Genomic DNA, 56,186 nt, shown 5'->3' with positions numbered 1-56,186 from the left:
TGAACGACGAGATGCCGATGAGCGCCAGGATCGCCGCGATCAGTAGAAGTGCGACGACCACGATGAGGGCCGCGAGCCAGCCGGGCAGCGCCACCGCGATCCCGAGGATGGCCGCGGCGACCAGCGAGCCGAGGGCGAAGAAGCCCAGAACGGCGGCCACCACGAACAGGCCTATTCCGACCCCGGCATGCTTCGCCTTCTCGGCGAACTCCGCCTTGAGGTGGGCGATCTCGGCCTTCAGCAGCGCGATCAGCTGCTGCGGGAGCTCGGAGACGAGCGTGAACAGCGATCGCGAGCGGGCATCGCCGTGGAAACGCGGGTCGTTGTCGGTCATACGCGTCACCGTACTCCTCGCCGTGGTCGGCTCAAGCGCCCTGTCCGGCGGCGGTGCCGGCGCCACCGGCCGAGCCGCTCGCGGAGCCGTTCGCGGAGCCGTTCGCGGAGCCGCCCGCCTTGTCGCCTGCGTTGTCGATGGCGGCCTTGGCCGCGGGGGACGGCACCGGGGTGCTCGCCTCCTTGCGGCGAGCCGAAGCCTGCACGATCAGCTTCTTGGCGGTGTCGTACACGGCGCCGGGAACCTCACCGACCTTGGCGGCCACGAAGTCCTCTGCGGCGTTGACCTGCTTCTGGATTCCCGGCGACTCCCACACCTTGGCGGCAGCCGACTTGATCTGTTCGTACCGCTTGCGGCCGGCACGCGCACCGAGCACGTAGCCCACCGCTGCTCCGGCGACAAAGAGAAGCTTTCCGCGCATTGCTGGCCCCGTTCGTCAAAGGTTCTCGGTCAGTGTCCTCCAGCGTAGACCCCTGACGCGCGTCGCCGTCTCGCGGGCATCCGGGATGACCGAGGCGAGGCCGGTGCCCGTGAGCCACGAACCCGTCACCTCGAGGCCATCGACCGCCGCGACCGCGTCGCGAACCTGCCGGATGCGGTCCCCCTCCCCCAGCGCCGCGTACGGCAGCGCGTTGGTCCAGCTGGTGCGCGCGAAGCCTGCGACGGCGGATTCCGCGAGGGGGATGCCGTAGAGAGCGGACGCGTCGGCGATCGCCGTGGTGCGCAACTCGCCGTCGCTCATCCCGCTCGTCGCCGACGGCATCCCGGCGCGGCCGTACGACAGCCGGATGACCTGACGGCCCGGCCCCGCATCGTCGGCGAGCCACGACCACTTCGCTGTGGAGTGGGTCGTCGCCTTGGCCCCGACATCCGGTGTCCCCGAGTCGGAGACGAGCACGCCGGTTCCGCGCGGGGCGGCGGCCAGACCTTCGTCGGTGATGACCAGGGTGGTCAGCTCGACGCTGGAGGCGGGCGGCCAGTCGAGGTCGCCCAAGGTGGTGAGCTCGGCGGGNNNNAGCCCCGCCGAGGCGGGCACCGCGACGACGACGGCATCGGCGAGGAGCTCCTCGCCGTCGGTCAGCCGCACGACCCAGCGGGCGTCGTCGGCCTGAGCGGCGGCGACGTCGCCCTCGGCCGCTCCGTCGAGCACGCTTTCGGTTGTTCCATCGGCGACCGCGTCGTCCGTCTCCTCCGGTGCCACGACGGGCAGCAGTTCGGCCACGGCGGCCTGGGTGCGCACGGCTCCTCCGCGCTCGGCGATGTCGGCGGCGAGCGCGGCCGGCAGCCGCCACATGCCACCACGGATGCCCTCGACGGCACCCCCCGCCTTGGCGTTGGACCGCAGCTCGCCGACCGCACCAGACAGGGAGCCGAGCCGGGTCAGGGCGGAGTTGAGGCCGGGAGCGACCACGTCGATGTCCAGGTCGTCCGGACGCGCCGAGTACACCCCGGTCGCCACCGGCGCGACCAGACGCTCGAGCACCTTCGCGCCCATCCGCTTGCGCACGAGCGTGCCGAGGCTGCGCTCCGTGCCGATCTTGAGTACGGGCATGACACGGTCGAGGTACGCGCGCCACGCGCCGGCCCAGCCGATCGCCCGCACTACATCGCTGGCGAGCGGCGAGCTCGGGATGCCCAGCAGCCCCGCCTTGGGCAGGGGCACGCTCTGCGACCCGAACCGCACCCAGGCGCCGGCCGGGTTCGGTGTGACGACGTCGCGGCCGAGCCCGAGCTCGTCGACCAGCTCGCGCACGTGACCGCCTCGGGTCGCGTAGCTCTCGGCCCCGGCGTCGACGGTCAGCCCGTCGATCTCGAGGGAGGCGACGGAGCCGCCGACCCGATCCCCCGCCTCGAGCAGGGTCACGGAGAAGCCGGGCCGGGCGCAGTCGCGTGCGGCGACCAGGCCGGCCATCCCGCCCCCGATCACGATCACGCGGGTCGGCGGGGCCTCGACGGCCTGACGCAGCTCGTCGGCGAGCGTCTGCGCTGCGCCCGACTGCTCTGCGTCCGACTGCTCTGCGTCCGAACCTGTCACAGCGCGTGCACGAACTCGACGAGCTTGGTCAGCACCGCCGGGTCCGTCTCCGGCGGAACGCCGTGTCCGAGGTTGAGCACGTGGGCGGGGGCGTCGACGCCGCGCGCGAGCACGTCGCGCACGTGCGCCTCGAGCACCGGCCACGGCGCGGCCAGCATGGCCGGGTCGACGTTGCCCTGCAGGGGGACGACATGGCCGAGGCGGCGGCTCGCCTCATCGAGCGGGATGCGGTAGTCGACCCCGAGCACGTCCGCTCCGACCTCGTGCATGGCTTTGAGCAGTTCACCGGTGCCGACGCCGAAATGCACGATCGGAACGTTGCGGGTCTCGGGCGCCGACTCACGGGCGGTCTCGCCGTCGGCTGCGTCGCCGGAGCCGGTCGCGCTGGCCGCGGCCCGCCCCGCCACCTGGTACGTCAGGTCGCGCACGTGCGAGAGCGCGCGCATCGACGCTGGCGCGACGTGCTCGGCGTAGTCGTGCAGCGAGAGCGAACCCGCCCACGAGTCGAACAGCTGGGCGGCGCTGGCCCCCGCCAGCACCTGCGTGCGTAGGAAGGCTCCGGTGACATCCGCGGTCCAGGCCATGAGCTGCGCCCACGCCTCGGGGTCGGCGTGCATCATCGTGCGGGCGCGGATGTGGTCTTTCGAGGGGCCGCCCTCGACGAGGTAGGCGGCGAGCGTGAAGGGCGCTCCGGCGAAACCGATCAAGGGGGTGTCGCCGAGCTCGGCGGTTGTCAGCTGCACGGCCTCGATGATCGGAGCGAACGTCTCCTCAGTGAGCGAGGCGGCGTCGATCTCGGTGAGCCGGGCGACGTCGTCGGCCGTGCGCACCGGGGAGGACAGCACCGGCCCCTTGCCGGGGACGATGTCGACGTCGACGCCGGCGAGCCGCAACGGGATCACGATGTCACTGAAGAAGATGCCGGCGTCCACGCCGTGGCGACGGACCGGCTGCAGGGTGATCTCGCTGGCCAGCGCCGGATCGAGGCAGGCGTCGAGCATCCGGGTGCCGACGCGCAGCTCCCGGTACTCGGGCAGGGACCGCCCGGCCTGGCGCATGAACCAGACCGGTGTGACGTCCTGGCGCACCCCCTGGTAGGCGCGGATGAGGCGCGCCGACGCGGTGCGCGTGTTGAGCGGGTGGGAGGGGGCGAGGGTGTTCACACGGACGATTCTGTCAAAGTGCCGGGAATGAAAGCTGAGCGCTTGTCGCAGGTGCGATCCGATTCGAGGTTCCGCGGATGCAAGCGTAGGCTTTCGAGGTGCTTCTTTGCTTCTCGTCGAGCCACCGCACTGCGGACTTCGACCTTCTCGAACGGCTCGAGCGTCGCGCTCCGGCCGTGAAGGCCGCGCTCGCCGAGCACAGCGAAGTCATCAGCGGATCCGTGGTCCTCGCGACCTGCAATCGCTTCGAGGCCTACCTCGACGTCGACGAGCCGTTGACCGCCGCCGTCGCCGTCTCGGCCGAGACTGTGATCGAGGCCGTGAGCGCCGCATCCGGTGTCGACGCCGACGAGCTGCGCGCATCCAGCACGGTGATCTGCGACCAGGGCGTCGCCGAGCACCTGTTCTCGGTGTCGAGCGGGCTCGAGTCCGTCGTGGTCGGCGAAGGCGAGATCGCCGGTCAGGTGCGCCGCGCACTGGAGTCGGCCCGCACCGCCGGCACGGTCACCCACGACCTCGAACGACTCTTCCAGGGCGCCTCGCGCACGTCGCGCGGCGTGAAGAACCGCACGGGCATCACCACTGCCGGCCGGTCGCTCGTGCGCCTCGGACTCGACCTTGCCGAGAGCCGCGTCACCGACTGGGCGGCCACCCGCGTGCTCCTGGTGGGAACGGGCGCCTACGCCGGGGCGAGCCTCGCAGCGCTGCGCGACCGCGGGGTCGTCGACGTGCGGGTCTTCTCCCCGTCCGGCCGCGCGGCCAAGTTCGCGCTCTCCCACGAGATCGTGCCCGTCGAAGCGGCCGACCTCGTCGCCGCGCTCGCCGGCAGTGACCTCGTGGTCACCTGCAGCGCCGCCACCGACCCCATCCTCACCGCTGCCCAGCTCACCGAGGCGATGAGCCTCCCCGGAGCGCTCGAGCGGCGCCTGGTGATCGACCTCGGTCTGCCGCGCAACGTCGATCCGGCCGTCGCGCAGCTGCGCGGCGCCGAGCTGCTCGACCTCGAGACCATCAGTCGGCACGCCCCGCTCGAAGAGCTCAACGCCGCACAGGATGCCCGGCTGATCGTCGACGCCGCCGCCGCCGAGTTCGCTGCGCAGTCCGCCGAGCAGTCGGTGACGCCGGCGCTGATCGCGTTGCGCTCGCACGTGTTCGACGTGCTCGACGCCGAGATCGAGCGCGCACGGGCCCGCGGCGACTCCAGTGAGCAGACGGAGGCCGCGCTGCGTCACCTCGCCGGCGTGCTGCTGCACACCCCGTCGGTGCGCGCCAGGGAGCTCGCCCGCTCCGGCGGGGCGCAGAGCGTCGTCGACGCCGCGAACACGCTGTTCGGGCTCGACGTCGACGATGTCGCGGCTCCACGCCTGCGCGCGGTCGGCGACGAGTCCGCCGCATCCTGATCGCAACCGCCGCATCCTGACCACGAACCCAGGAGGAACAGTGAGCAACGGAGCTGACGAAGATCCCCACGGCGTCATCGGCCTGCCGTACGGCGCAGAAGAGTTGCGCACCGAGCGTCTCGTGCTGCGTCCGCTGAACACGGGCGACCTCGACGACGTGCACGAGTACCAGAAGCGCAAAGACGTCGTGCGCTACCTCTACTGGGAGGTGCACGACCACGAGGAGTCGGCCAAGCACCTCAAGAAGCGCATCGCGATGAACCACCTCGCCGAAGACGGCGACGGGCTCATCTACGCCGTCGAGCTGCCCGATCCCGAGGGCGGCCACGGCCGGGTCATCGGCGACATGAGCATCTTCCTGAAGAGCGCGGAGCACGGACAGGTCGAGGTCGGCTGGGTCTTCCACCCGGCCGTGCACGGGCGCGGTTACGCGACCGAAGCGGCGGAGGCGGTGCTGGCGGTCTGCTTCGGCACGCTCGGCGCCCACCGCGTGTTCGCCCAGCTCGACGCCCGCAACGAGGCGTCGGCCCGGCTCTGCGAACGGCTCGGGATGCGCCAGGAGGCGCTGCTGCGCCAGAACGAGATCTTCAAGGGCGAGTGGGGCGACACCGCGGTCTACGCGATGCTCGACAGCGAGTACCGCGCGCGCTGACTCCACCGCGCAGCCCGGCGCCGCCCGGCGCTGCCGGCCCGCGTGTCTGCCTCCCTCCCCTGCGCCCTCCTGGCGCGGCCCGCGGCCGGCCGCCATTTGCCAGTTGATGCGGCCAGCCGGGCGCCGGGACCGCATCTAATGGCAAACGACGAGCAGGGACGCGCCCCGACCCGGTCCGCATCCGGATGCGCAAGCGGCACCTGTGGCCAGCCGCCATTTGCCAGTTGATGCGGTGGGTGGGGCAGCGGGACCGCATCTAGTGGCAAACGACGAGCCAGCGCGGCGAGGCGGCGACGCGGCGACGCGGCGACGCCCGCGGACGCGGGCCCTGGACGACCTCGATAGGATTGGTTCGGCGGGCCGTCTGCCCGGAGCACAAGACATTTTGGGAGCACCATTGGCTGAACAGTCGAGACTCGATTCGGTAATCACGCTGGCGCAGCACCGCGGGTTCGTCTTCCCCTCCGGTGACATCTACGGCGGAACCCGGTCGGCCTGGGACTACGGCCCCCTCGGTGTCGAGCTGAAAGAGAACATCAAGCGCGAGTGGTGGAACACCTTCGTGCGCGGCCGCGGCGACATGGTCGGACTGGACTCGGCCGTCATCCTGCCGACGGCCGTCTGGGAGGCATCCGGGCACATCAAGGTGTTCAGCGACCCCCTCACCGAGTCGCTCATCACCCACAAGCGCTACCGCGCCGACCACCTGTTCGAGGCGTACGAGGCCGAGCACGGCCACCCGCCGGTGAACGGACTCGCCGACATCCCCGACCCTGATCACCCCGACAAGGTCGGCCAGTGGACGGAGATCCGCCAGTTCTCGGGGCTGCTCAAGACCTTCCTCGGCGTCGTCGACGACGAGTCCGGCCTGCACTACCTGCGCCCGGAGACCGCCCAGGGCATCTTCACCAACTTCGCCAACGTGCTGCAGACCTCGCGCAAAAAGCCGCCGTTCGGCATCGGCCAGATCGGCAAGGCCTTCCGCAACGAGATCACACCGGGAAACTTCATCTTCCGCACCCGCGAGTTCGAGCAGATGGAGATCGAGTTCTTCGTCGAGCCGGGCACCGACGACGAGTGGTTCGACAAGTGGATCGAGCTGTGCTGGGACTGGTTCGTCGACCTCGGAATCAACGTGGAGAACATCCGGCGTTTCGAGCACCCGAAGGACAAGCTCGCGCACTACTCGAAGCGCACCATCGACATCGAGTACAAGTTCAACTTCACCGGAAGCGAGTGGGGCGAGCTCATGGGCGTAGCCAACCGCACGGACTACGACCTCAAGACCCACATCGAGCACGCCGGCAAAGACCTGAGCTTCTTCGACCAGAACAAGAACGAGCGTTTCGTGCCGTTCGTGATCGAGCCGTCGTTCGGTCTCACCCGTGCGCTGATGGCCTTCCTGGTCGACGCCTACGACGAAGAAGAGGTGCCGAACGCCAAGGGCGGCACCGACAAGCGCACCGTGCTGCACCTCGACCCGCGCCTCGCGCCGGTCAAGGTCGCCGTGCTCCCGCTCTCGCGCAACGAACGCCTCTCGCCGCTCGCCCGCTCGCTCGCCGACAACCTGCGCAAGCGGCGCAACGTCGACTTCGACGACTCGGGCGCGATCGGCCGGCGCTACCGCCGGCAGGACGAGATCGGCACGCCGTTCTGCGTGACGGTCGACTTCGACTCGCTCGAAGACAACGCCGTCACCGTGCGCGACCGCGACACGATGCAGCAGGAGCGCATCCCCGTCGACGAGCTCGACGCCTACCTCGCCGGCCGCCTGAAGGAGCTCTAGGGCATATCGTCCCGCGACAGCCCACCGCTATGGTGGTGCCACTGTGACCGCCACCGCCTCCACCAGCACGCCGTCGACGGTTCGAGCCGCTGCGACCCGGTACGCCCGCACGGCCCCGGCCAGCATCGGGCTCGCCGTGGTCGTGATCGTCACGTCGATCGTCACGGGCACCCTCTGGCACCCGGCGACGGCATCCGGCGGTTCCCTCGTGTGGGCGGCCGGGATCTCCACGACGATCGAGCGTGGATGGTGGTGGACGCCGCTCACCGCGCTCTTCGTCCCCGAAAACGCGGTTCAGCTGGTGATCGTCGTCGTGCTGTCGCTGACCCTGCTCGCCCTGGCCGAGCGTCTGCTCGGGACGGCACGCACGATCGGCGCCTTCCTCGTCACCGGCGTGCTCGGCATCACGCTGGGCGTGCTGATCCAGTGGGGCGGCACCGCGATCGGCGAGCTGTGGGCCACGGCCACGGCGTTCGACATCACGCTCGACCCGACCATCGGGATCATCGGAGCCCTGATCACGGCGAGCGCGTTCGCCACGTCGCTCTGGCGCCGGCGCATCCGGCTGCTGACGTTCGCGGTCGTGATCATGTTCGTGCTCTACAACGGCGACCAGGACAACGGGTACCGCCTGATCGCGGCGGTACTGGGGCTCATCCTCGGCGCCGCCCTGCGGCCAGGACCCTTCCGGCTGCCGCTGCGGCGCAGCTCCCACGGCGAGACCCGCAACCTCGTCGCGTCCATCGTCGCGATCACGGGGCTCGGCCCGCTGGCGGCACTGCTGCCGCCGGGAGGGTTCGGCCCGCTCTCGTTCATCGGCCAGCTCTTCGAGCAGCGGGCGCCGGTCACGCAGTCGGTGCTCGATGCATGCGACACCAACTTCACCGCGAACTGCACCCGCGATCTCGCCGCAGCCGGTGCCACGGGTCTCGGCTCGCTCATCCTGAGCCTGCTGCCGCTCGTGCTGCTGCTGCTGGTCGCGATCGGGCTGCGCCGCGGGCGGCACTTCGCGCTCATCCTGGGTCTCGTGGTCAACGCCGGCACGATCGTGCTCGCGTTCATCGTGCTGGGCGTCGGCGACATCTTCTTCGACGTGGACTCCGTACGGGAGCGCGGCCAGTTCGTCGAGCTCGCCCTCTGGCTGCTGGCCGCCCTGCTCGTGCCCATCGGCTCCATCGTGCTGCTGCTCGCCACGCGCAGGCACTTCCAGATCCGGGCACCGCGCAGCGCTGTCGCCCGTTTCGTCTTCACCGTGGCCATCTCGTTCGCCGTGCTCGCGATCGCTTATCTCGTCGCAGGCCTGGCATCCCTCACGGAGTACGTGCCGAACGCGTCGATCGCCGACGTCTTCGCCTCCACCGGCCGCCGCTTCGTGCCCACCGGCTTCGACGCCGTACTGGGCACGGTCATCTACCCGACATCCCCGTTCGTGATCGTGCTCTACCAGTGGGTGGGGCCGGTGTTCTGGCTGATCTTCACGCTCGCCACGCTGCAGCTCTACCGCGCGACCGTGACAGGCCGGACGCCGGGAGACGAGCTGCGGTACCGGGCCCTGCTCAAGCGCGGAGGTGGCGGCACACTCGGCTTCATGGGCACCTGGCCCGGCAATGTGTACTGGTTCAGCGAAGACGGCGAGGCTGCCATCGCGTACCGGGTCATCAACGGGATCGCGATCACTATCTCCGACCCGGTCTGCGCGCCGGAGCGCGCCGAGCGCACGATCACCGAGTTCGTCGCGTTCTGCGATGTGAACAGCTGGATCCCTGTCTTCTACAGCGTGCACGGCGAGTACCTGCCGGTCTTCGACTCCCTCGGCTGGCAGCACACCTCCGTCGGCGAAGAGACGCTCCTGAACCCGCAGACCTTCGACCTCGCCGGAAAGCCCTGGCAGAAGGTGCGTCAGGCACACAATCGCGGACTCCGCGAGAACATCACCACGCTCTGGACGACCTGGGACGACCTGTCGCCGTCGGTCACGGCGCGCATCACGTCGATCAGCGAGCAGTGGGTCTCCGAGAAGGAGCTGCCCGAGATGGGCTTCACGCTCGGCGCCCTCGACGAGCTCAAAGACCCGGATGTGCGCCTGCTGCTCGCGTTCGCCCCCGACGGCACGGTGCAGGCGGTCACCAGCTGGCTCCCCAGCTACCGCGACGGCGCCGTGGTCGGCTACACGATCGACTTCATGCGCCGGGCGGACGACGCGATGCCCGGCATCATGGAGTTCCTCATCGCGACCGCCGCCCTCCGGGTGCGCGACGACGGTGTCGAGGTGCTCAGCCTGTCGGCGGCGCCGCTGGCCACGAAGCCGGCCGGCGCCGGTACGCAGGCCGATGCCTCCGAGAGCACAGGGGTCTCCGCCGAACCCGGCTCGAGCGAGGCCCTGGACACGGTGCTCGCGCTGCTCGCACGCACGCTCGAACCGGCCTATGGGTTCGCCTCGCTCTTCGCGTTCAAGAGCAAGTTCAATCCCCGGTACGAGACGATCTACCTCGCCTTTCCCGATCCGCTCGCCCTTCCGGCGATCGGCGCGGCGATCGGGCGCGCCTACCTGCCGGATGCGAGTCCCAAGGAGTACCTGGCGCTCGCGCGCACGCTCCTCCCCTGAGCGGGCGGCGCCTTCCCTGAGCGCGGCACGCGACTCCCGCCTGCCGCGCGCAGACGCCCTCGGATCTCCGGGGCGCGCGGCGTAGGTTGGTCGCATGCACGTCGACACCACGCGCACAGCGATGATCATCGGAGGCACGGGGCAGATCGGCGCGGCCGCCGCCCGTCGGCTGGCTGCGGACGGCTGGTCCGTGCTCATCGCGCATCGCGGCAAGCACCCGGGGGACGCGGCGCTCACCGACCTCGACGTCACCACCATCCGGCTCGACCGTGACGACACCGAGAGCCTGCTCGCCCGGGCCCGCGGCCACGACCTCGTGCTCGACACCGTCGCGTACGAGCCCCGGCATGCCGACCAGCTCGCCCGGCTCGCGGGCGAGGTCGGGTCCGTCGTCGTCATCTCGACGGGCTCGGTCTACACCGGGACCGACGGCGGGTACCTCGACGTGGTGACGGGTCCGCATGACTTCCCGCAGTATCCGGTGCCGCTCCGCGAGACCGACCCCACCGTCGACAACAGCGAGACCACCTACTCGCCGCTGAAGGCCGCCATGGAACGCCGGCTGCTCGAGACGGACGACCTGCCGGTGAGCATCCTGAGACCGGGCGCTATCCACGGCCCCTTCAGCCCGGCGCTGCGCGAGTGGTACTTCATCAAGCGCGCGCTGGACCACCGGCACCAGATCGTGCTGTCGGACAACGGCACCAACCGCTTCAGCACCTCCGCCACCGTGAACATCGCCGAGCTCGTGGCCCTCTGCGCGAACAAGCCGGGGCGCCGCGTGCTCAACGCCGTCGACGAGGACGATCTGAGCGTGGCCGAGATCGCCCGCACGATCTTCGAGATCATGGAGCGCGACGTGGAGGTCGTGGTGTACCCGGGGCCGCCCCTCGAAGACCTGGGCTCAACGCCCTGGTCGGTCGCGCATCCGCTGCTGCTGAGCATGGCGGGCGCGCGGGTCGAGCTGGGCTACCGGCAGCCGGCGAGCTACGCGGACGCGGTGGCGGATGCGGTCGACTGGACCGTGCGCGAGGTGGCTGCGGCGGAGCGGCGCGAGGAGGGCTGGGAGGTGGTCTTCCCGTCGATGGCGGAGCGCGCTGCTGCCGACAAGTGGTTCGACTACGCGACCGAGGATGCGTTCCTGAAGGAGCGCCTGCATCGCCACTGAGCGCACTCTTCGCTGCGCCACAATGGGGGCATGGACGCGGTGGAGCTCTATCAGTCGGCCGACGGTACTGTCACGCTCGATGTGAAGACCGATGGCGACACTGTCTGGCTGACCCAGGCGCAGATGTCGACCCTATTCGGCCGCGACAGGACTGTCATCGTCAGGCATATCGCTAACGCTGAACGCGAGGAACTAGCCGGCGTCCGAACTCGTGCAAAATATGCACAGGTTCAAATCGAAGGTGATCGCAGCGTTCACCGTGACGTCGAGCACTACAACCTCGACGTCGTCATCTCGGTCGGCTACCGCGTGAAATCGCAGCAGGGAGTCCAGTTCCGACACTGGGCCAATGACGTCCTCCGTCGCTACCTCGTGCATGGTGTCGCGACCAATGAGGCTCGACTGCGCGAGATCGGCGCGATGGTCCAGTTGCTCGAGCGGTCCACCGACGACACCGTCGCGGGCATCGCCGAGGTTCTCGGCCGCGAACTCGTCAACCCGAAGATGCTCGCTGCCGTCACGTTGATGACCGCCATGTCCAGACCGGATGAGAAGGACTCGATGATCCGTCTGATCGGGAACGTGATCGCGGCCAGCTAGAAGACGTACTCCAGCAGGTCGAGGCCGACGGTGCGCATCCCGTCGATCACCGCGAGGCGGGTCGGCAGCGTCGCATCGTCGAAGTACATCGAGACCGCGTAGGTCACGCCGGCACGCGGGCCGCGCAGCACGCCGACCTCGCTGCGCACGCCGGCATCCGTGCCCGTCTTGTTGACGACCAGGATGCCGTGCTCGGCCGAGCGGTGGGAGTGCGGATCGAGGCCGAAGGCGCTCGAGACGAGCGAGAAGTCGCTGTTCAGCGACAGCCAGGAGATCACGCGCTGGCTGGTGGGCGGGTCGACGACCTCGCCGCGGGCGAGGGCTGAGAACAGCCAGGTCAGTTCGTTCGCGCTGCCGATCGAGAGCTGCGGGGCGTCATCCGGACCGCGATGATCGCGCACGAGGTCGAGCAGCGCGGTGCGGGTGAGCCCGAGCGCCTCGGTGCGCGCGCTGACGGCCTCGAGGCCGACGCGGCGCAGCAGCACGTTCGTCGCGAGGTTGTCGCTGGTCGCCCCGACCAGGGCGGCGAGGTCGGCCACCGGGAGCGAGGGGACCTGCAGGTGCTGCCAGATGCCCGAGTCCCCCACCGCGTCCTCCGGCGAACGGTCGATGAGGGCGAGCGGACTGAGCTGCCCGGTCTGCAGTCGCGCGGCCACCTCGACGAGCAGCAGCACCTTGCCGATGCTCGCCGTCGGCATCACGACGTGGTCGTCGACCGAGAACAGCACCGTGCCGGTCGCCAGGTCGGTCGCGCGAGCGGAGACCTGCACGCCGTTGAGCGCCAACTGGCCCAGCGTGGCGAATCCGCGGCTGAAGTTCTCGCTCGGATCGCTGCCGCGATGGCGGCCACGACGGCCGGCGGTATGCCGGCTGCGGCGTTCGGATTCCTGGGTCTGGATCGTCACGGCGTGGGTTGGTCCTTCATCGGGGTCTGGTGCATCCGGGTGCGGCACCCCCCGGCTCCGCGTGGTTCCGACCCGGTGATCGCAGTCGGCACAACACGGTCGATGTTACCCCCGTGGGAGGGGTGCGTGCGCCCCCTCCCACGAGGTCGTGCCGGCGTCACCAGATGGTCACGCGCTCCTCGGGCGAAAGCCACAGCGTGTCGCCCTCCGACACCTCGAACGTCTCGTAGAACGCGTCGATGTTGCGGACGATCTGGTTGCAGCGGAACTCGTTCGGCGAGTGGGGGTCGATCGCCAGCAGGCGGATGACCTCCTCGTCGCGGCCCTTCTGCTGCCAGGCCTGCGCCCACGACAGGAAGAAGCGCTGTGCACCGGTGAGGCCGTCGATCACGGGCGGCTCCTCGCCGTTCAGCGAGATGCGGTACGCCTTCCAGGCGATGCCGAGCCCGCCCAGGTCGCCGATGTTCTCGCCGATGGTGAGAGCGCCGTTCACGTGGTGGTCGGGCACCTGCGCGGGAGCGAGCGCGTTGTACTGCTCGATCAGGCTGCCGGTGCGCTTCTCGAAGGCTTCGCGGTCGGCCCCGGTCCACCAGTCCTGCAGACGGCCGTCGCCGTCGTACTTGGAGCCCTGGTCGTCGAAGCCGTGGCCGATCTCGTGACCGATGACCGCGCCGATCGCGCCGTAGTTCGCCGCGTCGTCGCGTGTCGCGTCGAAGAACGGGAACTGCAGGATGGCGGCCGGGAACACGATCTCGTTGAAACCGGGGTTGTAGTACGCGTTGATCGTCTGCGGCGTCATGAACCACTCGTCGCGGTCGAGCGGCGTGCCGATCTTGCCGAGTTCGCGGTTGAACTCGAAGGTGCTCGTGCGCCGGACGTTGCCGACCAGGTCGGCCGGGTCGATCTCCAGGCTGGAGTAGTCGCGCCACTTCACGGGGTAGCCGATCTTGGGCGTGAACTTCTCGAGCTTGTCGAGTGCGCGGTTGCGGGTGTCCTCGCCCATCCACTCCAGCACCCGGATGCTCTGCCGGTACGCCTCGATCAGGTTGGCGACCAGCACATCCATGCTCTCTTTCGACGCCGGCGGGAAGTGCCGGTCGACGTAGATGCGCCCGACGGCTTCGCCCATCGCGCCCTCGACGAGCGAGACGCCGCGCTTCCAGCGGGCCCGCATCTCCGGCGTGCCGGTGAGGGTGCGGCCGTAGAAGTCGAAGTTCGCCTCGACGAAGTCGCCGCTCAGGTAGGGCGCCGCGCCGTGGATGATCTGCCACGCGAGCCAGTCCTTCCAGCTCTCGAGGCGGTCGTCGGTGAGCAGCTCGGCGAGTCCGGCGGTGAACGACGGCTGCCGGAGGACGAGCTCGGCGAGCGCACCCTCAGGAGCGCCGAGGGCCTTCTCCCACACCGTGAGGTCCGCGTCACCGGTCGCGGCGCCTGAGAACAGGGCCGCGGCATCGTCCCAGCTGTAGAGGTTGTAGGTCTTCTCGGAGTCGCGGGACTTCACGTTGTCCCAGTGGTGCGACGCGATCGCCTTCTCGAGGTCGAAGACCCGCTGCGCGCGCTCGGGGGCGTCGTCGAAGCCGGCCAGCTCGAACATCCGCTGGATGTGGGCGACGAACGCCTCGCGGATCGGCGCGAAGGTCTCTTCGCGGAAGTAGGACTCGTCGGGAAGCGAGATGCCGGCCTGCTCGGCGAAGACGAGGTACCGCTCGGGGTTGCCCGGGTCGTTGTCGACGAAGAGCTGGTAGAAGCCGGCCAGGCCGTGGCGTTCGAGCTTTCCGATGGCCTCGAGCAGGCCGGGGACGCTGTCCACGTCGCTCGCGAGCGCCAGCTGCGCCTGGATGGGCGTGGTGCCGAGCTGCTCGATGCGCTCCTCGTCCATGAAGCTCGCGAACAGGTCGCCGAACTTGCGCTCCTCGGTGCCCTCCTGAGCATCCTGCGCCTCGGCGATGATGTCGCGCACGGCCGACTCGGCCTCTTCGGCGAGGATCATGAACGACCCCCACCTGGCCTTGTCGCCGGGGATCTCGGTGCGGTCGATCCACTTGCCGTTCACGTGCCGGAAGAGGTCGTCCTGCGGGCGCACGGCGGGGTCGAGTTCGGACGTTTCGATGCCGGAGCTGACGCCGGCGCTGGTGACGGAATCGGTCATTCCGCCAGCCTACGGGGTGCGTCGGCGGGGGTGGAACGGCATCGACGCCGGGCGCGGACGCTAGCGGCGAACAGGCTCCGATGCGGCCGCCGGCCGAGCGGCGGGCCGCTGACCCCGGGCCGCTCCCGCACGCCCGACGGACCGCAGATGCCCGGCAGAGCGCAGCCGCTTCGCCGAGTTGAGGAACAGAACGGCGAGAACGGCCTCGACGAGGATCGATACGAATCCGGATGCGCTCCCGAATCCGGCGAACGACAGCACGAGGTTGACCAGCGCGACCAGGCCGTACGCGAGGCCGAGCACGCCGCTGAGAGCGGGACGCGCGGTCATCCGCCACCACGGCCGGCGCGGAGCGACCGGCTCCCCCGCACCCCGGAACACGCGCGTGGCGGCGTACCAGCCGGCGAGCTGCAGCACCGAGAGCACGATCGAACCGATCTCCGAGCCCATCGCGTTCAGGACGAGCGTGAGCACGAGGTCGACGGCGAGCAGGATCGCGACGACGATCGCCTTCTCGCGGACGGTGACGAAGCGCATGCTGACCCCTTGGTGCTCTGCGCCGACCACCTCACGGCGCTCTGCCCAGCATGGCAGCGGCACGGCCGTGCGCCGGGTCGCCTCGCCGCGCATCCGGTGCGGGGTCAGGCGTCGCGCGCCGCGCGCACCTGCTCCCACTCGTCGAGGAGCTTCGGGAGCTGCTGCTCCAGAAAGCGGTAGAACCCCGCCATGTCGCGCAGGCGCTCCGTGGCCGGCGACGACGGGTCGCCCACCGCGGCGATCCCGGAGTCCGCCTGCGCCGCGAGCACCCCGTACACCGGGCTCTGCCGCACCAGCGAGGCGTACCAGTCGCTCGGCAGCTCGTAACGGTCGCGCCGGCTGCCGTTCTGGGAGACCCGGCGGATGATGCTGATCGTCTGCAGATAGCGAACGGCGCCCGAGATGCTGGCCGCGCTGCTGTCGAGTCGTTCCGCCAGCTCGGAGGCCGTCATCCCGGGCGCTTCGGTGACCGTGAGGGCCATCAGAACGCGCGCCGGCATCTTGGGGAATCCTGCCGCGGTCAGCACCGAGGCGGCGTGCTCCATCACCTCGGTCAACGCGCGCTCGTCTGTGGCCACGGCCCTATCCTTTCATCCGATCGCGAAGTCCCTGCGTCGCACCAGCACTGCCGCCAGCACCGCCGCCACGATGGCGATCCCGAACATCCAGTACCCGCCGGTCCAGTCCGGAGTGCCGACCACGACGGGCGTGTGCGAGAACGGCGACAGGTCGTGCACCTCCTTCGAGAGCCCGATGAGCCCGCCGAAGATGCCGACGAAGGCGCCGAGGCCGAGCAGCGTCCAGGAGAGCCCGATGGTCCAGCTCGGCAGCAGCGTGAACACCAGCGACAGCACGCCCAGGTAGACGAGCGAGACCGGGAGCTGCGCCGCCGCCGCCGCGAACGAGGCGTTCATGACGCTTCCGTCCTCCCCGGCCGAGACCGCCGACAATCCGGATGCGACGGCCGCCGCCAGCAGCACCAGCACGATCGCGACGACACCGACGGTGATGAACGAGAGCAGCCAGCGCACACGCGACAGCGGCGTGGACATCAGGATCTCCGCCGAGCCGCTCGCCTCCTCCTGCCGCATCCGGATGACGACCTGCGTCGCGCAGGTGGCGGCGATCACGCCCACGATCGAGAAGATCGCCGAGATGAAGATCTGCGTGAGCGGCCCGGATCCGCCGGGCCCGATCGCCCCGATCGCCTTCCGGATGCTCGCGAGACTGGGGTCGTTCGCGATCGACGAGCTCACCACGCTGCCCAGCGCGCCGGCGAGCAGTCCGGTGAACAGGCCGCCGATGACCCAGCCCAGGATGGTCGGCCACTGCAGCCGCCACGCGAGCCCCACCGGCCCGGACAGCATCGCCCGGGCATCCCGTCGTCCCGCGCGCTCCGGGATGAGCCCGGCCCCGCTGTCGCGGACCGACTGCAGCCAGAACACGACGGCCATCAGCACGGCGGCCAGCCCGAGGTCGAGCAGCAGCGGACGCCAGTCGTTCGCGGTGTACGCGGCGGACTGCTCGCCCCAGCCGATCGGGGTGAGCCAGCTCGGCCAGGTCGAGATCATGTGGGTGCCGTCGCCGGTCACCGTTCCGGTCGCGTCGCCGATGCCGCGCAGGATGTACGCGAGCACCACGATTCCGGCAGCGAAGCCGTTGGCGCCGCGCGAGGTCATCATGAGCTGAGCGAGGAGCAGGCCCACGGCGAGGAACGCGATGCCGGCGCCGCCGACCGCCGCCCCGGCCGTGAGGGAGCCGTCGAGCGGGAGCCCGGAGGCGGCGAAGGCGAGGCCGGTGAGCACCGCGAGCACGACGTTCGCCAGCACACCGTGGATCAGCGTCGCGACCGTCGGCAGGATGCGCGCGGCGGGCGTCGACGCGACCAGTTCGGCGCGTCCGCTCTCCTCCTCGGCGCGCGAGTGCCGCACGGCGAGGAACGTGCTCATCAGACCGGCGAGCAGTGCGAGGAAGGTGTAGATCTCGAAGAAGGTGACGGAGGCGAGTCCGGTGCCCTGCGGCAGGCCGCGCAGCATCAGGATGGCCGGGTTCGCGATCGCCAGCTTGACCAGTTCGGCGCGTCCGGCGGGATCCCCGTAGGTGTTCTGGATGCTCGCGGCCGAGAACATCGCCAACAGCGCGATGACGACGATCCAGACCAGCAGCTGCCAGCGGTCACGACGGATGCGCTGCCGCAGCAGCACGCCCAGCGTGTGGACGTGGCTCTGCCGGCGGGCGGGAGCGTTGGCGCTCCGGCTTGAGAGGGGCTCCGCGGTGGGGGCCGACGTCGCGGTGCTCATCGCGCGCTCGCCCCCGTCAGCTCGTCGCCGTAGTGGCGCAGGAACAGCTCTTCGAGCGAGGGCGGTGCGACCGTGAGTCCCTTGGTGTCCAGTCCGGCGAGCGCGGACAGCACGCCGGCGAGCGCATCGCTGTCGGCGGTGAAACGCACCCGGCCGTTGTCGACCTGCAGGTCGTGCGCCTGCGGGATACGGGCCAGTTGCTCATCGGTGACGCCCTCGGAGGCGAACGAGATCTCGGTGCGGGTCAGGTGCCGCAGCTCGGTCAGGGTCCCCGTCTCGACCGTCTTGCCCGACCGGATGATGCTGACGCGGTCGCAGAGCTGCTCCACTTCCGACAGGATGTGGCTCGACAGCAGAACGGTCGCCCCGTCGGCGGCCACCCGGGCGATCTCCCGGTTGAAGGTCGCCTCCATCAGAGGGTCGAGCCCGCTGGTCGGCTCGTCGAGGATGTAGACGTCGGCCGGGGTGGCGAACGCCGCGACGAGGGCCACCTTCTGCCGGTTGCCCTTCGAGTACGCGCGCCCCTTCTTCGACGGGTCGAGCTGGAACACGTCGGTCAGACGCTTCTTGCGCTCGGCATAGGCCTTCTTGTCGTCGGTGCCGCCGCGCAGGCGGGCGAGCAGGTCGATGGCCTCCCCTCCGGAGAGATTGGGCCACAGGCTCACATCGCCGGGAACATAGGCGATGCGACGGTGCAGGTCGACCGCGTCCTTCCACGGGTCGCGACCGAACAGGGTCGCGGTGCCACCGCTGGACTTGGCGAGACCGAGCAGGATGCGGATGGTCGTGGACTTCCCCGCGCCGTTCGGGCCCAGGAATCCATGCACCTCACCGGCGCTCACCGAGAGGTCGAGCCCGTCGAGGGCCCGCACACGACCGAATCGTTTCTCGAGGCCGGTGGCCTCAATCACTGTATTCATGAGCGGGACTCTACGCCGTTTTCACAAATTTGTGAAAACTTCTAACGAAATCCTTACGCCGTGTCTTCTGCGCCCCTCAACGAAACGAGATCAGGTCAGGCCGGGGATGACGCGGGGCCGTCCGGCTCATCGCCGACGAACATCCCAGATGCCCGGCCACCGGACTGCACCAGCTCTTCGATCCAGTCCCGGTTGATGCCGGCCGTGCGCGAACCCGAGTAGTAGAAGTGGATGGGCACACCGTTGTCGACCCAGATCGCGTGCCGGCCGCTTCCGCGCTCCACCGGCACGGGCCAGGTGAGGAAGAAGTTCTCGCCGCGGCGCAGCTTGCTGCTGATCGCGATCTGCAGGTGGAAGAGGACGCGGTCGTCGAGCTCGTAGCCTTCGCCGTCGTAGAAGAGAGTTCCCACGTCAACCTTTCGCGTTCCCCGCCGGCGGCGGTCATCCCAAGAATACCGGGCGACCGTTGTACCGCGCTCATCGCGGTAGCGTTGTCCCACACACCCTCGACTCGTTGCGGAGGCAGATTCGATGATCGTCAACAGGCTCACGGTCGACGGCAAGGACTACTTCCTGCCCGACCCGGTCGACGAACTGCGTGCGAAGATCCTGGAGGCCGTGAAGTCCGGCGGCGGATACGTGAACATCCCTCCCCTGCGCTCGGGCCCTGGCATCGACATCCTGTTCTCCCCCGGCATGCCGGTGACGTGGACGCAGATCGATGTGGGCGGCGAGCAGCCCCCGCGGTCGGCCGACGTCGACGTCGACGGACTCGACATCTAGCTCCCGAGCAGCCCCGCCGCGCGCGCCCAGCCCTCGAACGCAGCCCGCGGCGCCGGACGCGCGATGAGATAGCCCTGCGCGCGATCGCAGCCGAGCTCCGCGAGCATCCGGAGTTGCGACTCGTTCTCGACGCCCTCGCCGACCACGCGCAGGCCCCGTCCGTGGGCGAAGTCGATCGCCGCTGCGACGACACCTGTCGCCTGGCGTACGACCATGTCGCGGTCCAGCTTGAGCTCGGTGGCCCGCAGGTCGACCACGCGCTGCACCGACGAGTGGCCGATGCCGAAGTCGTCGATCGAGATCGTCACCCCGCGCTCGCGGAGGGCGTCGAGTCGTGGCGCCACCGCATCCACGTCGTCGATCGCATCCGATTCGGTGATCTCGAGGATGAGCCGCGACGGGTCCGCGACCGAGCTGCCGGAGGCCCCACCGAGCACGCCATCGAGGTCTTCGAAGAACCGATCGCCGGCGAGCTGCACCGGCGCGACATTGACCGCGACCTCGACGTTCCACCCCTCGCGCGCCCAGTCCCGGATGCACGCACAACTGTCCATCAGAACGGAGCCGCCCACCTCGTGCATGAGTCCGTTCTGCTCGGCGAACGGGATGTAGGCGTCCGGCATGACCGTGCCGAGCGCCGGATGCTCCCACCTGCTGAGGGCCTCGACGGCGACGACGCGACCCGTACCGATCTCGATCTGCGGCTGGAAGTACACGACGAGCTCGTTGCGCGCCGCGGCGCCGGGGAGGTCGGCGGCGAGGCGTTCGCGATCGATGGCAGCGTGTGGCATGTGCGCGACAGTGCGCGGATGCCGGGCAGAAGTCAACCGTCCGGAAGGGTCGGATTTCGGCTCGTATACTCCGGTCCCCGAACCGCGCCGGCACGGGGGCCATACTCCTGGTGACGCCCCCGGTTCTACCGCTGACCCCGGCGGATTCCGTGCCGGATAATGGAGATCGCCCGAATTCATCGGCGCCCGGTCCCAGACCCCGACTGGAGCAGCATGTCCCCGCACCCGTACCCGACCGACCCGACCCCTCTGATCGACGAAGTGCCCGCCGATCGCACTTCATCCACCCTCACCGCCTCCGACCCCGCCCCTGATCCCGCGGCGGTCCTGCGCCGCAACAACATCACCGTGACGGGCGACCCGAACGGCAGACCGATCGTGTTCGCCCACGGCTTCGGCTGCAGCCAGGAGATGTGGAGCCGCGTCGTCCCCCACTTCGAAGCCGACTACCGGGTCGTCGTATTCGACCACGTCGGCTCCGGCGGCTCCGACCTCGCCGCCTACGACGCAGCCAAGTACGACTCGCTGCACGGCTACGCGGACGACGTCGTCGAGATCCTCGAGGCGCTCGACCTCACCGATGCGGTCTTCGTCGGCCATTCGGTGAGCTCGATGATCGGCGTGCTGGCGGCCGGCGCCCATCCGGAGCGGTTCGGCGCCCTCGTACTCGTGGGGCCGTCGCCCCGTTACGTCAACACCGACGGGTACGTCGGCGGCTTCGAGCAGGCCGACATCGATGCCCTGCTCGATGCGCTCGACGCCAACTACCTCGGCTGGTCGGCGACCATGGCGCCCGTGATCGCGGGCAACCCCGACCGCCCGGAGATCGGCGGCGAGCTGACGGAGAGCTTCTGCCGGACGGACCCGACGATCGCCGGACACTTCGCCGCGGTGACCTTCCTCTCCGACAACCGGGACGATCTGGCGAAGGTCGTCACGCCGACCCTGGTGATCCAGTGCGCCGACGATGTCATCGCGCCGGATGCGGTGGGCACCTACGTGCACGAGCACATCCCCGGCAGCGCGCTCGTGCGCCTTCACACCACGGGTCACACCCCGAACCTCTCGGGGCCCGACGAGCTGACCCGAGCCGTGCTCGACTACCTGCGATGACGATTCCGGATGCGGGGAGCGCGTCGGCGACCGCCGCCTCGCTCTACGATCTCGCACCCTGCGGCCTGATCACCACGGCGCCCGACGGTACGCTCACGCACGTCAACGACACCTTCCTCGCCTGGACCGGCTACACAGCCGACGCGGTGATCGGGCGACGCTTCCTCTCGCTGCTCGACGGCGGCGGCAAGCTCTTTCACGAGACGCGCTACCTGCCGTCGTTGCGGCTGCGCGGCGAGGTGCGCGAGATCGCGCTGAACATCGTCGCCGCCGACGGCACGGTGCTGCCCGCCCTCCTCAACTCCACCGCCGAGATCGACGAGCACGGGTCGCAGGTCGCGGTGCACAGCGCGCTCTTCGACACGACCGAGCGCCAGGACTACGAGCGCCAGCTGCTGGCTGCCCGCCGCTCCGCCGAGGCGTCGGCGCTGCGGCTCCGCGCCCTGCAGAACGCGTCGGCCGCCTTCGGCGCTGCACGGGATGACAGCGAACTGGCCGCCGCCATCGCGGCGAGCGCGGCGGATGCGTTCTCGGCGGCGCGCGTGGCGGTCACCCTGACCGACGACGCCGGTGGCTTCGAGCGGGCGGCCGGCGATGGGCCCGTGGCCGCGCTCGCGTCGCTGATCGACGACGCCGAGACGGAACTGGCCGCCGGCGAGGTGCTGATCGTGCAGCGCGCCGAGGCGCCGGCAGACGTCGCCGCCGAGTTGGAGCGGACCCGGGTCGAGACCGCGACGGTGGTCGGGCTAGTGGACGGAGGCACGGCGATCGGCATGCTGAGCTGCTTCCACGCGCGCGTCCGCGATGTCGACGCGGTGCAGATCGAGCTGCATCAGGCGCTGGCGCGACAGGCCTCCCAGGCCCTCATCCGCATTCGTCTGCAGAAGGAGCTCGAAGCGATCGCACACTTCGACCCGCTGACCGGGCTCGCCAATCGAAATGTGCTGCGCTCGCACATCGCCGACGTGATGCGGCGCGGCGGGGCGGCCCAGCAGCCGATGGCCCTCGTGTTCCTCGACCTCGACGGCTTCAAGGCCATCAACGACGAGGTCGACCACAGCGCCGGGGACGACGTGCTCCGCGCCGTGGCCGATCGCCTCCGAGCCTCGGTCCGGCGGGCGGACGTCGTGGGCCGTTACGGCGGCGACGAATTCATCGTGGTGTGCGAGAACACCGACGAAACCGCGGCGGCGGCGGTCGCCGAGCGCATCCGCGTGGCACTGACGGAACCGCTCGCGTCGCCGCTGCTCCCGCACGGACTCACGGCGAGCATCGGCGCGGCGGTGCACCTGCCGTCAGACCCGCCTCAATTGGTGGCGATCGACGTGTTCCGGATCGCGGACCGCGCGATGTACCACTCGAAGCGCAGCGGCAAGGACCGGGTGACCGTCCTCACCGTGTAGAGCGGGACGGCCAGCCGGGACGGCCGGTCAGCCCGCGACGGGGGCGGTGCGCTCCACGACGAAGATGGTCCCCGGACGCGCGAGCTCGACCGGCCCGTCGAAGCGCGTCTGCGCCCGCACGGCCGCCTCCTCGCCCGACAGCCCGAGCGCGACATGTGTCACGATCAGCCGTCCGGCGCCGGCTCTGGCCGCCGTCGCGCCGGCCTCCTCGGGAGTGTGGTGCGCCGCCTTCTCGCCGAGATCGTGCCCGGCCGCGCCCGCCTCGCACAGCAGCGCCTCGCATCCGGCCGCCAGCTCGTCGAGCGCGGCGCAGGGCGCTGTGTCGCCCGAGTACGCGAACGAGCCGTCCGGCCCGTCGACGCGCAGGGCGAACCCGGGGACGTCGTGGTCGACCGCCCGCCACGACAGTGTGAGGTCACCGATGACGGCGGAGCCCCCGGCCGGCGACGCACCCAGGTCGGCGAAGCCGAACACCAGGTCGAGCCCGGTCTCCGCGCTCCCGCCCAGGAAATCGACGAGCCGCTCGCGGAGCGCGGTCGGCGCGAACAGCGGGATGGGGGGACGCGGCTCGACATCTCCGAACCGGTAGGCGTAGTACGCCGTGAGCAGGTCGGACGTGTGGTCGGCGTGCGTGTGCGAGATCCAGATCGCGTTCACGTCCTCCAGCTGCACATGACGCTGCAACTCGGCGAGGGTGCCCGGTCCGGCATCCACCCAGATGGTCGTGTCGCCGCTCTGCACCAGATAGCCCGAGCAGGCGTTGCCGGGGCGCGGATAGTGGGTCGCGCCACCCAGAGTCGTCACCCTCATGGGCCGATGCTACGCGAAGGGGCGCCGGAAGTGTCGGTGCAGCCTGTCGCCCGGTCGCGATAGCGTGAGGCCGTCGTGAATCTCCTCCAACGCCGCCCGGTCGACCGGGACATCCTCCGTCTCGCCGTGCCGGCGCTCGGTGCTCTCGTCGCCGAACCGATCTTCCTGCTCGCCGACTCGGCGATGGTCGGGCACCTGGGTGTGACACCCCTGGCGGGTCTCGGTATCGCGAGCGCGATCCTGCAGACGATCGTCGGCCTGATGGTCTTCCTCGCCTACAGCACGACGCCCGCCGTCGCCCGGCGGCTGGGCTCGGGCGACGAGCGCGGGGCCGTCGCGGCCGGCATCGACGGATGCTGGCTCGCGGTCGGTCTCGGAATCGTGCTGGCGGTGGGTGGCTGGTTCGCGTCGCCCGCCCTGGTCAGCCTGTTCGGCGCGCCCGCGGATGTCGCGGCCGCCGCCACGCGCTACCTCGAGCTCTCGATGCTCGGCCTCCCGGCCATGCTGCTCGTCTTCGCCGCGACGGGCCTGCTGCGCGGGCTCCAGGACACCCGCACGCCGCTCGCCGTCGCCGTAGGCGGGTTCGCGGTGAACATCCTGCTCAACTTCCTCTTCATCTACGGCCTGGGCCTCGGCATCGCCGGCTCGGCGATCGGAACGGTGGCCGCCCAATGGGCGATGGTGATCGTCTACCTGGTGATCGTCGCCCGGCACGCGCGCCGCGTCGGCGCCCCGCTGCTCCCCCATCACACCGGGCTCACGCACACCGCCCGCTCGGGCGGCTGGCTCTTTCTGCGAACGGCGAGCCTGCGAGCGGCGATGCTGCTCGCCGTGTTCACCGCGACGCGACTGGGACCGGATGAACTGGCTGCCTTCCAGGTGACGATGACGGTCTTCGCCACGGTGGCGTTCGCCCTCGATGCGCTGGCGATCGCCGCTCAGGCGCTGATCGGCAAGGGACTCGGAGCCGGTGAACTGGAGACCGTGCGCGCGATCCTGCGGCGCTGCCTCCAGTGGGGCGTCGGCGCGGGGATCGTGCTGGGCGCCATCGTCGTGGTGACCAGCCCGTTCGCCGCCGCGCTGTTCACGAGCGACCCGTCCGTGGCGCTGCTGCTGCCGGTCTCGCTGGCGATCATCGGGATCGGCGCTCCGCTCGGCGGTTACGTCTTCGTGCTCGACGGGGTGCTGATCGGTGCCGGCGACGCGCGGTACCTGGCGCTGACCGGGCTGACGAACGTGGCGGTCTTCGTGCCGATGGCGCTGGCAGTGGGCGCGTGGGGCGGCCACGACGCATCCGGGCTGGCGTGGCTGACGGCGGCGTTCGCGTTCGGGTACATCGGCGCCCGCGCGCTCACCCTGGGGCTGCGCGCACGAACGACGCGGTGGATGCGCGCCGGCGCGACCGCCTGAGCGCTGCCGCTCGTTCGCAATTCCGGAACTCTCGCGCGGCTACGCCCGATGTTCCGGAGTTGTGCGGATCCGGTCGCCGCGTCGTCTCGATCGTCCGGAGTTGTGCGCATCCCGTCGGCGTCAGTGCTGCGTCAGTGCTGTCAGTGCTGTCAGTGCTGGGTCAGTGCTCCGTCAGCCACTCCCGGGCAGCGACGACGAGCGCGCGCACGCCGGTGTCGATCGTCGGCTGCGCGAGGGGCGCGAAGTATGGCGAGTGGTTCGACGGGATGTCCGTGTCGACCGTTCCCGCCGCCATGGCCGCCGCGACGGTCGCGGGGTCGCCGCCGCCGAGCATCCAGTAGACGAGCGGAACGCCCGCCGCCGTGGCGAGGTTGCCCACGTCTTCGCTGCCCGAGATCGCGCCGGGATCGAAGATCCGGTCTTCCCCGAACTCGGACGTGAACGCCGCCGTCACCCGCGCCGTCGCCTCGGGCTCGTTCACCGTGACCGGGTACCGCTCGCCGAACTTCACGGTCGGCTCTTCGACGGCACCGGATGCGGCCGCCTCGGCCCGGACGATCCGGTCGACCGCGCCGAGCACCCGCTCGCGGACTTCCTCGCTGAAACTGCGCATGCTGATGCCGAGCGTCGCCTTCGGCGCGATGATGTTGTTCGCGCTCCCCGCGTGCAGCGATCCGACGGTCACGACCGCGGTGTCCTGCGGCGCGATCTCACGCGAGACGACGGTCTGCAGACGCAGGACCGTCGCGGCCGCCATCACCACCGGGTCGATCGTCGTCTCCGGACGCGACCCGTGCCCGCCGCGACCGTGCAGCGTGACCTCCATCGTGTCGACGGCCGCCATCGCGGCGCCGGAGTGCGCGCCGAGCATCCCGCTCGGGAGCGGCGTGACGTGCTGACCGAGCACGACATCCGGCGTCGGAACCTTCTCGTACAGGCCGTCCTCGACCATCACCTGTGCGCCGCCGCCGTGCTCCTCGGCCGGCTGGAACAGCGCGACGAGGGTGCCCGACCACTCGGACCGGGAATCGGCGAGCGCCTCGACCGCGCCCAGCAGGCACGTGATGTGGATGTCGTGGCCGCAGGCGTGCATGACGGGAACGGTCGCTCCCGTCTCATCGACGACGGTCTGCGTCGACGCCCACTCCAGGCCGGTCTCCTCCCGCACCGGAAGCGCATCCATGTCGGCGCGCAGCAGAACGGTGGGGCCGTCGCCGTTGCGCAGGATCCCGACGACGCCGGTCCCGCCGATCCCGGTGACGACCTCGAGGCCGAAACCGGTCAGGTGATCGGCGACGATCCCTGCGGTGCGAAGCTCGGCGAACGCGAGCTCGGGGTGGCTGTGGAGGTCACGGTACAGGGCTTCGAGATCCATGCGTCCACCCTATGCGGCGCCCCGGCGGGTTCGGATGCTCGACCCGTTCGACGCGCGGCGGGGTCGGGTCGCTCTCCCCTGGCTCCGGATGCTCGCGGGGCCGGGAGCGCGAAGGGTCCGCTCGCCCGCACAACTCCGGAAGGTCGGGTCGACACGCCGCTCGGATCGGCGCAACTCCGGACGCTGGACCGGATCGGCAGCGGATGTTCCGGAGTCACGAAGGTGGGGCGGCGCGCAGGTGGCCCCGGTCTGGTCGCAGCAGCATCCGGTCACGCGCACAACTCCGGAAGGTCGGGTCGACACGCCGCTCGGATCGGCACAACTCCGGAAGCCGGACCGGATCAGGGCGCATGTTCCGGAGTTGCGAACGGAAGGCCCGGGCGCCGGTGGCCCCGGTCTGGTCGCAGCAGCATCCGGTCACACGCACAACGCCGGAAGGTCGGGTCGACACGCCGTCCGGATCGGCACAACTCCGGAAGCCGGACCGGATTGTGGGCCGATGTTCCGGAGTTACGAAGGTGGGGTAGCGCGTCGGCGGGCAGGTGCCGGGCGCGGCGGGGCCGCCGTCAGGCGCCGGGCGCGGCGGCGCGCGGCGCGGCCGTGGTGTTGCCGAGGTGGAACACGCTCGTGAAGGTCGCGGGATGCGCCACCGAGCCCTCGAGCATGTCCACGATCGCACTGCCGGCCGCGCGGCCCTTGTCGATGGCCGGCTGCACCAGCGTCGTGAGGTCGTAGGGCCAGAGGCCGTCGACGCGCACGCCGTCGAACCCGACGACGCTCACGTCGTCGGGCACGGACAGGCCGATCTCCTCGGCCGCACGGATGACGCCCGCCGCGAGCAGGTCGCTCTGCGCGATGATCGCCGTCGGGCGCCCGGAGGGATCATCGAGCAGCGCGTGCCCCGCCAGGCGGCCCTCCTCGACGAAGGAGCCGCGCGTCACGTAGCCGCCCGCATCCGGGAACACATCGCGCGCCCCGGCCAGGCGTTCGAGCGTGGTGTTCGAGCTGCCGGCGGCGACGCGGTCGGGCGTGAGGGGTCCGCGGGTGCGGTCGCGGTCGAGTGAGAGCGTCACCAGTGCCACGTCGCGGTGCCCGAGCTCGCGCAGATGCTCGGCGGCGACGCGGGTGGCCTCCCGGTTGTCCTGCCCGATCGTGAGCACGCCGTCGCTGGGGTCGCCCTCGATGGCCACGAGCGGGATGCCGCGCTGGCGAAGCATGGCGACCGACTCGTCGAGGCGGGGGCTGCAGCCGATGAGCACCACGGCATCCATCGGCGCGTCCCCGATGCGCTGGGCGGCCTCGCCCGCGTCGGTGAGGATCAGCAGGCCCGCGTCGATCGCGGCGATCTCCTCGGTGATGCCGTCGAGCAGGGCGATCTTGATCGGATCGCGGAAAGCGTCGCGCACGCGCTCTTCCATGACGACCCCGACGATGCCCGAGCGCCCACGGCGCAGCGAGCGGGCGCGGGGGTCGGGACCCGCGTAGTTGAGCTCTTTGGCGGCGGCCAGCACACGGTCGCGGGTGGCGTCGGAGACGGGCCCCGTGCCGCTGAACGCCAGCGACGCGGTCGAGTTGGAGACGCCGGCCAGCCGGGCGACCGCCGCAAGGGTGGGACGGGCGACGGAGGCGGTGCTTGTGTCGTTCACGTGTGGTAGCTTAGTCGAATCGTTTCGATCGAATCGATTCGAGCCCCATTTTCCGAGCATCACCGAACCGCAGGACCGAGCATGTCACAGACGACCCCGACCCCCATGCGCAGCCGCCGAGAGCTGGTGGCCTGGCGCAATGCCGTGTTCGTGATCTTCATCCTGAGCGGCACGGCGATGGCCACCTGGGTGGCGCGCATCCCCGGCGTGCGCGACGGGCTCGGGTTCGGCAAGGACCCGTCGTCGGTCGGCCTGCTCATCCTCGGGATGTCGGTCGGCGCGATCGTCGGCCTCGCCGTCTCGTCGCCGGTGCTCGTGCGCTTCGGGCCGCACAAGGGCATGGTGTCCGGCCTGATGATCGTCTCCGTCGGCCTCGTGTTCGTCGGCGTCGGAACCTCCATCGCCCACTCCGTTCCCCTCGTCGCCATCGGCCTCGTGCTGCTCGGCTTCGGCAACGGGATGGTCGACGTGATGATGAACGTCGAAGGAACCGCCGTCGAGCGGGAGATCGGCAAGACGCTGATGCCGCTGATGCACGCCTTCTTCAGCCTCGGCACCGTGCTCGGAGCCGGCATCGGCGCCGCATCCGCCGCCCTGAGCATCGACGTGTCGTGGCACCTCATCGCTGTCGCCGTCGTGATCGCGGTGATCGCCGTCGTCGCCGTCCGCTACATCCCGCGCGAGGCCGACCTCGGCGACGAAGCGGTGGCTGCGCCGAAGGTGCCGTTCGGCCAGCGGATGCGCGAGAGCCTCGCTGTGTGGGCCGACTGGCGCCTCATCCTGATCGGCGTCGTGATGCTCGGCATGGCGTTCGGCGAGGGATCCGCCAACGACTGGATCTCGCTGGCGACCGTCGACGGGCACGGCCAGACCAACTCGACGGGCGCGGTGGTGTTCGGTTTCTTCGTCGTCGCGATGACGGTCGGTCGCGTGCTGGGCGGGCCGCTCGTCGACCTGATCGGCCGCGTCGCCGCCATCCGGATCACGGCAGGACTCGGCGCCGTCGGTCTCCTCATCTTCATCCTCGGCGGCCCGCTCTGGCTGGTCGTCGTGGGAACCGTGCTCTGGGGCTTCGGCGTCTCGCTCGGCTTCCCGCTCGGGATGTCCGCTGCTGCCGACGGCGCCGCGAACCCGGCCGCCCGGGTGAGCGCGGTGGCGATCATCGGCTACTGCGCGTTCCTGGTCGGCCCTCCGGTGATCGGCTTCCTCGGCAAGGAGTTCGGACTCCTCAACGCCCTGTACCTGATCCTCGTGCTGCTGGTGGCGGCCTTCCTCGCGGCGCCCGCCGTTCGCGAGTCGTCACGGCCGCGTGCCGGCACCCCGGAACCCGCCACCGAGAACGCGGCCTGACCCGGCTCACCCAGGCGCGCCGGCGCGCAACTCCACGGAGGCATACCGTCGTTTGCCAGTAGTGGTTGTCACGAGCCCCGGATAACCACCACAAGTGGCAAACGACGCCCCGGCAGGTGGCGTCAGCCGGCGGCGCGGGCGTACCGCGCGCCGAGCACCCGCAGGTGCTCCACCAGCGCGGGGGGCCCGTCGACGTGGAAGTCGAGGCCGAGCATCCCGATGTAGACGGCGATCACCTCGACGCTGTCGCCGCCCGTGACGAGCACGCAGGTCTCGTCGTCGATGGGCTCGACCACGCCGACGGCCGCATTGATCCGCGCGAGCACCTCGGCGGCCGGCGCGTACACCGTGATGCGCGTGTGGACGCTCCAGCCACCGAAGGCGACCGTGCGCAGCACGAAGCTCGGGTAGTCCTCGCCCTCGAGCGGACGCGGCTCGAACGGACGACGGGTCGGCATCCGGAGGCGCAGCCAGTCCACCCGGTACGCGTTCCACTCGGCGGTCTGCGCGTGCCGGGCCACGAGGTACCAGCGGCGCTGCCAGTTCACCAGGCGATACGGCTCGACGACCCGCGGCTCCCCCCGATCGTCGAAGCGCAGCCAGTGCCGGTCGTGGATGGCCGTGGCGATCGCGGCGAGCACGTCCGCGTCGACCTCGGGGTCGGCCACGTTGCTCCCGGTGTTCTCCGGGGCCTTCGAGACCGTCTCGTTCATCGCGGTCACCTTGGCGCGCACGTGGCTCGGAAGCACCTGGTCGAGCTTCGCCAGCGCCCGCGCGCTGCTCTCCTCGATGCCGCTGATGCCGGTCACCGCGCGCAGCCCGACGGTGACCGCAACCGCCTCCTCGTCATCGAGGAGCAGCGGTGGCAGCTTCGCCCCCGCGCCGAGCCGGTAGTGGCCGGCCGGGCCCCGCACCGCATCCACCGGGTAATCGAGCGTGCGCAGGCGGTCGATGTCGGCGCGGATCGTGCGCGTGCTCACGCCCAGACGGTCGGCCAGCTCGGGCGCCGTCCAGGCCGGGCGGACCTGCAGCAGGCCCAGGATTCGCAGCAATCGGGCGGCGGTGTCGGTCACGCGAAAAGCCTTGCACGAACCCGGATGAATAGGAACTGTATCGTCCTATTAGCTTTCTACAGTGAAGCCATGACCACGCAGACGAGCACCATCGGAACCATCGCCCCTTTCCGAGTCGCCATCTCCGACGACGACCTCACCGACCTGCACGAGCGCCTCGCCCGTACGCGTCTCCCCCGGCCCGTTCCCGACGAGGACGACTGGCAGTACGGGGTGCCGAACTCCTATCTGCGCGAGGTCGCCACGACCTGGGCGAACGACTTCGACTGGCGCGCGCAGGAGGAGCGGATCAACGCCTTCCCGCAGTACGTCGCCGAGATCGACGGGCAGAACACCCACTTCCTGCACGTGCCGTCGGCGGAGGAGGACGCGACCCCGCTCCTCCTCGTCCACACCTACCCCGGCAGCTTCGTCGACTTCCTCGACCTGATCGGCCCGCTGGTCGACCCGGTGGCCCACGGCGGCCGCGCCGAAGACGCCTTCACGGTGGTCGTCCCCTCTCTGCCGGGCTTCGGGTTCAGCACTCCGGTCGTCGACCGCGGCTGGACGATGGCGAGGGTCGCGCGCACGTTCGACACGCTGATGCGCGGGCTCGGATACGACAGCTACGGGGTGCACGGCAGCGACGGCGGTGCGATGGTCGGCCGCGAGCTCGGACTGCTCGCTCCGGAGGGCTTCCTCGGATCTCACGTGCTGCAGCTGTTCTCATTCCCGTCGGGCGACCCCGCGGAGTTCGAGAAGCTGGAGCCGAAGGACTACGCCGCCCTCGAGCACATGGAGTGGTTCCAGTCGGTCGGGGGCTACAACGCGATCAACTCGAGCCGTCCGCAGACCGTCGCGGTCGGGGTGTCCGACTCGCCGATCGGCCAGCTCGCCTGGAACGAGCTGTTCCAGTCGTTCGGCAACGGCACGAGCCTCGTGACGACCGAGCAGATCCTCACGGAGGCGTCGCTCGAGTGGTTCACGAACACCTCGGCCACGATGGGGCGCTACCACTACGAGGAGGCGCACGCCGGAGCCGAGCCCGCGGTCAACCACTCGCCGGTGGGCGTCGCGGTCTTCTCGGACGACTTCAAGTCGGTGCGGACGTTCGCCGAGCGGGACAACGACAACATCGTGCACTGGTCGGAGTTCGAGACCGGCGGCCACTACGCGGCCCTGGAGCGTCCCGAGGTGCTCGCCGCCGACATCCGCACGTTCTTCGCGGCGGTCCAGAGCCGCTGACAGACGCCGGATGCTCGCCCGACGGCCGTACGCACGGCGCGCCGGGCGGGCGCCAGGCTCACACGAAGTGAAGACAGACCGGGGTCGGGACGGGCGTACGCGAGACGAAGTCGAGCGTGCGCCCGTCCTCGTCGAAAGCGAACACCGCGACATCCCGGCTGTTCTGCCCGGCGACCAGGATGCGCGCGCCGTCGGGCGACACCACGAGGTCGCGCGGGGCCCGCACCCGGGCCGGAACAGCCGCGACGAGCTCGACCGCCGCCGATCCGGAGTCGAAGGCGAAGACGCCGATCGTGTCGTCGCCGCGGTTGGTCACGAACACGGTGCGGCCGTCGTTCGAGACCCGCACCGCCGCCGCTGAGCTGTCGCCCGTCGCATCCGCCGCCCTGGTCGACGCGCCCATCGCGATCGCGAAACGATCCCCGCCGCTCGCACGGTCGCCCTGGCCGCCGGCACCGTCGATGCCGCCGCGTGCGCTCTCCCGTCGCAGCACATCCACTGTGTTGTCGAGCTCGTTGACGAGTAGTGCGTGGCGGCCGTCGGGGTGGAACGCCAGGTGGCGCGGCCCGGCCGCCCCGACGATGATCGTGGCCTCCGGTCGCAGGGTCAGCTCGCCCTCGTCGCCGAAGACGAAGAACCGCACCTCGCCGAGACCGAGATCCACCGCCGCCAGCTCGCCGGTGACCGGGTCGAAGCTCAGCTGATGCACGTGCGGCGAGGCCTGGCGATCCGGGTCGGGACCGTACCCGTCGTGCTGCACGAACGTCACGCGTTCGCCGAGAGCGCCGTCGTCCGCGAGTGCGAACACCGAGATGGATCCGCCGCCGTAGGTGCCGGCCACGAGGAACCGCTCGCTCGGATCGAGGGTGAGGTGCGCCGGCTCCGCACCGCCGGCCGAGGCCGTGCCGAGCGGGGTGAGCACGCCGTCGGCCCCGCGCGAGAAGGCCGCGACGCCGCCATCCGGCGCCGTCTCGATCACGGCGTACACGCGCCTGCCATCGGAGCTCGCCGTCACCCACGACGGATTGCGCAGCTCTGCCGCCAGCGCCACCTGCGTGACCCGCTCCCCGTCGAAGCGCGCGCTCAGGATGCCCTCCGCTCCGCCGTCGACGTGCGGGAGGGTCTCGGTGTACGTGCCGATGAGCAGTTCGCGATCCATGCGCCTATCCTGCCAGCCGCCGCCCGCGGCATCCGGTCGGGGCCGGACGCGTCACCTGCGCGCCGTAGGATGTTCCGGTGCGCCTCGTCATTGCCCATTGCTCCGTCGACTACGCCGGCCGCCTGAGCGCTCATCTTCCGCTCGCGAACCGGCTGCTCATGCTCAAGTCCGACGGAAGTCTGCTGGTGCACTCCGACGGCGGCTCGTACAAGCCGCTCAACTGGATGAGCCCGCCCTGCACGCTCTCCGTGATCGAGCCGGATGAGGCGCAGTCCGAGGCCGGCGTGACCGAGGTCTGGAAGGTCACCCAGGCCAAGACCGCCGACATGCTCGTGGTCTCGATCCACGAGATCCTGCACGACTCCGCGCACGAACTCGGCGTCGACCCCGGCCTGCAGAAGGACGGCGTCGAGGCCCACCTGCAGAAGCTCCTGGCCGAGCAGATCCACCTGCTGGGCGACGGGCACGTGCTCGTGCGCCGGGAGTACATGACGGCCATCGGACCGGTCGACATCCTGGCGCGGGATGCGTCGGGCGCCTCGGTCGCGGTCGAGCTGAAGCGTCGCGGCGACATCGACGGCGTCGAGCAGCTCACCCGCTACCTCGAGCTGATGAATCGCGACCCGCACCTGGCCCCGGTGACCGGCATCTTCGCCGCACAGGAGATCAAGCCACAGGCACGCACGCTGGCGGAGGACCGCGGCATCCGCTGCCTCGTACTCGACTACGACGCGATGCGCGGGCTCGACGACAGCGAGAGCAGGCTGTTCTGATGGCGATGAAGCCCCGTTTCCCGCAGAGCTACGAGAACGTCGCCGTGCGCAAGGCGCTCACCGCCATCGCCGCCGAGCCGACCCTCGAGAACCTGGATGCTCTGCTCGCCGCCGCCGCGAAGGGCGGCCTGGTCGTCGACGTCACCGGCTCGACCCCGCAGGACACCCGGCTGCGCACGATCTCCTCGACGACCGGCGAGGCCGTCCTGCCCCTGTTCACCTCGATGACCGCGCTGCGGGCAGCCGTGGCCGCCACCGCTGACGGCGAGGGCAGCCAGGTGCAGGCGGTGATCGTCCCGGCCCTCGAAGCGCTCGGCTTCATCACGTCGGCCGACTTCGTCGCGGTGCAGTTCGATCCGGGCGCCCCCGACACCATGGTGGTCGCGCGCTCGCACATCGAGTCCGCCCTCGGCGGACGTTGAGCGTTCTTCGAGATCCCTCACCTACCATTGGACGGTTATGACGAACCCGACCCCGACCGTCACCCGAACCTGGACCTGCGTCCTCTTCGACCTCGACGGCACCCTCACTGACTCAGCACCCGGCATCACCTCCTCCCTGGCCTCGACCTTCGAGACCCTCGGTCTGCCCGTGCCCTCCCCCGCCCAGCTCGTCGAATACGTCGGGCCGCCCCTCCTCGACTCTCTGCGGCTGTTCGCCGGCATGAACGAGGAGCAGGCCCGCAACGCCCTCACGGTCTACCGCGCCGACTATCACGAGAAGGGCGCCTTCGACAGCGCCGTCTTCCCCGGCATCCGCGGCCTGTTGTCGCGCCTCAACGACGCGGGCATCCCGATCGCGGTGGCGACGAGCAAGCCCGAGCTGCAGGCGACCCGCATCCTGGAGCACTTCGACCTGGCCAAGTACTTCGACGTCATCGCCGGCGCGAGCGAGGACGAGACGCGCAGCGCCAAGTCCGACGTGGTCGCCGATGCGCTCCGCCGCCTGACCGAGAACGGCGTCGACCTCGCGCAGACCGTCATGGTCGGCGACCGTGCGTTCGACGTCGAGGGCGCCGCCCAGAACGGGCTCCCGACCATCCTCGTCGAGTGGGGCTACGGCTCGCCCGCCGAGGCCGCGGGAGCGATCGCGGTCGTGCACTCGGCCGACCAGCTGAGTTCGCTGCTGCTCGGCTGAGGCCTCTCGCGCCGACCGCTGGAGTCGTCGGGCGAATCGCTGCGATTATGCATGCGAATAGACGTTTTCGAACCGGGTAGACCCGGGAGTACGCTGGATGTTTGGCAATCTCGCACACATATACAGCACTAGGAAACAGCATGCAGCACACCCGTAAGAAACTGTTCGTTCCCGCCGTGATCGCAGCGGCCCTCACCATCGGTTCGCTCGCCGGATGCTCCAGCGGCTCCGGCTCCGACACCTCCTCACCGTCCGCCTCCGAGTCGGCCTCCTCGCAGTCGCTCCCCTCGAGCTTCCCGAAGAGCGACGTCCCGATCATCGACGGCACGATCCTGGTCGCCCGCGGCGACAAGGACAACGGCTGGAGCGTGACGGTGCAGCCGACGACCAAGACCGGCTTCGCCGACGCGAAGGCAGCCCTGGAGAAGGCAGGCTACAAGGCCTCCGGCACGGCCACCGACACCAAGGCGCTCTACGTCAACGACAAGTACACCGTCGCTGTCGGCACGCCCGGCGTCTCGGTGACGTACCTGGTCACCGCCAACTAGTCGCAGCCGCGGCCGCGCGATTCGCGCAGGCTGCCCTGCCGCTTCGGCGAGCCTCCGACGCCGCGCACTCCGCCTCCGGGCGAGGTGCGCGGCGTCGCTGCGTTCGGGCTCGTCGCTCTCGTGCGTCCGTCAGCCGGCCCGCAGGGCCAGAAGGCTCAGAGGGTGACCGGCCGGCCGGGGGCTCAGAAGTGATCGACCCGGCCCGGGCTCAGAAGGTGATCGGCTGGCCGAGGCTCAGAAGGTGATCGGCCGGCCCGGGCTCAGCGGAGCCTCACCGCCGGTGTAGCGGTCGCCGTGGTTGTACTGCGCTTCGCGCCGCTCCACCTCGACCACCAGCGCTTTGGTCAGCATCTCCGACCAGCTCGTGTCCTTCTCGGCGAAGGACGTCGACCGGTAGGCGGCACGGGCCCGATCGCGCAGCGGGCCCGGGATGTAGAACGTGATCGTCGTGCGGGCCGCGTTCGTCGTCCCGTCGGAGTCGCTGGACATTCCGTACCTCCAGAAGTATTGCTTGTGTAGGTTCCTTCGGATACTAGGTGTGCGCTTCACGCCCTCGGCGTGGCCTCGGCGCGACTGCGTGCGCGACCCGCGACAGTCCCGTGCGCTGCGGCGTGCCCCGCGAGTCCGTTCTCGTGCAGTCCGTTCTCGTCGACTCGTCTGTGCGTTTCGCCGAGTCGGCGGCCCGGCCTCGCCGAGTCGGCCGTCCGTTTCATCGAGTCGGGGGTTAATCACGCTCAGGAGGTCCTGCGCGTGATTAACCCCCGACTCGATTGCAGCCGGATGCGGAGCGGAGCGGAGCGCCGCAGCTCAGCAACGAGCCCGTTCAGCGCGCGAGCCGCTCGACGATCGACCCGAACAGCCGCGGCTGCGCCACCGCCGCCGGCACGATGCGCGCCCGGAGCGGCGACCGGGCCGCCGCGACGAGCCCCGTCGTCAGCATCCGGAAGTCCCTCGTCTCCGCGCGCCACGCGCGTTCGTACCGGCGGGTGTCGCCCGACCGCACCGCGTCGATAGCCGAGCGCGCCTGCGCGAACCCGACGCGCATCCCCTCGCCCGTCAGCGCGTCGACGTAACCGGACGCGTCGCCCGCCAGCAGCACCCGGCCCTTCGTGCGCGCCCGCGTCTGCTGCAGCAACGGACCCGCCCCTCTGGTCGCGCTTGCGATCGGCGCCGACGCCACGCGCTCCGCGAGCTCCGGGATGCCCGCGAGCGCCTGCTCGAGGTCGACCCGACGCGGGCCGAGCATCGCCACCCCCACGGTGTACGCGTCGACGGGGGTCACGTACGCCTCGACCTCCTTCGACCAGTGCACCTCGACGAGGTCCGTCCACGGCGAGACCGCGTAGTGGCGGCGGATCCCGTAACGGCGGCGCGGCTCGGGCTGCGGCGGCCGTTCCAGGCCGAGAAGGCGCCGGATCGGCGAGTGCAAGCCGTCCGCCGCCACCAGCCAGGGCGCGCGCAGCACCGCATCCGTGTCGGCCAGCCGCACCGTCACCTGCTCGGCGTCCTGCTCCACATCGATCACGCGTCCGTGCTCGATGCGCACACCGGCCTCGACCGCGCGGTGCGCAAGCGCGGCCTGCAGCACCGTGCGCCGCACGCCTCGGCCGGCGCCGCCCGCGAACCGGTGCTCGACCCGTCGTTCGCGATCGATGTAGGCGATCCCGGCGAGGTCGCTGCCGTCCGGATCGACGCCCAGCCGCAGGAGTGCGTGCAGCGCTCCGGGCATCAGGCCCTCGCCGCAGGCCTTGTCGATCGGTCCCTCACGGGCCTCGATCACCAGCACGTCGATTCCGGAGCGGCGTGCTTCGATCGCGGCCGCCAGTCCGACCGGTCCGGCCCCGACCACGATCAGGCCGGCATCCGGGGTGTTCATGGCGTCGCAGGGACGACCGTGGCGAGCGCGCGGTTCTCGCACGGGATGCGCACTGCGAAGAGGAGCACGGCGTTCAGTACCGTGAAGACGAGGGCCGTGATCCACGCGGTGTGCACGAGCGGGAGCGCGAAGCCCTCCACGATGACGGCCACGTAGTTCGGGTGCGTCAGCCAGCGGTACGGTCCGCGATTCACCAGGGGCAGCCCCTGCACGACGATGACCCGTGTGTTCCAGCGGTGGCCGAGCACCGCGATGCACCACCAGCGCAGTCCCTGACTGGCGAGCACCAGAGCGAACATCGGCCAGCCCAGCCACGGGATGAACGGCCTGTCGCCGAACCACACCTCGGCCAGACAGGCGAGCAGCAGACCCGTGTGCAGCGCGACCATCGGCGGGAAGTGCCCTCGCCCGAACTCGACCCCACCGCGCGCGAACGACCAGCGGGCGTTGCGCGTCGAGACCACCAGCTCCGCGATGCGCTCGGCGCCGGTCGCCAGAACGAGCACCGTGTAGAGGATCACGCGGCCGCGCCGATCGCCTCGCCAACCGGTGCGAGATTCTCGCCGTCGGCCCAGCGCAGCAGCACCAGTTCGGCCGTCACCCCGGGACCGAGGGCGAACAGCAGCCCGTTGGTTCCCTCCGCCGGGTGGGTGTCCATGAGCTCGGCGAGAACGTGCAGCACGGCCGCCGACGACAGGTTGCCCACCCGCGCCAGCGATCTCCAGCTGGCGTCGAGGGCTCCATCGGGCAGGTCGAGCGCCCGCGCGAACGCCTCGAGAACCTTGGGTCCACCCGGATGCGCGGCCCAGGCGCCGACGTCGGCGATCGTCAGATCGTGCGCGGCGAGCAGACCGGCGGCGTCGGCGGCGAAGTTGCGGTCGATCACCTCGGGCACACCGGCACTGAGGACGATGCGGAAGCCGGTGCCGCCGATGTCCCATCCGATCACGTCGGCGGTGTCCGGGTAGATGCGGCTGCGGGTGTCGACGATCTCGGGTCCGCCGAGTCCGAGCTGCTGCGCCCGCTGGTCGCCGACCATGATCACGGCGGCGGCTCCGTCGCCGAAGAGCCCGCTGGCCACGATGTTCGCCATCGAGTCGTCGCTCGCCTGCACGGTGAGCGAGCAGAGCTCGACCGACAGCAGCACAGCGACCTCGTTCGGATGCCCGACCAGGTAGTCGTGCACGCGAGCGATCCCTGCCGCGCCGGCGACGCATCCGAGTCCGAAGCTGGGGAGCCGCTTCACGTCGGGGCGCAGGCCCAGCCGCGAGACGAGCTGAGCGTCGATCGAGGGGGCCGCGATGCCCGTGACCGATGTGAACAGGAGGAAGTCGACGTCGGCCGGCTCGAGGCCCGCCGCATGCAGGGCTCCCACCAGGGCACGCTCGGCGAGGGTCGTGCCCTCGGCGATGAAATAGTCGTTCGACTCCTGGAACGAGGCCAGCGAACTGTACTGTTCGAGCGGCATCACCAGGTTGCGGGTCTCGACCCCGCTCGACGCGTGGATGCGCCGCATGACCGCCTGCCGACCCGGATCGCTCGTGATCATCGCGAGCAACGCACTCGTGATCTCGGCCTGGCTGTAGCTCCGTGCAGGAACCACCGGCTCTACTGCCACGATTCGCGTCATATGCGGAACGTACACCCGCGTACGGGGCTGTGGGGTTACGCGCAGCCAACCCGCAGTGTGCGCAGCGCGGGCGTCGTGCTCCGCGCGGTCAGCGGGCGGTGCGCACAGCCCAGCGGCCGTCCGTGCGTGTGATGCTCAGCGGATAGTCGAGGGTCTCGCTGATCAGTGAGCTCGTGAGCACGTCATCGGCCACGCCCTGCGCCACGATGCGGCCGTCCCGCAGCAGCACCGCGTGCGTCGTGCTGGCGGGGAGTTCCTCGAGATGGTGGGTGACCAGCACGCTCGCGAGATCCGGATGCTGAGCACGCAGCCCGTCGATCCGGTCGAGCAGGTGCTCCCTGGCGGCGATGTCGAGCCCGGTGCTCGGCTCGTCGAGGAGCAGCAGGTGCGGGTCGGGCTGCAGCGCCCTGGCGATCAGCGCGCGTCCGCGCTCGCCCTGCGACAGGGTGGGCCAGGTCGCGTCGGCGAGGCCGCGCATCCCGAGCAGGTCGATGAGCTCATCGGCCCTGGCGGACTGCTCGGGCGTCGGCTCCCAGCGCATCATGAGCTCCGTGGTTCCGGTCGCTCCGGTCAGCACGACGTCTTTCACGGTGAGGGCGGAGCGCACCTGGTGACGCGGGTTGACGTGGCCGATGAGGCCGCGCAGCTCGCGCAGGTCGACGCGCCCCAACCGCCGGCCGAGCACGTCGACCGTGCCTCTGGTCGGATGCACGACGGCACCCAGCATGCTCAGGATGGTGCTCTTGCCCGCGCCGTTCGCTCCGATCAGGGCCCAGTGCTCGCCCGCCCGCACCTCGAGGTCGATCTCGTCGAGGATGGTGCGGCCGCCGCGCACGAAACCCACACCGTCGGCCTTCAGAATCGGCTGTCCACTCACTCCCCCATCCTGCCCGATCGCGCAGCGCCCAAAACGCCGGAGCAGCCTAGAACGGCCAGAGCAGCCTAGAACGGCCAGAGCACGGGCACCAAGAGCACCGCGACCGCGAGGAACAGCACCACCAGCACGATGCCGAGCCGCCAGTAGTCGCCGAAGCGCAGACCGGCCGGACCCATGATCATGAAGTTCGCCGGCGTCGCCACCGGGGTGAGGAAGGCCGCCGCCGACACCACCGCCACCGCCATCAGGAACGGCAGGGGCGACACCCCGAGCTCGGCGGCCACCGACACGGCGATCGGCGCGATGATCAGGGCGGTCGCGGTGTTGCTGATGAGCTGCCCGAAGACGAGAGCCACCAGGCACAGGGCGAGGAGCACCAGCAATGGGCCGAACCGGCCGACCACCGAGAGGAGACCGTCGGCGATCAGGGCGGCCGCCCCGGTCTGCGTGATCGCGGTGGACATCGGGATCATGCCGGCCACCAGCAGGAGCGTCGTCCACGAGATCGAGCGATGCGCCCGCTCCACCGTGACGGAGCGCGTGAGCACCATGGCGGCGGCGGCGAGCAGGCCGGTGACCGCCGCGGGCATCACGCCGGTCGCGAGGGAGATCACCATGAGCACCAGGATCGTGAGCGCGACCCAGGCACGGCCGCTGAGCGGCGCCGCCTGCCGGCGCAACTGGTCGGGCGCGTCCACGACCAGCAACGCGGGATCCGCGAGGTTGGTGTCGAGCGCCTCCCAGCGCCCTTGGACGAGCAGGGTGTCGCCGGACGCGAGCACTGTGGTCGCCGCATCGATCGGCTCACCCGCCCGCTGCACGGCGAGCACGACCAGGTCGCCGCTGTCGGTGATCATTCCGGGAAAGACCGTCTCGCCGACCATCGACGACCGCGGCGCCACCACCACCTCGGCGACGCCATAGGTCGCGTCGATGAGGGCGTCCGCGCGTCCCCCGCGCTTCCCGGTCGGCCCGTCGAGCTTGGCCTTCCTCTGCAGGGTCTTGATGTTCGACGTGTCGCCGCGCACCAGCAGCCGGTCGCCGGCCTGGATGGTCTCGCCGGCGGGCCTGCGTCGCGTGCCCTGAACCGCGATGAGCTGGACCACCGCGACCGACTCCAGGTCCGCCTCCGCCGCGGTGCGGCCGACGAGCGGCGAGTTCGCCCGCACCCGCACCATGGCGAACGGCTGCGGCACGGCGTAGGCGCTCAGCAGGGTGCGGGCATGATCGCTCAGATCGCGCGGCATCGTCGCCGGCACCCGGTCGGGCACCAGCCAGCGCCGGAACACGACGGTGATCAGCACGGTGCCGACCACGAGCACGGCTCCGATCGCGGTGAATTCGAAGTATCCGAATGCCCCGTGCCCCGTCTCGGCGGCGAGCTCGGAGATGATCACGTTCACCGGGCTTCCGGTGAGGGTCAGCAGGGAGCCGGCGTGCGCGCCGAACGCCAGCGGCAGCAGCAGTCGAGACGGGGCGACGTGGATGCGCGAGGCGACCACGACGACGACCGGCAGCAGCGCGGCCACGCCTCCGTTCACGCTGATCAGGGCCGAGAGCACCGCGACGACGAGCATGACGAGCACGGTGAGCACGCCGACCCGCGTCCCGCCGCGGTTGACGATCTGCTGCCCGGCCCATCCCGTCAGTCCCGTGGCGTCGAGGCCTTCCGCCACGACGAACAGGGAGGCGATCAGCACGACCGCGGGGTCGGCGAAGCCCGCGAACGCCTGGGAGAGGTCGAGCACGCCGGTCGCCAGCAAGGCCAGCGATGCGCCGATAGCCACGAGCCCCGCCGGGATCCTGCCGCTGACGAACGCGACGACGACCAGCGCGAGGATCACCAGGGTCAGCGCGATGTCGCTCATACGGTGAATCTAGTGGCGGATGCTTCCCCGGCACACGCAGTTGCTGCGACCTCGGTGCGACAACGGCCGCGACCTCGGCGCAACAGCGGCTCGAGCGGTACGGCTTCGCTCCCGGGCTCAGTCGGTGACGGCGAGCGCGTCGATCTCGACGAGCATCTCCTCGCGGGGCAGCCCCGTGAACACGGTGGTGCGCGAGGGCAGCACGCCGGAGGCGACCCGCGAGCCGACGAACTCGCCGTAGGCGTCGTTCATCGCCGCGAAGTCCTCGCGCTTCGTCAGGTACACCCGCAGCATCATCACGTCGTCGAACGTGGCGCCGCCCGCAGCGAGGATCGCCTCGACGTTCTGCAGCGTGCGGGTCGTCTGCGCCGCGACATCGCCGCCGAACACGTATTCGCCAGTGGCCGGATCGACAGGGCCCTGGCCGGACACCTGCACGAACGGGCCGCGCTTGACCCCCTGCGAGAAGGTGTGCGCCGGTGCGGGGGCGTCGGTGGTGGAGAGGGCGATGCGGTCGGTCATGACTGTCCTTTCGAGACGCGGGGGCTCCGTGAGCCGTGGGAGGCGGACGGGGCCGGTGGGAGGAACGGGGCGTCCCCGGAGTAGCCGAGGTTCGCGGAGATCGTCGTGGTGGCCGCATGCAGTGCCGGCAGCAGGCCGAGCACCTGGTCGTAGCTCAGCACCTGGTTCGGCACCGAGATCGAGACGGCGGCGGCCACCCGTCCGTCTGCGCCGAAGACCGGAGCGCCGACGCAGTTCATGAAGGTCTCGTGCTCCTCGTGATCCACCGCCCACCCTCGCTCGGCGCTGAGCCGCACCTCGCGGACCAGGGCCTGCGGGGTGAGGATGGTCGAGCCGGTGAACCGCTCGTAGTCGATCGCGTCGGCGATGCGCTGCAGCTCGCCGTCGTCGAGGCCGCCCAGCAGCACCTTGGCCACCGCAGTGGCGTGCAGCGCAGCCGGGAGCCCGATGCGCGAGTACATCCGCAACGGCTGCCGCGACTCCACCTTGTCGATGTAGATCACGGTGCCGTCGTCGTAGGCGGCGAGGTGCACGGTCTGTCCCGTCGCAGCGCCGAGCGACTGCAGCGTCGGAGAGGCGACCCTGCGCACATCCTGGCCGTCGAGCGCCGTCTGGGCGAGCGCGAACACCGCGGACCCCAGGTGGTACCGGTACGACGCGTCCCGCGTGACGTAGCCATGGGCGTCGAGCGTCTGGAGGAGCCGCATCACCGTGGTCTTGTGCACGCCGGCCGCATCGGCGAGCGCATCGAGCGAGTCGACCCCGCGCGCGACGAGGTCGAGCAGGTCGAGGGCCCGGGACAGCGACTGACTCACGCGCGGCTCCGCCACGGGATATCGCCCGGATGCACGCGCCAGCCGTTCCACTCGGCGTCGGGCGCCTCGGCGATGCGATCGCGCTCCGCCGGATCCGGAACCGTGAGTGGCCGGTCGCCCGCGCCGATGAGCGTGAGCGCCGCGAGCGCGTGCCCGAGCCGCAGGCATGCGACGTCCGTGCGGTCCTCCGCCAGCCCGGCCAGATAGCCGGCGGCGAAGGCGTCGCCCGCTCCGACCGGCTCGACGACCTCGACGGTGAGGCACGGAACGTGGGTGGTCGTCCCATCGCGCAGCAGCGTCGACGCGGCCCTGTCATCGTCTTTCAGCACCAGCCGGTCGAGGTGCGGATGCGCAGCGAAGAGCGCGTCCGGCTCTGCGTGGCCGAAGTACACGCCGGCCTCGTCGACCCCGGCGAAGAGCGTGTCCGCCTGCGCGATCAGCGCATCGAGGGCGTCGGTGGGTCGCCCTCGCCAGAGCAGCGGCCGGTAGTTGAGATCGACGCTCACCATCGCGGACGGCCCGACACGCTCGCGCAGTCCCGCAACGGCCTCTGCCGTGCTCGCCGAGAGGGCGGCCGTGATGCCGGAGGTGTGCACGATCGACGAGGTCGACATGACCTGCGTCGCGCCCTCGCCGTCGAGCGTGGCGGGACCGATCGCCGACGCCGCCGACTCGCGACGGTAGTAGTGCATCCGGGTGCGTGCGCCGTCCGGACCCGCCAGCGACTCCTTGACGTACAGCCCGGTCGGCCGCTCCGAATCGAGTTCGACGGCCCGGAGGTCGACGCCGGCCTCGAGCGCGGTGGCGCGGATGCGGTCGCCGAAGCCGTCGTCGCCGAGGCGGGAGATCCAGGCGGTCGCGACGCCCATGCGCGCGAGCGAGGTGGCGACGTTGAACTCGGCACCTCCGACGTCGGACCCGAACTCGTGCGCCTCCGCCAACGGGCGCTGCCCCTCGGGGAACAGCACGACCATCGCCTCGCCGATCGTGGTGATCGCGATCGGTCGGTCGTCCGCCACCTCGAGCTCCTCCGGTCGGTCGTCGTTCATGTGCCCCGTCGACGCCTGCGGGGTTCCGCCGGCGTCTCTCAGGATGGTAGAACAGGGAGGACACAGTGTGCAACGCACGTTGCACACTGTGCAATCGATGAACCCGCAACAGGCAGCGAAGGAGACGCGAATGGGCGACCGCAAGGCCCTGCCGCTGTCGTACGACGACACGGACGTCGCGGCACTGGGCGAGCGGCGCCCCGCCCTGAGCACCTTCCCCACCCCGCTCGTCACCGTCAGCGAGGCGGCCGTGCAGCACAACCTCGACACGATGCGCGCATGGTGCGAACGCGCCGGTGTCGGACTCGCACCGCACGGCAAGACCACCATGAACCGGATGCTCTGGGAGCGCCAGCTCGCCGCCGGAGCCTGGGGCATCACGGTCGCGACCCCCTGGCAGCTCTCCGTCGCGATGGACTGGGGCATCCCGCGCGTGATGCTCGCCAACGCGCTCGTGCAACCGGATGCGTTGCGCTTCGTCGCGGAGCGGCTCGCGTCGGCGGCCGACGCGAGGGCGGGCACGCACGAGGTGATCGTGTGGGCCGACTCGGTGCGCGCGGTCGAGATCATGCACGCGACACTTTCGGGCACCACCGCCCGGGCCAGTGCGCCGCTCGGCGTGCTCGTCGAACTCGGCGGCGCCGGCGGCCGAACCGGCGCACGCACCCTGCCCGAGGCGCTGGCCGTCGCACGCGCGATCGCCGCCTCCCCCTCGCTCCGGCTCGCGGGCGTCGCCGGCTACGAGGGCGCGCTGGCGCACTCCGGCGACGCCGAATCGCTGAAGACGGTGCGTTCGTATCTTGAGCGCCTCGCCGAGCTGCACGACGCCGTCGCCGCCGACGGCCTCTACCCGCACGGCGAGAGCGTCATCGTCACCGCCGGCGGCAGCGCGTACTTCGACGTCGTCGCCGACGTGCTCGGGCCGCTCCGCGACCTCGATGGGCACCGCGGCCGGGCGGTCGAGGTGCTCCTGCGGTCGGGCGCGTACATCACCCACGACGACGGCTTCTACAGCGGGATCACCCCGCTCGGGCGTGTGGGAGGAGAATCGTTCCGCTCCGCCATCCACGGCTGGGCGACCGTCGTGTCCCGGCCGGAGCCGGGCCTGGCGCTGGTGGACGCGGGCAAGCGCGACTTCCCCTACGACGAGGGCCTCCCCCTCCCTCAGGCGGTTCGCGCCTTCGGATCGACCGAGGTCCGGCTGCTCACGGGCGCGACAGTCACCGCGATGAACGACCAGCACAGCTTCGTCGCGGTGCCTCCGGATGCCGCGCTCGCGGTGGGCGATGTGGTGCGCTTCGGCCTCTCGCATCCGTGCACCACCTTCGACAAGTGGCGGGCACTGGCCGTCATCGATGACGTGGACGCCCCGCATCCCCGGGTCACCGGGCTGCTCGAGACCGCGTTCGGCTGAACGCACCACCTGCGCAACCGGCACATCCTGCAGAAGAGACACACCAGAGGAGACGCATGATCGTCGACATCCTGAGCACCGACCGCACCCTGGCCGTGGTGCGTGCGCCCCGCATCGACGACCCGGTGGCGCTCTGCGGCGCTCTGGTCGCCGGCGGCATCCGCACGGTCGAGTTCACGTTCACCACCCCCGGTGTCGACGAGATCATCGCGGCGTCCGTCGCAGAGGCGGGGACGACCGGAGCCGTGATCGGGGCCGGGACCGTCACCGACACCGACAAGGCCGAGACGGCGATCCGGGCGGGCGCACAGTTCCTGGTGACGCCGGGCCTGCACGAAGGAGTCGCCGCCGTCGCCCGGGAGGCCGGCGTGCCCGTGCTGCTCGGCGCGCTCAGCCCGACCGAGGTGATGCGCGCCGTCGAGTGGGGCGCGGCGGCGGTCAAGGTCTTTCCGGCCTCCCTCGTGGGTCCCGGCTATCTGAAAGACCTGCGCGGTCCGTTCCCCGAGGTGCCGTTCGTCCCGTCGGGCGGCCTGCACGCGGGCAACGCCGCCGAGTGGTCGGCGGCCGGCGCGCTCGCCGTCACGGCCGGTTCCAGCGTGGTGAGCGCGTCCTCCATCGAATCGGGTGACTGGGAGACGATCACCGCCCGCGCCCGCGAGTTCTCCGCCGCCGCCCGCCGGCGATGACTGTGCCTGGCGACGGCGACGTCCTGCTCCGCGGCGGCCTCGTGCTCGACGGATCGGGAGAGCCGGGGCGCACGGCCGACGTGCTCGTCGCCGACGGACGCGTCGCCGTCGTCGGAACCTCCGGCGACCCTCACGTCGCCGCGCCCGCCGGAGCGCGCGTGATCGATGCGGACGGCCTCGCGATCGCCCCCGGCTTCATCGACATGCACGCCCACTCCGATCTGGCCGTGCTCACCGACCACGATCATCTCGCCAAGGTCTCGCAGGGTGTGACGACCGAAGTCCTCGGTCAGGACGGCCTCTCGTACGCTCCCGCCACCGAGGCGACGATGCCGGTCATCCGCGAACAGATCGCCGGCTGGAACGGCGTGCCCGCCGACGTCGACTTCGCCTGGCGCAGCGTCGGCGAATACCTGCGCGCCGTCGACGACGCCCGGCCGCCCACGAACGTCGCCTACCTGGTGCCGCAGGGCAGCGTGCGCATGGCCGTCGTCGGCACGGACGACCGCCCGGCGACCAGCAGCGAACTCGCCCGGATGCGCCGCCTGGTCGACGACGGGATGCGCGATGGCGCCTTCGGGATGTCGTCGGGGCTCACCTACGTGCCCGGGATGTTCGCGAGCACCGACGAACTTGTCGCGCTCTGCGAAGTGGTCGCGTCGCACGGAGGCTTCTACGCACCGCATCAGCGCTCCTACGGAGCAGGCGCGCTCGACGCCTATGCGGAGATGATCGACATCGCCGCGCGCGCCCGCTGCGCGTTGCACCTCACCCACGCGACGATGAACTTCGACGTCAACCGCGGCCGCGCCGGTGAACTCGTCGAACTCATCGACCGGGGCATCGCCGCCGGCGTCGACATCACACTCGACAGCTACCCCTACCTCTCCGGTGCGACGACACTGGCGGCCCTGCTGCCGAGCTGGTCGGCGGTGGGCGGTCCCGACGCGACCATCGACCGGATGCGCGACCCCGGCATCCGGGAGCGCGTGGTCCGCGAACTCGAGGTCACCGGGTCCGACGGCTGCCACGGCGTCCCTGTCGACTGGGCGACCATCGAGATCGCGGGCGTGCGGAACCCGCAGCTCGCGCCGGCGGTCGGCCACACGATCGCGGCGCTGGGTGCGCGCGACGGACAGCGGCCGTCCGAGGTGTTCCTCGAACTGCTCGTCGCCGACCGGCTCGGCACGAGTATCCTGCAGCACGTCGGCGACGAGCAGAACGTGCGGACGATGATGCGTCATCCGCGCCACACCGGGGGCAGCGACGGGATCCTGATCGGCGCGAAGCCGCATCCACGGGGCTGGGGGACGTTCCCGCGCTACCTCGGCCGCTATGTGCGCGAGGAGGGCGTGCTCACGCTCGAGGACGCGATCGTGCACCTGTCGGCGCGCCCGGCGGCCCGGCTCGGGCTCACCGACCGCGGGCGGATCGCGCCCGGCGCGGTGGCCGACCTCGTGCTCTTCGACCCCGCGCGGGTGTCGGACCGCGCGACGTACGACGACCCGCGCCGGACCGCCGCCGGCATCCCGTGGGTGTTCGTGGCCGGCGTGCCCGTGATCGACGACGGGACGCGCACTGCGCATCGCCCCGGCCGCGCCCTCCGGCATCGATCGCCCGCGCGCCCCTGATCGGCGGGACCGCATTGCGAGCGACGTGTCCGGTGCGTTTTGATGAGCAGATGACCTCGACCGAGACCGCGCCCGGCGCCCGCGCGTTCCTGATCCTGCACGGGTGGGACAACTTCCGCCCGCCCGGGCACTGGCAGCACGAGCTCGCCGCGGCCCTGCGCGAGCGCGGGGAGCGCGTCGTCTACCCGCAGCTGCCGGATGCCGCGACGCCGTCCGTCGCCGCCTGGCGGCACGCGGTGGCGGATGCTCTGGCCGAGGCCTCGGCCCACGGCGCCCGCGTCACGGTGCTGTGCCACAGCCTCGCGTGTCTGCTCTGGCTCGGCGCGCGTCCCGCGGACGACGCGTCCGTCGAGCGTGTGCTCTTGGTGGCGCCGCCGTCACGGGAGTTCGTCGGAGGCATCCCGGAGATCGCCGCGTTCGCCGCTCTCACCCCGAGCCGCCCGTCCGCAGCAACGACGATCGCCGCCTCGGATGCCGACCCCTACTGCCCGGAGGGTGCGGACACCGCTTTCGGAGCGCCGCTGGGCATCCCGGTCGTCGTCATCCCGGGCGGTGGCCACCTCGAGCGCACGGCCGGGTACGGCGAGTGGCCGTCCGTGCTCGCGTGGTCGCTCGATCCGTCGGCGCCGCTGCTGCCCCGCGAAACCGTCGACGCGGGCTGAGCCCGCCGCCAGCCGCGTGCCGATCGTGCGGAAACGCACCACCGACCGCGCCCGCGTCGCGATAACGCACGACCGGCCGCGGCCCGGTCAGACCTGCGCCGCGCGCACCATCTCCACGAGCGGCGCGAACAGCGGCTCGCCGGCCGCGACGCCCATCACCTCGGTGACGACCTCGTCCGGGTCCGCCTCCTCGAGGATGCGCCGCAGCTCGACGCTCTGCGAGTCATCCGGGACGTCGAACCGTAGCGCGGCGCCGACGGCGGCGAGCAGGGCATCCGGAGTGCGACCGACGTACTGCACGAAGTCCGACGCCGGCCCGATGAAACGCTCGTTGCGTCCGAGTTTGCGCAGCGGCTCCCGGCCGACGCGCGTCACCTCGTCGACGAGGTACGGGTTCGAGAACCGGTCGAGGATCTTCGCCCGGTACGCAGCGAGCTCCTCCGGGTCGAGACCGTGCTTCGCCGTGAGGGCCGCCGAGGTCTCGGCGAGTGCCGCCTCCGCCGCTTCCCGCACCGCCGGGATGGCGATGGCCTCGCTGATCGTGGTCGCACCCTGCAGGAAGCCCGTGTAGGCGACCGTCGCGTGACCGGTGTTCACCGTGAACAGCTTGCGCTCGATGTACGGCGCGAGATCGTCGACGAAGTGAGCGCCCGGGATTGCCGGCTCGCCGCCCGCGAAGGGCGTGCGATCCACGACCCACTCGGAGAAGGTCTCCACGGTCACGTCGATGCCGGACGCCGGGTCCTGCGCGGGCACGATGCGATCGACGGCCGTGTTCGCGAAGACCGCCTTTGCCGCGATCGCCTCGCGTGCGGCATCGTCGGGCAGTCCGTCGGCGATCTCAGCGGCGAGCAGATCCGTCGCGCCGATGGCGTTCTCGCAGGCCATCACGGCGAGACGCGGAGCGTCATCGGGGCGTGCGGCCAGTCCGGCCGCGATCACGGGGGCGACGAACCGCAGGATGCGCGGCCCGACCGCCGTGGTCACCACGTCGGCCGTCGCGATCTCCGCGATCAGGGCCGCCTCGTCGGTCGCACTGTTGATCGCACGGAAGCCGTCGACGACGCGGGTCTCCTCCGTCTCTCCGACCAGGTGGACCGTGTACGAGTCCGCCGCCGCGAGCGCGTCGATCAGCTCGGCGTTGACGTCGGCGAAGACCACCTCGTACCCGGCCTCGTGGAGCAGGAGCCCCACGAAGCCGCGGCCGATGTTGCCGGCGCCGAAGTGGACGGCCTTCACTCGTTCACATCCCCCAGGAGGGCGAACAGGGCGTCCGCATCCGGAGCATCGAGGAGGCTCTGAACATCGTCGTCCTCCGAGAAGAGGATGGCGATCTTCGACAGGATCTCCAGGTGCTCGTTGTTCTGCCCGGCGATGCCGACGACGAACCGCACCTCCTCCCCGCCCCAGTCGAGCGGGGAGGAGTAGCGGATGAACGACAGCGCCGAGTGCTTGATCTCGTCCTTGGACTCGTTGGTGCCGTGCGGGATGGCGAGCCCGTTGCCCATGAACGTGGACACGGTGTTCTCGCGATCCTGCATCGAGTCGACGTAACCCGGCTCGACGGCGCCGGCCTTCACCAGCAGCGCGCCCGCCTCGCGGATGGCGTCCTCCCGGGTGGTCGCGCTGCCCGCGGCCACCACGTTCGCCCGGTCGAGAATCGTTTCTGTCATTTCTTGACGTCCTCCGGTGTGTTCTGCTGCGTCTGGCTCTTCACGAGTTCGACGACCTCGTCGTACTTGGGGCTGTTCATGAAGTTGTCGACCGAGACGTGGACCGAGTCCGGCGACTGGCCCTTGGCGCGATCGGTCAGCTGCTGCTGCGTGATCACGAGGTCGGCCGTGCCGTCGAGATTGCTGATCGCCTGGTTCGTGACCGTGACCCCCTCGACTCCTGCCTTCTTCATCTTGTTGCGGAGCACCGACGCGCCCATGGCGCTCGATCCCATCCCAGCGTCGCACGCGAAGACGATGTTGCGCACCAGTCGGTCGGTGGCGTCGCCCTGGGCGTCGCCGGTGTCGTGCTCACCCTCCTGCACGAGGCCGCCGAGCACCGACGACGACTTGCCCTTGTTGGCCTCGGTCTGGGCGACGGCGCCCGCGAGGTCGCCGGCGTTGCCCGCCGCGATGTCGCGCCTCCGGCTGGACCGCAACACGATGGCGGTGAAGGTGAACGAGACGGCGGCTGCCGCGACGATCGCCAACGCGATGCCGAACATGCTCGACACGGGAGCCTGCGCGAAGATCGCGAAGACGGACCCTGGTGCTGCTGGCGCTCGCAATCCGGTCTGGAAGGCGACGTTCACCGCGACACCGGTCATGCCGCCGAGGACGGCGCCGATGATCAGGATCGGCTTCATGAGCACGTACGGGAAGTAGATCTCGTGGATGCCGCCGAAGAACTGGATGATGAACGCTCCCGGAGCCGCCGCTCGGGCGGCGCCCAGGCCGAAGATCGCCCACGCGAGCAGGATGCCGGCACCGGGGCCGGGGTTCGTCTCGATCAGGAACAGGATCGACTTGCCGGCCTGCTGCGACTCGAGGGTTCCGATCGGGGTGAAGACACCGTGGTTGATGGCGTTGTTGAGGAACAGGACCTTGCCGGGCTCGACCAGGATGCTGACGAGCGGAAGCAGGTGCACCGACACGAGCCAGTTCACCCCGCTCTCGAGCGCCTTGCTCAGGCCCTCGACCAGCGGGGCGATGCCGAAGAACCCGCCGATCGCGAGGACGAAGCCGAGGATGCCGGCCGAGAAGTTGTTGACGAGCATCTCGAAGCCCGCCTTGATCTTGCCTTCCCAGATGCGGTCGACGAGCTTCATGAGGTAGCCGCCGAGCGGACCCATGACCATCGCGCCGATGAACATCGGGATGTCGGTCCCGACGATCACGCCCATCGCCGCGATCGTGCCGACGACGCCGCCGCGCACGCCGTAGACGAGGCGTCCACCGGTGTTCGCGAGCAGGAGCGGGAGCAGGTAGGTGATCATCGGGCCGACCATGCTCGCGATGTCCTTGTTGGGGATCGGACCTTCTGCGATGAAGAGGGCCGTGATGATGCCCCAGGCGATGAACGCCGGGATGTTCGGCATGACCATGTTCGAGAGGAAGGTACCGAAGCGCTGCACGTGGACCCGTGCGCCTCCCGGCTTCCTCGTCGTCGTCTCTGACGCCGTTGTCATTATGGTGCCTCGTCTCTTTCTGGTGTGGTGGGGGCTTCTCCCGCGATGGCGGCTCGCACCGCATCCCGGGCTTCGACCGCGCCGTCGGCGGCCAGGGCGATCCCGGCCAGGCGCTTGGCCTGGTCGAGCGTGTGCTGCCGCAGCGACAGCCGGACGTCGGCGATGGCCGCCGGCGACATCGAGAGAGTGGTCGCGCCGAGGCCGACCAGCACGACCGCGAGCAGCGGGTCGGCCGCGGCCTCGCCGCAGATCCCGACCGGCTTGTCTGCGGCGGTCCCCGCGCGGCCGACCTCGCCGATGAGGCGGAGCACGGCCGGGTGCCACGGGCTCTGATACGCCGCGACCGAACCGAGGAGACGGTCGGCCGCGAGCGTGTACTGGGTGAGATCGTTGGTGCCGATCGAGGCGAAGGCCGCCTCGCGCAGCACGCGGTCGGCCAGCAGGGCCGCCGACGGGACCTCGACCATGACGCCGGCGGTCTTGAGACCGTATTCGGTCGCCAGGCGCACGAAGTACCGCGTCTCCTCGACAGTCGCCACCATGGGCGCCATGACCCACAGGTCTGCTTCGGAGACGGCGTCGGCATCGGCGAGCGCCGTGAGCTGCTCGCGCAGGATGTCTTCGTTGGCGCGCAGCGAGCGCAGCCCCCGGAGCCCGAGCGCCGGGTTGTCCTCGTGCGCATCGTTCAGGAACTCGAGCGGCTTGTCGGCGCCGGCGTCGAGCACGCGCACGACGACCTTCTTGCCGGGGAAGTCGGCGAGGAGGCGGGTGTACTGCTCCCGCTGCTGCTCGACGGTGGGCGCCATGCGCTGCTCGAGGAAGAGGAACTCGGTGCGGAACAGTCCGACGCCCTCCGCTCCCGCTTCGAGCGCCTTCTGCGAGCCGTCGGGCGACCCGAGGTTGGCGAGCAGCGGGATCGGGGTTCCGTCGGCGAGGGCACCCGGCTCGAGACCTCCGGCGAGAGCGGATGCGCGCTCGTCGATGCGTCGCTGGGCATCCGCTCGCTGGGCCTCGTCGGGGGCGACGGTGACCGTTCCGGCGCCCGCGTCGACGATCACCTCGCTGCCATCGGCGAGCGCGTCCGCGCCCGCGACACCCACGATCGCGACGATCGCCTTCTCCCTCGCGAGGATCGCGGTGTGCGAGGTGGGGCCGCCCTCGCGGGTGACGAGGCCGAGCACCTTGGTGAGGTCGAGCAGCGCCGTGTCGGCCGGGGCGAGATCGTGGGCGACGAGCACGTACGGTTCGTCCGAGTCGGGCACGCCGGGCGCCGGGCGGCCGGCGAGGGCGGCGATCACGCGCTGGGCCACGTCGTCGAGGTCGCTCGCGCGCTCCCCCATGTACCCGCCCAGGTCGATGAGCATGTCGCGGAACACCGCGAAACCCTCGAAGACGGCGCGTTCGGCGGTCTTGCCGGTGGAGATGCGCTGCGAGACGTCGTCGGCGAGCGTCGAGTCCTCTGCCATCATCGACTGGGCCTCGAGCACGTCGGCGGCCGTGCCGGACACCGCAGCGGCGCGGGCCCGGAGGTCGGCAGCCACGGTTGCGACGGCCTCGGCGACGCGGGCGCGCTCCTCATCCGGGGTGCGGGCGCTCGACTCGTCGGCCGGCTCGGGGAGGGGTGCGGACATCCGGAGCACGCGGCCGAGGGCGATGCCCTGACCGATGCCGGCGCCGGTGAGCGTTTCTGTTGCGATGTCGGACATGATCAGGCGTCGTGGTCGGTGGAGAGGATCTCGGCCAGATCGTCGAGCACGCCTTCGGCGTCGGTGCTCTCGGTGGTCAGCACGATCTTGTCGCCGTGGTCGATGCCGAGCGAGATGACGCCGAGGATGCTGCCGGCGTCGACGGTCTTGCCGCCCTCCTTGGTGAGCTTGACGGCGGCGCCCGACTTGTTGACCGCCTCGACGAAGAGCTTCGCCGGGCGGGCGTGCAGCCCGTGGCTCGATCCGACAGTGATGATCCGCTCAGCCATTCTGTACTCCTTCGGTGTGACTCGGAATTGCAGTGGGTGCTCCCATAGTGCCGTCGTGCTCGCGCACAGGGCCAGCGTCGAGCGCGAGGTCGAGCGCGAGGTCGCCGTCGAGGGCCGCCGGCGAGACGGCGGGAAGGACAGCGACGGCGGCACCGGCGGCCGCGGCACGCTCACGCAGCTCGGACGAACCCGGGGCGAGGTGCGCTCCGACGAGCACGACGTCGACACCGGTGAACGTCTCGAGCTGATCGGCACTGCCGGCGACGACCGTGACAGGGATTCCTCGGAGGCCGGCCGCCTTGCGCACCTTCAGCGCGACGAACGTGCTGGACGCGCCGGCACCGCACACGACGAGGATCTTCATCGATCTGCCTTTCGAGGTACTGCTGATCAAGCGATGGAGCGGACGGAGCTGGTGGAGCTGCGGGGTGGATCATTGCCATGCTCCCCCGCTGCCGCATGCCGATCCAGCAGCGTTTCTTCCGCGGGACCGGAAAGTTCGCGGAAACGCGCTGGCGGAACGCGGCGAGGTGGTTGACTCAGGTGACATCGTGCGCAAAGCGCACGGCGGAAAGGTCAGACACGTGGCGCTCCCGGCGAAGCAGGCGAGGATGCTGGACATCCTGGCGCGCCGTGCCGCCTGGGTGACCGCGGCCGAACTCGCACACGACCTCGGAGTCACGACCCGGAGCATCCGCAACTATGTGACGGAGCTCAAGGAGGCGGCGGCTCCGCTCGAGCTCGTCGAGTCCGGACCGAACGGCTACCGCCTCGACTTCGAGGCGTACGAGCGGTTCCTCGACGACGGGGCGACCGCGGCCGATGGGGCGGTGCGCTCTCCGCAGGAACGGCTCGTCTTCCTGGTGCGGAGGCTCCTCGACGAGCCCGAGGGCATCGACGTCTACGAAGCGGCCGAGAGCCTGTTCGTCAGCGACTCGACCCTCGAGTCCGATCTGACCAGGATGCGCGGCGTCCTCGCCGACACGGAGCTCGCGCTGGCACGTCAGGGCGGACGCGTTCAGCTCACCGGGCCGGAGATCGCCCGCCGCAAGCTGCTCAGCCGGCTGTTCCGCGACGAGATGCGCCAGGGCGTCGTCGAGCTGGCGCGCATCCAGGAGGCGTTCGACTCGCAGGGGCTGGCCGCCTTCAAATCCGATCTGGTCGAGATGCTCGACGCGCGGGGCTACTTCGTGAACGAATACGGCATCAACGACGTGCTGCTGCACATGGCGGTCGCGCTCGACCGCGTCGCCAAGCACCGCGCGCTCCCGGCGACAGCCGATCCGGATGTGAGCGAGACCATCCGCACGCTCGCCGCCGATCTCGGCGCGCTGGTGACGCAGCATTTCGACGTCGCGCTCGACCGCACCGAGCTGCACTACCTGGCGATCCTGCTGCGCACGCGTGTCATCGCCCCCGGTGCCGGCGAGGCCACCGTCGCGCAGTACGTGAGCGAGGACGACCTCGAGGTGGTGCGCAGCATCATCGCGCGCGCCTCGCTGGAGTACCTGGTCGACCTGCGCGACGAGGACTTCATCGTGCGGCTCACGCTGCACGTGCAGAACCTGGTCGCCCGCGCTCACGAGAAGTCATACTCACGCAACCCGCTCACCCGCTCGATCAAGAGCTCGTACCCGCTCATCTACGAACTCGCGGTGTATATCGCCAGCCGCCTGCAGACCGCGGAGGACATCGTGGTCAACGACGATGAGATCGCCTACATCGCGATGCACGTCGGCGCGTACCTCGAGCAGCAGTCACGCAGGAGCGACTCGGTGACCTGCGCGGTGGTCTGCCCCAACTACTACGACATGCACATCCTGCTGCGCGAGCGGCTGGAGAACGCGCTCGGCGACGAGCTCGACGTGACCAGTGTGATCACCTCGACGGATGTGGACTGGGACGCGATCGAGGCCGACCTCGTGCTCACCACGATCGAACCGCGCGGTCACCGCGAGAACGCGATCGTCGTGCAGCCGTTCCTGACCGAGGCCGACATCGAGCACACCCGGCAGGCGATCGCCCGCATCCGCCGCCAGCGCCGGCGCGCCCGCATCAAGAACGACCTGCTCGAGTACTTCGACGAGTCGCTGTTCCTGCGCAACTTCTACGCACGCGACGCGATCGCGATGATCCAGGCGCTGGGCGACCGGATGATCGGGGCGGGAGCGATCGACCAGGACTACGTCGACAGGTCGATCGAGCGCGAGCACATGTCCTCGACGGCGTTCACGGACTCGCTGGCGGTTCCGCACGCCATGGCGATGACGGCCAAACGCACGGCGATCGCGATCGTGGTGAACGACAACGCGATGGACTGGGGCGACTCGCGCGTCAACGTCATCGCGTTCATCGCCTTCGACGCCGCCGGCCGCGGCGGCTTCCAGACGGTGTTCGATCAGTTCGTCGAGGTGTTCTCCGACCGCGAGGCGGTGCTGCAGCTCATCCGGCGTTCCGACGGGTTCACGGGCTTCATCGACGAGCTGGTGCGCATCATCGATTCGTGACGGGCTGCCGCGTTACTGCCGTGGCAGGGTCCCGATCTCGGTGCCGTCCTTGAACACGTGCAGAGTGTCGCCGTCGACCGTGACCGCGGTCATCGTCGCCAGCCACGCATCGACGTCCGGGCAGGCCATCAGAGTCGAGACGACCGCGCCGATCTCGAACCCGTCGGCTGCCTGCTTCCACGACCCGCTGAAGTGGTTGCAGCCGTCGTTGCCGGAGAGCGTGCCGTCGTCGGTGAACACCACGTTCGCCTTTCCGGAGGCATCGTCGCCCCAGCTGCCGACGGGCGAGGCGGCCGACGGGGTCCCGGACGGCGATGTGGCCGACGGCGGTGTGGCGGATGGCG

54 protein-coding genes (2 of these 54 only partly in view) are annotated in these 56,186 nt (G+C 70.5%); 21 read left to right on the top strand and 33 right to left on the bottom strand.

What is annotated here, in order from left to right:
* The 4 genes from PKE84_RS07790 to PKE84_RS07775 all read right to left on the bottom strand — a co-directional run.
* Positions 1-334: the 5' portion of a phage holin family protein gene (locus PKE84_RS07790; protein WP_271176666.1), read on the bottom strand. Its footprint begins 92 nt before the window's first position; only the first 334 of its 426 coding nucleotides appear in the window; the start codon lies at positions 332-334; the stop codon falls past the left edge of the window.
* A gap of 31 nt (positions 335-365) precedes the next feature.
* A complete protein-coding gene (locus tag PKE84_RS07785; protein ID WP_271176665.1) occupies positions 366-755 on the bottom strand; it encodes a hypothetical protein in 390 nt (129 codons plus the stop codon).
* Positions 756-770: 15 nt separating this feature from the next.
* Positions 771-2,261 (bottom strand): protoporphyrinogen/coproporphyrinogen oxidase, encoded by a 1,491-nt coding sequence (locus PKE84_RS07780; protein WP_444979819.1) that lies wholly within the window; start codon positions 2,259-2,261, stop codon positions 771-773.
* A 104-nt stretch (positions 2,262-2,365) separates the two neighbouring features.
* Positions 2,366-3,532: a uroporphyrinogen decarboxylase gene (locus PKE84_RS07775; RefSeq protein ID WP_271176663.1), complete on the bottom strand. Its 1,167-nt coding sequence runs from the start codon at positions 3,530-3,532 to the stop codon at positions 2,366-2,368.
* A 98-nt stretch (positions 3,533-3,630) separates the two neighbouring features.
* Between PKE84_RS07775 and PKE84_RS07770 the strand changes: the two genes are divergently transcribed.
* The 6 genes from PKE84_RS07770 (at position 3,631) to PKE84_RS07745 (ending at position 11,743) form a co-directional block, all read left to right on the top strand.
* Positions 3,631-4,932 carry a glutamyl-tRNA reductase gene (locus tag PKE84_RS07770; RefSeq protein WP_271176662.1) on the top strand — a complete coding sequence of 434 codons (1,302 nt, stop codon included), beginning with the start codon at positions 3,631-3,633 and terminating at the stop codon, positions 4,930-4,932.
* Between the two features lie 40 nt (positions 4,933-4,972).
* On the top strand, positions 4,973-5,584 hold the full coding sequence (locus tag PKE84_RS07765) for a GNAT family N-acetyltransferase (RefSeq protein WP_271176661.1): 612 nt from the start codon (positions 4,973-4,975) through the stop codon (positions 5,582-5,584).
* A gap of 397 nt (positions 5,585-5,981) precedes the next feature.
* Positions 5,982-7,370 (top strand): glycine--tRNA ligase, encoded by a 1,389-nt coding sequence (locus tag PKE84_RS07760; protein WP_271176660.1) that lies wholly within the window; start codon positions 5,982-5,984, stop codon positions 7,368-7,370.
* Between the two features lie 43 nt (positions 7,371-7,413).
* On the top strand, positions 7,414-9,975 hold the full coding sequence (locus PKE84_RS07755; protein WP_271176659.1) for a bifunctional lysylphosphatidylglycerol flippase/synthetase MprF: 2,562 nt from the start codon (positions 7,414-7,416) through the stop codon (positions 9,973-9,975).
* Positions 9,976-10,069: 94 nt separating this feature from the next.
* Positions 10,070-11,143: an NAD-dependent epimerase/dehydratase family protein gene (locus tag PKE84_RS07750; protein ID WP_271176658.1), complete on the top strand. Its 1,074-nt coding sequence runs from the start codon at positions 10,070-10,072 to the stop codon at positions 11,141-11,143.
* Positions 11,144-11,173: 30 nt separating this feature from the next.
* Positions 11,174-11,743 (top strand): virulence RhuM family protein, encoded by a 570-nt coding sequence (locus PKE84_RS07745; RefSeq protein ID WP_271176657.1) that lies wholly within the window; start codon positions 11,174-11,176, stop codon positions 11,741-11,743.
* On the opposite strand, the gene PKE84_RS07740 is transcribed toward PKE84_RS07745, so the two are convergent.
* The 7 genes from PKE84_RS07740 to PKE84_RS07710 all read right to left on the bottom strand — a co-directional run bounded on the left by PKE84_RS07740 (position 11,740) and on the right by PKE84_RS07710 (position 18,964).
* Positions 11,740-12,648: a serine hydrolase gene (locus PKE84_RS07740; protein ID WP_271176656.1), complete on the bottom strand. Its 909-nt coding sequence runs from the start codon at positions 12,646-12,648 to the stop codon at positions 11,740-11,742. The genes PKE84_RS07745 and PKE84_RS07740 overlap by 4 nt on opposite strands.
* Before the next feature lie 157 nt (positions 12,649-12,805).
* Positions 12,806-14,797 (bottom strand): M13 family metallopeptidase, encoded by a 1,992-nt coding sequence (locus PKE84_RS07735; protein WP_271176655.1) that lies wholly within the window; start codon positions 14,795-14,797, stop codon positions 12,806-12,808.
* A gap of 60 nt (positions 14,798-14,857) precedes the next feature.
* Positions 14,858-15,334 (bottom strand): hypothetical protein, encoded by a 477-nt coding sequence (locus PKE84_RS07730; RefSeq protein ID WP_271176654.1) that lies wholly within the window; start codon positions 15,332-15,334, stop codon positions 14,858-14,860.
* A gap of 104 nt (positions 15,335-15,438) precedes the next feature.
* Positions 15,439-15,912, bottom strand: coding sequence for a GbsR/MarR family transcriptional regulator (locus PKE84_RS07725; RefSeq protein ID WP_271176653.1), 474 nt, complete (start codon positions 15,910-15,912; stop codon positions 15,439-15,441).
* A gap of 12 nt (positions 15,913-15,924) precedes the next feature.
* Positions 15,925-17,634 carry an ABC transporter permease gene (locus tag PKE84_RS07720; protein WP_271176652.1) on the bottom strand — a complete coding sequence of 570 codons (1,710 nt, stop codon included), beginning with the start codon at positions 17,632-17,634 and terminating at the stop codon, positions 15,925-15,927.
* On the bottom strand, positions 17,631-18,554 hold the full coding sequence (locus PKE84_RS07715; RefSeq protein ID WP_271176651.1) for an ABC transporter ATP-binding protein: 924 nt from the start codon (positions 18,552-18,554) through the stop codon (positions 17,631-17,633). The genes PKE84_RS07720 and PKE84_RS07715 overlap by 4 nt, the downstream gene beginning before the upstream one ends.
* A gap of 95 nt (positions 18,555-18,649) precedes the next feature.
* Complete coding sequence (locus PKE84_RS07710) at positions 18,650-18,964, bottom strand: DUF7882 family protein (RefSeq protein ID WP_271176650.1); 315 nt, start codon at positions 18,962-18,964, stop codon at positions 18,650-18,652.
* 121 nt (positions 18,965-19,085) lie between these two features.
* Here PKE84_RS07710 and PKE84_RS07705 point away from each other — a divergent pair, with 121 nt between their 5' ends.
* The gene (locus PKE84_RS07705) at positions 19,086-19,337 is read left to right on the top strand and encodes a hypothetical protein (protein ID WP_271176649.1); all 252 of its coding nucleotides are present in this window, start codon (positions 19,086-19,088) and stop codon (positions 19,335-19,337) included.
* Here the strand turns inward: PKE84_RS07705 and PKE84_RS07700 are convergent.
* The gene (locus tag PKE84_RS07700; RefSeq protein ID WP_271176648.1) at positions 19,334-20,128 is read right to left on the bottom strand and encodes an EAL domain-containing protein; all 795 of its coding nucleotides are present in this window, start codon (positions 20,126-20,128) and stop codon (positions 19,334-19,336) included. The two genes, PKE84_RS07705 and PKE84_RS07700, sit on opposite strands and share 4 nt — an antisense overlap.
* Before the next feature lie 213 nt (positions 20,129-20,341).
* On the opposite strand from PKE84_RS07700, the gene PKE84_RS07695 reads away from it, so the two are divergent.
* Both PKE84_RS07695 and PKE84_RS07690 read left to right on the top strand, forming a co-directional pair.
* Positions 20,342-21,241, top strand: coding sequence for an alpha/beta fold hydrolase (locus PKE84_RS07695; RefSeq protein ID WP_271176647.1), 900 nt, complete (start codon positions 20,342-20,344; stop codon positions 21,239-21,241).
* Positions 21,238-22,644 carry a sensor domain-containing diguanylate cyclase gene (locus PKE84_RS07690; protein ID WP_271176646.1) on the top strand — a complete coding sequence of 469 codons (1,407 nt, stop codon included), beginning with the start codon at positions 21,238-21,240 and terminating at the stop codon, positions 22,642-22,644. Before PKE84_RS07695 ends, PKE84_RS07690 begins: the two co-directional genes overlap by 4 nt.
* A 27-nt stretch (positions 22,645-22,671) precedes the next feature.
* Here PKE84_RS07690 and PKE84_RS07685 read toward each other — a convergent pair whose 3' ends face one another.
* The gene (locus PKE84_RS07685; protein ID WP_271176645.1) at positions 22,672-23,454 is read right to left on the bottom strand and encodes an MBL fold metallo-hydrolase; all 783 of its coding nucleotides are present in this window, start codon (positions 23,452-23,454) and stop codon (positions 22,672-22,674) included.
* A gap of 75 nt (positions 23,455-23,529) precedes the next feature.
* Between PKE84_RS07685 and PKE84_RS07680 the strand changes: the two genes are divergently transcribed.
* Entirely contained in the window at positions 23,530-24,864 is a 1,335-nt protein-coding gene (locus PKE84_RS07680) for an MATE family efflux transporter (RefSeq protein WP_271176644.1), read from the top strand.
* Positions 24,865-25,024: 160 nt separating this feature from the next.
* On the opposite strand, the gene PKE84_RS07675 is transcribed toward PKE84_RS07680, so the two are convergent.
* Together PKE84_RS07675 and PKE84_RS07670 are read right to left on the bottom strand one after the other, a co-directional pair.
* Positions 25,025-26,239, bottom strand: a complete 1,215-nt coding sequence (locus PKE84_RS07675; RefSeq protein ID WP_271176643.1) for an amidohydrolase — start codon at positions 26,237-26,239, stop codon at positions 25,025-25,027.
* 566 nt (positions 26,240-26,805) lie between these two features.
* Positions 26,806-27,885, bottom strand: a complete 1,080-nt coding sequence (locus PKE84_RS07670; protein WP_271176642.1) for a LacI family DNA-binding transcriptional regulator — start codon at positions 27,883-27,885, stop codon at positions 26,806-26,808.
* 81 nt (positions 27,886-27,966) lie between these two features.
* On the opposite strand from PKE84_RS07670, the gene PKE84_RS07665 reads away from it, so the two are divergent.
* Positions 27,967-29,235: an MFS transporter gene (locus PKE84_RS07665; RefSeq protein ID WP_271176641.1), complete on the top strand. Its 1,269-nt coding sequence runs from the start codon at positions 27,967-27,969 to the stop codon at positions 29,233-29,235.
* Between the two features lie 122 nt (positions 29,236-29,357).
* Here PKE84_RS07665 and PKE84_RS07660 read toward each other — a convergent pair whose 3' ends face one another.
* Positions 29,358-30,308, bottom strand: a complete 951-nt coding sequence (locus tag PKE84_RS07660; RefSeq protein ID WP_271176640.1) for a helix-turn-helix transcriptional regulator — start codon at positions 30,306-30,308, stop codon at positions 29,358-29,360.
* A gap of 69 nt (positions 30,309-30,377) precedes the next feature.
* On the opposite strand from PKE84_RS07660, the gene PKE84_RS07655 reads away from it, so the two are divergent.
* On the top strand, positions 30,378-31,532 hold the full coding sequence (locus PKE84_RS07655; RefSeq protein ID WP_271176639.1) for an epoxide hydrolase family protein: 1,155 nt from the start codon (positions 30,378-30,380) through the stop codon (positions 31,530-31,532).
* 58 nt (positions 31,533-31,590) lie between these two features.
* On the opposite strand, the gene PKE84_RS07650 is transcribed toward PKE84_RS07655, so the two are convergent.
* Entirely contained in the window at positions 31,591-32,691 is a 1,101-nt protein-coding gene (locus tag PKE84_RS07650) for a lactonase family protein (RefSeq protein WP_271176638.1), read from the bottom strand.
* Between the two features lie 77 nt (positions 32,692-32,768).
* Here PKE84_RS07650 and nucS point away from each other — a divergent pair, with 77 nt between their 5' ends.
* The 4 genes from nucS to PKE84_RS07630 all read left to right on the top strand — a co-directional run bounded on the left by nucS (position 32,769) and on the right by PKE84_RS07630 (position 35,149).
* On the top strand, positions 32,769-33,464 hold the full coding sequence (gene nucS / locus PKE84_RS07645; RefSeq protein WP_271176637.1) for an endonuclease NucS: 696 nt from the start codon (positions 32,769-32,771) through the stop codon (positions 33,462-33,464).
* Positions 33,464-33,886: an SseB family protein gene (locus tag PKE84_RS07640; protein ID WP_271176636.1), complete on the top strand. Its 423-nt coding sequence runs from the start codon at positions 33,464-33,466 to the stop codon at positions 33,884-33,886. The genes nucS and PKE84_RS07640 overlap by 1 nt, the downstream gene beginning before the upstream one ends.
* 37 nt (positions 33,887-33,923) lie before the next feature.
* Positions 33,924-34,601 carry an HAD family hydrolase gene (locus PKE84_RS07635; RefSeq protein ID WP_271176635.1) on the top strand — a complete coding sequence of 226 codons (678 nt, stop codon included), beginning with the start codon at positions 33,924-33,926 and terminating at the stop codon, positions 34,599-34,601.
* A gap of 140 nt (positions 34,602-34,741) precedes the next feature.
* The gene (locus PKE84_RS07630) at positions 34,742-35,149 is read left to right on the top strand and encodes a hypothetical protein (protein WP_271176634.1); all 408 of its coding nucleotides are present in this window, start codon (positions 34,742-34,744) and stop codon (positions 35,147-35,149) included.
* A gap of 234 nt (positions 35,150-35,383) precedes the next feature.
* Here PKE84_RS07630 and PKE84_RS07625 read toward each other — a convergent pair whose 3' ends face one another.
* From PKE84_RS07625 to PKE84_RS07585, 9 genes are all read right to left on the bottom strand, one after another.
* Entirely contained in the window at positions 35,384-35,638 is a 255-nt protein-coding gene (locus PKE84_RS07625) for a ParB family protein (RefSeq protein ID WP_271176633.1), read from the bottom strand.
* A 334-nt stretch (positions 35,639-35,972) separates the two neighbouring features.
* On the bottom strand, positions 35,973-37,025 hold the full coding sequence (locus PKE84_RS07620) for an NAD(P)/FAD-dependent oxidoreductase (RefSeq protein WP_271176632.1): 1,053 nt from the start codon (positions 37,023-37,025) through the stop codon (positions 35,973-35,975).
* Entirely contained in the window at positions 37,022-37,546 is a 525-nt protein-coding gene (locus tag PKE84_RS07615) for an isoprenylcysteine carboxyl methyltransferase family protein (protein WP_271176631.1), read from the bottom strand. Before PKE84_RS07615 ends, PKE84_RS07620 begins: the two co-directional genes overlap by 4 nt.
* Positions 37,543-38,655, bottom strand: a complete 1,113-nt coding sequence (locus PKE84_RS07610; RefSeq protein ID WP_271176630.1) for a type III polyketide synthase — start codon at positions 38,653-38,655, stop codon at positions 37,543-37,545. The genes PKE84_RS07615 and PKE84_RS07610 overlap by 4 nt, the downstream gene beginning before the upstream one ends.
* An 88-nt stretch (positions 38,656-38,743) precedes the next feature.
* Positions 38,744-39,532, bottom strand: coding sequence for an ABC transporter ATP-binding protein (locus tag PKE84_RS07605; RefSeq protein WP_271176629.1), 789 nt, complete (start codon positions 39,530-39,532; stop codon positions 38,744-38,746).
* 65 nt (positions 39,533-39,597) lie between these two features.
* Positions 39,598-41,400 (bottom strand): SLC13 family permease, encoded by a 1,803-nt coding sequence (locus PKE84_RS07600; protein WP_271176628.1) that lies wholly within the window; start codon positions 41,398-41,400, stop codon positions 39,598-39,600.
* Between the two features lie 117 nt (positions 41,401-41,517).
* Entirely contained in the window at positions 41,518-41,922 is a 405-nt protein-coding gene (locus tag PKE84_RS07595; protein ID WP_271176627.1) for a RidA family protein, read from the bottom strand.
* Entirely contained in the window at positions 41,919-42,737 is an 819-nt protein-coding gene (locus PKE84_RS07590) for an IclR family transcriptional regulator (RefSeq protein WP_271176626.1), read from the bottom strand. The genes PKE84_RS07595 and PKE84_RS07590 overlap by 4 nt, the downstream gene beginning before the upstream one ends.
* Complete coding sequence (locus PKE84_RS07585; RefSeq protein ID WP_271176625.1) at positions 42,734-43,786, bottom strand: sugar kinase; 1,053 nt, start codon at positions 43,784-43,786, stop codon at positions 42,734-42,736. Before PKE84_RS07585 ends, PKE84_RS07590 begins: the two co-directional genes overlap by 4 nt.
* Before the next feature lie 130 nt (positions 43,787-43,916).
* Between PKE84_RS07585 and PKE84_RS07580 the strand changes: the two genes are divergently transcribed.
* The 4 genes from PKE84_RS07580 to PKE84_RS07565 are packed head-to-tail and all read left to right on the top strand — an operon-like array spanning position 43,917 to position 48,179.
* On the top strand, positions 43,917-45,200 hold the full coding sequence (locus tag PKE84_RS07580; RefSeq protein WP_271176624.1) for an alanine racemase: 1,284 nt from the start codon (positions 43,917-43,919) through the stop codon (positions 45,198-45,200).
* 56 nt (positions 45,201-45,256) lie between these two features.
* On the top strand, positions 45,257-45,886 hold the full coding sequence (locus PKE84_RS07575) for a bifunctional 4-hydroxy-2-oxoglutarate aldolase/2-dehydro-3-deoxy-phosphogluconate aldolase (RefSeq protein WP_271176623.1): 630 nt from the start codon (positions 45,257-45,259) through the stop codon (positions 45,884-45,886).
* Positions 45,883-47,517 carry an N-acyl-D-amino-acid deacylase family protein gene (locus PKE84_RS07570; protein WP_271176622.1) on the top strand — a complete coding sequence of 545 codons (1,635 nt, stop codon included), beginning with the start codon at positions 45,883-45,885 and terminating at the stop codon, positions 47,515-47,517. The genes PKE84_RS07575 and PKE84_RS07570 overlap by 4 nt, the downstream gene beginning before the upstream one ends.
* A gap of 50 nt (positions 47,518-47,567) precedes the next feature.
* Positions 47,568-48,179: an RBBP9/YdeN family alpha/beta hydrolase gene (locus PKE84_RS07565; protein WP_271176621.1), complete on the top strand. Its 612-nt coding sequence runs from the start codon at positions 47,568-47,570 to the stop codon at positions 48,177-48,179.
* 87 nt (positions 48,180-48,266) lie between these two features.
* On the opposite strand, the gene PKE84_RS07560 is transcribed toward PKE84_RS07565, so the two are convergent.
* Genes PKE84_RS07560 through PKE84_RS07535 form a run of 6 tightly spaced genes read right to left on the bottom strand, consistent with a single transcriptional unit; the run spans position 48,267 to position 53,699 of the window.
* Positions 48,267-49,418: a mannitol-1-phosphate 5-dehydrogenase gene (locus tag PKE84_RS07560; protein ID WP_271176620.1), complete on the bottom strand. Its 1,152-nt coding sequence runs from the start codon at positions 49,416-49,418 to the stop codon at positions 48,267-48,269.
* Positions 49,415-49,852 carry a PTS mannitol transporter subunit IIA gene (locus PKE84_RS07555; RefSeq protein ID WP_271176619.1) on the bottom strand — a complete coding sequence of 146 codons (438 nt, stop codon included), beginning with the start codon at positions 49,850-49,852 and terminating at the stop codon, positions 49,415-49,417. Before PKE84_RS07555 ends, PKE84_RS07560 begins: the two co-directional genes overlap by 4 nt.
* The gene (locus PKE84_RS07550; protein WP_271176618.1) at positions 49,849-51,360 is read right to left on the bottom strand and encodes a PTS mannitol transporter subunit IIBC; all 1,512 of its coding nucleotides are present in this window, start codon (positions 51,358-51,360) and stop codon (positions 49,849-49,851) included. Before PKE84_RS07550 ends, PKE84_RS07555 begins: the two co-directional genes overlap by 4 nt.
* Positions 51,360-53,066, bottom strand: coding sequence for a phosphoenolpyruvate--protein phosphotransferase (ptsP, locus tag PKE84_RS07545; RefSeq protein ID WP_271176617.1), 1,707 nt, complete (start codon positions 53,064-53,066; stop codon positions 51,360-51,362). Before ptsP ends, PKE84_RS07550 begins: the two co-directional genes overlap by 1 nt.
* A gap of 2 nt (positions 53,067-53,068) precedes the next feature.
* A complete protein-coding gene (locus PKE84_RS07540) occupies positions 53,069-53,335 on the bottom strand; it encodes an HPr family phosphocarrier protein (RefSeq protein WP_271176616.1) in 267 nt (88 codons plus the stop codon).
* On the bottom strand, positions 53,328-53,699 hold the full coding sequence (locus tag PKE84_RS07535; RefSeq protein WP_271176615.1) for a PTS sugar transporter subunit IIB: 372 nt from the start codon (positions 53,697-53,699) through the stop codon (positions 53,328-53,330). The genes PKE84_RS07540 and PKE84_RS07535 overlap by 8 nt, the downstream gene beginning before the upstream one ends.
* A 220-nt stretch (positions 53,700-53,919) precedes the next feature.
* On the opposite strand from PKE84_RS07535, the gene PKE84_RS07530 reads away from it, so the two are divergent.
* A complete protein-coding gene (locus PKE84_RS07530; protein ID WP_271177128.1) occupies positions 53,920-55,842 on the top strand; it encodes a BglG family transcription antiterminator in 1,923 nt (640 codons plus the stop codon).
* A gap of 12 nt (positions 55,843-55,854) precedes the next feature.
* Here the strand turns inward: PKE84_RS07530 and PKE84_RS07525 are convergent, their stop codons facing one another.
* A protein-coding gene (locus tag PKE84_RS07525; protein ID WP_271176614.1) for an META domain-containing protein crosses the window boundary here: on the bottom strand, positions 55,855-56,186 show its 3' portion. 121 nt of this gene lie beyond the right edge of the window; only the last 332 of its 453 coding nucleotides appear in the window; its start codon lies beyond the right edge, outside the window; its stop codon occupies positions 55,855-55,857.

The organism is Leifsonia poae, assembly GCF_027921845.1.
Lineage (GTDB): Bacteria > Actinomycetota > Actinomycetes > Actinomycetales > Microbacteriaceae > Leifsonia > Leifsonia poae.
This window is presented reverse-complemented; position numbering and strand designations above follow the sequence as displayed.

Coding starts and splice junctions, on each gene's coding strand:
- PKE84_RS07570 (WP_271176622.1), top strand. CDS start 45,883: ATGACTGTGCCTGGCGACGGCGACGTCCTGCTCCGCGGCGGCCTCGTG.
- PKE84_RS07555 (WP_271176619.1), bottom strand. CDS start 49,852: ATGACAGAAACGATTCTCGACCGGGCGAACGTGGTGGCCGCGGGCAGC.
- ptsP (WP_271176617.1), bottom strand. CDS start 53,066: ATGTCCGACATCGCAACAGAAACGCTCACCGGCGCCGGCATCGGTCAG.
- PKE84_RS07700 (WP_271176648.1), bottom strand. CDS start 20,128: ATGCCACACGCTGCCATCGATCGCGAACGCCTCGCCGCCGACCTCCCC.
- PKE84_RS07610 (WP_271176630.1), bottom strand. CDS start 38,655: ATGACGCGAATCGTGGCAGTAGAGCCGGTGGTTCCTGCACGGAGCTAC.
- PKE84_RS07745 (WP_271176657.1), top strand. CDS start 11,174: ATGGACGCGGTGGAGCTCTATCAGTCGGCCGACGGTACTGTCACGCTC.
- PKE84_RS07585 (WP_271176625.1), bottom strand. CDS start 43,786: ATGAACGACGACCGACCGGAGGAGCTCGAGGTGGCGGACGACCGACCG.
- PKE84_RS07635 (WP_271176635.1), top strand. CDS start 33,924: ATGACGAACCCGACCCCGACCGTCACCCGAACCTGGACCTGCGTCCTC.
- PKE84_RS07625 (WP_271176633.1), bottom strand. CDS start 35,638: ATGTCCAGCGACTCCGACGGGACGACGAACGCGGCCCGCACGACGATC.
- PKE84_RS07715 (WP_271176651.1), bottom strand. CDS start 18,554: ATGAATACAGTGATTGAGGCCACCGGCCTCGAGAAACGATTCGGTCGT.
- PKE84_RS07595 (WP_271176627.1), bottom strand. CDS start 41,922: ATGACCGACCGCATCGCCCTCTCCACCACCGACGCCCCCGCACCGGCG.
- PKE84_RS07580 (WP_271176624.1), top strand. CDS start 43,917: ATGGGCGACCGCAAGGCCCTGCCGCTGTCGTACGACGACACGGACGTC.
- PKE84_RS07600 (WP_271176628.1), bottom strand. CDS start 41,400: ATGAGCGACATCGCGCTGACCCTGGTGATCCTCGCGCTGGTCGTCGTC.
- PKE84_RS07750 (WP_271176658.1), top strand. CDS start 10,070: ATGCACGTCGACACCACGCGCACAGCGATGATCATCGGAGGCACGGGG.
- PKE84_RS07620 (WP_271176632.1), bottom strand. CDS start 37,025: ATGAACACCCCGGATGCCGGCCTGATCGTGGTCGGGGCCGGACCGGTC.
- PKE84_RS07535 (WP_271176615.1), bottom strand. CDS start 53,699: ATGAAGATCCTCGTCGTGTGCGGTGCCGGCGCGTCCAGCACGTTCGTC.
- PKE84_RS07690 (WP_271176646.1), top strand. CDS start 21,238: ATGACGATTCCGGATGCGGGGAGCGCGTCGGCGACCGCCGCCTCGCTC.
- PKE84_RS07640 (WP_271176636.1), top strand. CDS start 33,464: ATGGCGATGAAGCCCCGTTTCCCGCAGAGCTACGAGAACGTCGCCGTG.
- PKE84_RS07655 (WP_271176639.1), top strand. CDS start 30,378: ATGACCACGCAGACGAGCACCATCGGAACCATCGCCCCTTTCCGAGTC.
- PKE84_RS07675 (WP_271176643.1), bottom strand. CDS start 26,239: ATGGATCTCGAAGCCCTGTACCGTGACCTCCACAGCCACCCCGAGCTC.
- PKE84_RS07630 (WP_271176634.1), top strand. CDS start 34,742: ATGCAGCACACCCGTAAGAAACTGTTCGTTCCCGCCGTGATCGCAGCG.
- PKE84_RS07695 (WP_271176647.1), top strand. CDS start 20,342: ATGTCCCCGCACCCGTACCCGACCGACCCGACCCCTCTGATCGACGAA.
- PKE84_RS07720 (WP_271176652.1), bottom strand. CDS start 17,634: ATGAGCACCGCGACGTCGGCCCCCACCGCGGAGCCCCTCTCAAGCCGG.
- PKE84_RS07685 (WP_271176645.1), bottom strand. CDS start 23,454: ATGAGGGTGACGACTCTGGGTGGCGCGACCCACTATCCGCGCCCCGGC.
- PKE84_RS07705 (WP_271176649.1), top strand. CDS start 19,086: ATGATCGTCAACAGGCTCACGGTCGACGGCAAGGACTACTTCCTGCCC.
- PKE84_RS07735 (WP_271176655.1), bottom strand. CDS start 14,797: ATGACCGATTCCGTCACCAGCGCCGGCGTCAGCTCCGGCATCGAAACG.
- PKE84_RS07650 (WP_271176638.1), bottom strand. CDS start 32,691: ATGGATCGCGAACTGCTCATCGGCACGTACACCGAGACCCTCCCGCAC.
- PKE84_RS07575 (WP_271176623.1), top strand. CDS start 45,257: ATGATCGTCGACATCCTGAGCACCGACCGCACCCTGGCCGTGGTGCGT.
- PKE84_RS07550 (WP_271176618.1), bottom strand. CDS start 51,360: ATGACAACGGCGTCAGAGACGACGACGAGGAAGCCGGGAGGCGCACGG.
- PKE84_RS07540 (WP_271176616.1), bottom strand. CDS start 53,335: ATGGCTGAGCGGATCATCACTGTCGGATCGAGCCACGGGCTGCACGCC.
- PKE84_RS07730 (WP_271176654.1), bottom strand. CDS start 15,334: ATGCGCTTCGTCACCGTCCGCGAGAAGGCGATCGTCGTCGCGATCCTG.
- PKE84_RS07785 (WP_271176665.1), bottom strand. CDS start 755: ATGCGCGGAAAGCTTCTCTTTGTCGCCGGAGCAGCGGTGGGCTACGTG.
- PKE84_RS07665 (WP_271176641.1), top strand. CDS start 27,967: ATGTCACAGACGACCCCGACCCCCATGCGCAGCCGCCGAGAGCTGGTG.
- PKE84_RS07565 (WP_271176621.1), top strand. CDS start 47,568: ATGACCTCGACCGAGACCGCGCCCGGCGCCCGCGCGTTCCTGATCCTG.